Origin of the sequence: Arthrobacter sp. RT-1 (genome assembly GCF_003367205.1) — a bacterium.
Classification (GTDB): Bacteria; Actinomycetota; Actinomycetes; order Actinomycetales; family Micrococcaceae; genus Arthrobacter.
The window spans coordinates 221,645-278,089 of record NZ_QRGQ01000040.1 but is presented as its reverse complement, the minus strand read 5'-3'; the positions used below and the strand labels follow the sequence as shown (position 1 = coordinate 278,089).

Annotated in this window: 53 protein-coding genes, 1 tRNA gene, 1 other RNA gene, 1 pseudogene and 1 riboswitch; of the genes and pseudogenes, 27 read left to right on the top strand and 29 right to left on the bottom strand. The window is 66.3% G+C overall.

The annotated features are described in order from the left end of the window. The first annotated feature begins 75 nt into the window (after positions 1-75). From DXK94_RS19485 to DXK94_RS19475, 3 genes are read left to right on the top strand one after another with little or no spacing between them, the layout of a single operon-like run. Positions 76-744, top strand: a complete 669-nt coding sequence (locus DXK94_RS19485; protein WP_115526174.1) for a response regulator transcription factor — start codon at positions 76-78, stop codon at positions 742-744. Then, complete coding sequence (locus DXK94_RS19480; RefSeq protein ID WP_115526173.1) at positions 741-2,192, top strand: HAMP domain-containing sensor histidine kinase; 1,452 nt, start codon at positions 741-743, stop codon at positions 2,190-2,192. The genes DXK94_RS19485 and DXK94_RS19480 overlap by 4 nt, the downstream gene beginning before the upstream one ends. Next, complete coding sequence (locus tag DXK94_RS19475) at positions 2,185-3,186, top strand: TAXI family TRAP transporter solute-binding subunit (RefSeq protein WP_115526172.1); 1,002 nt, start codon at positions 2,185-2,187, stop codon at positions 3,184-3,186. The genes DXK94_RS19480 and DXK94_RS19475 overlap by 8 nt, the downstream gene beginning before the upstream one ends. Positions 3,187-3,316: 130 nt before the next feature. Here the strand turns inward: DXK94_RS19475 and DXK94_RS19470 are convergent, their stop codons facing one another. Continuing rightward, positions 3,317-4,831: an XRE family transcriptional regulator gene (locus DXK94_RS19470; RefSeq protein ID WP_115526171.1), complete on the bottom strand. Its 1,515-nt coding sequence runs from the start codon at positions 4,829-4,831 to the stop codon at positions 3,317-3,319. A gap of 148 nt (positions 4,832-4,979) precedes the next feature. On the opposite strand from DXK94_RS19470, the gene aceA reads away from it, so the two are divergent. Together aceA and aceB are read left to right on the top strand one after the other, a co-directional pair. Further along, a complete protein-coding gene (gene aceA / locus DXK94_RS19465) occupies positions 4,980-6,296 on the top strand; it encodes an isocitrate lyase (RefSeq protein ID WP_115526170.1) in 1,317 nt (438 codons plus the stop codon). A 244-nt stretch (positions 6,297-6,540) separates the two neighbouring features. Further along, positions 6,541-8,193: a malate synthase A gene (gene aceB / locus DXK94_RS19460; RefSeq protein WP_115526169.1), complete on the top strand. Its 1,653-nt coding sequence runs from the start codon at positions 6,541-6,543 to the stop codon at positions 8,191-8,193. 185 nt (positions 8,194-8,378) lie between these two features. Here the strand turns inward: aceB and DXK94_RS19455 are convergent, their stop codons facing one another. Beyond that, positions 8,379-9,572, bottom strand: coding sequence for a CynX/NimT family MFS transporter (locus DXK94_RS19455; RefSeq protein ID WP_115526168.1), 1,194 nt, complete (start codon positions 9,570-9,572; stop codon positions 8,379-8,381). Between the two features lie 138 nt (positions 9,573-9,710). On the opposite strand from DXK94_RS19455, the gene DXK94_RS19450 reads away from it, so the two are divergent. Beyond that, positions 9,711-10,670, top strand: coding sequence for a D-2-hydroxyacid dehydrogenase family protein (locus DXK94_RS19450; protein WP_115526226.1), 960 nt, complete (start codon positions 9,711-9,713; stop codon positions 10,668-10,670). A 13-nt stretch (positions 10,671-10,683) separates the two neighbouring features. Beyond that, the gene (locus tag DXK94_RS19445) at positions 10,684-11,217 is read left to right on the top strand and encodes a GNAT family N-acetyltransferase (protein WP_115526167.1); all 534 of its coding nucleotides are present in this window, start codon (positions 10,684-10,686) and stop codon (positions 11,215-11,217) included. 37 nt (positions 11,218-11,254) lie between these two features. Here DXK94_RS19445 and DXK94_RS19440 read toward each other — a convergent pair whose 3' ends face one another. Together DXK94_RS19440 and DXK94_RS19435 are read right to left on the bottom strand one after the other, a co-directional pair. Further along, entirely contained in the window at positions 11,255-13,417 is a 2,163-nt protein-coding gene (locus DXK94_RS19440) for a glycogen debranching N-terminal domain-containing protein (protein ID WP_115526166.1), read from the bottom strand. A gap of 60 nt (positions 13,418-13,477) precedes the next feature. Then, entirely contained in the window at positions 13,478-14,539 is a 1,062-nt protein-coding gene (locus tag DXK94_RS19435; protein ID WP_115526165.1) for a glycosyltransferase family 4 protein, read from the bottom strand. Positions 14,540-14,754: 215 nt separating this feature from the next. On the opposite strand from DXK94_RS19435, the gene DXK94_RS19430 reads away from it, so the two are divergent. Together DXK94_RS19430 and DXK94_RS19425 are read left to right on the top strand one after the other, a co-directional pair. Then, positions 14,755-15,453, top strand: a complete 699-nt coding sequence (locus DXK94_RS19430; protein WP_115526164.1) for a DsbA family oxidoreductase — start codon at positions 14,755-14,757, stop codon at positions 15,451-15,453. A 36-nt stretch (positions 15,454-15,489) separates the two neighbouring features. After that, positions 15,490-16,140 carry a TetR/AcrR family transcriptional regulator gene (locus DXK94_RS19425; RefSeq protein WP_079598135.1) on the top strand — a complete coding sequence of 217 codons (651 nt, stop codon included), beginning with the start codon at positions 15,490-15,492 and terminating at the stop codon, positions 16,138-16,140. Between the two features lie 6 nt (positions 16,141-16,146). Here DXK94_RS19425 and DXK94_RS19420 read toward each other — a convergent pair whose 3' ends face one another. Continuing rightward, the gene (locus DXK94_RS19420) at positions 16,147-16,824 is read right to left on the bottom strand and encodes a LytR C-terminal domain-containing protein (protein WP_115526163.1); all 678 of its coding nucleotides are present in this window, start codon (positions 16,822-16,824) and stop codon (positions 16,147-16,149) included. Beyond that, a complete protein-coding gene (locus DXK94_RS19415) occupies positions 16,817-17,116 on the bottom strand; it encodes a type II toxin-antitoxin system VapB family antitoxin (protein ID WP_009358464.1) in 300 nt (99 codons plus the stop codon). The genes DXK94_RS19420 and DXK94_RS19415 overlap by 8 nt, the downstream gene beginning before the upstream one ends. Before the next feature lie 148 nt (positions 17,117-17,264). On the opposite strand from DXK94_RS19415, the gene DXK94_RS19410 reads away from it, so the two are divergent. Next, positions 17,265-18,194, top strand: coding sequence for a hypothetical protein (locus DXK94_RS19410; protein WP_115526162.1), 930 nt, complete (start codon positions 17,265-17,267; stop codon positions 18,192-18,194). Between the two features lie 62 nt (positions 18,195-18,256). After that, positions 18,257-19,894, top strand: a complete 1,638-nt coding sequence (locus tag DXK94_RS19405; protein WP_079598139.1) for a stealth family protein — start codon at positions 18,257-18,259, stop codon at positions 19,892-19,894. A gap of 83 nt (positions 19,895-19,977) precedes the next feature. Here the strand turns inward: DXK94_RS19405 and DXK94_RS19400 are convergent, their stop codons facing one another. The 4 genes and pseudogenes from DXK94_RS19400 to DXK94_RS21750 form a co-directional block, all read right to left on the bottom strand. Further along, the gene (locus DXK94_RS19400) at positions 19,978-20,907 is read right to left on the bottom strand and encodes a phosphodiesterase (protein WP_115526161.1); all 930 of its coding nucleotides are present in this window, start codon (positions 20,905-20,907) and stop codon (positions 19,978-19,980) included. Between the two features lie 163 nt (positions 20,908-21,070). Further along, positions 21,071-21,556 carry a glutathione peroxidase gene (locus DXK94_RS19395; protein WP_104443525.1) on the bottom strand — a complete coding sequence of 162 codons (486 nt, stop codon included), beginning with the start codon at positions 21,554-21,556 and terminating at the stop codon, positions 21,071-21,073. Positions 21,557-22,080: 524 nt separating this feature from the next. Further along, on the bottom strand, positions 22,081-22,293 hold the full coding sequence (locus DXK94_RS21755) for a hypothetical protein (RefSeq protein WP_258868635.1): 213 nt from the start codon (positions 22,291-22,293) through the stop codon (positions 22,081-22,083). Between the two features lie 113 nt (positions 22,294-22,406). Continuing rightward, positions 22,407-22,760, bottom strand: a pseudogene (locus DXK94_RS21750) (M23 family metallopeptidase); the annotation flags it as partial. Between the two features lie 573 nt (positions 22,761-23,333). Here DXK94_RS21750 and DXK94_RS19385 point away from each other — a divergent pair. After that, positions 23,334-24,257: an oxygenase MpaB family protein gene (locus DXK94_RS19385; RefSeq protein WP_115526159.1), complete on the top strand. Its 924-nt coding sequence runs from the start codon at positions 23,334-23,336 to the stop codon at positions 24,255-24,257. A gap of 97 nt (positions 24,258-24,354) precedes the next feature. On the opposite strand, the gene DXK94_RS19380 is transcribed toward DXK94_RS19385, so the two are convergent. Next, a tRNA-Ser gene (locus tag DXK94_RS19380) sits at positions 24,355-24,439 on the bottom strand. Positions 24,440-24,763: 324 nt separating this feature from the next. Here DXK94_RS19380 and DXK94_RS19375 point away from each other — a divergent pair. From DXK94_RS19375 to recR, 4 genes are all read left to right on the top strand, one after another. Continuing rightward, positions 24,764-25,087 (top strand): hypothetical protein, encoded by a 324-nt coding sequence (locus DXK94_RS19375; protein WP_115526158.1) that lies wholly within the window; start codon positions 24,764-24,766, stop codon positions 25,085-25,087. A 45-nt stretch (positions 25,088-25,132) separates the two neighbouring features. After that, positions 25,133-25,229, top strand: an RNA gene (gene ffs, locus DXK94_RS19370) — signal recognition particle sRNA small type. Positions 25,230-25,250: 21 nt separating this feature from the next. Then, positions 25,251-28,769: a DNA polymerase III subunit gamma and tau gene (locus tag DXK94_RS19365; RefSeq protein ID WP_115526157.1), complete on the top strand. Its 3,519-nt coding sequence runs from the start codon at positions 25,251-25,253 to the stop codon at positions 28,767-28,769. 87 nt (positions 28,770-28,856) lie between these two features. After that, on the top strand, positions 28,857-29,456 hold the full coding sequence (recR, locus tag DXK94_RS19360) for a recombination mediator RecR (protein WP_079598146.1): 600 nt from the start codon (positions 28,857-28,859) through the stop codon (positions 29,454-29,456). A gap of 92 nt (positions 29,457-29,548) precedes the next feature. Here recR and DXK94_RS19355 read toward each other — a convergent pair whose 3' ends face one another. The 3 genes from DXK94_RS19355 to DXK94_RS19345 form a co-directional block, all read right to left on the bottom strand. Further along, positions 29,549-30,670, bottom strand: a complete 1,122-nt coding sequence (locus tag DXK94_RS19355) for a hypothetical protein (RefSeq protein WP_258868626.1) — start codon at positions 30,668-30,670, stop codon at positions 29,549-29,551. Between the two features lie 124 nt (positions 30,671-30,794). Then, the gene (locus DXK94_RS19350; protein WP_258868625.1) at positions 30,795-31,835 is read right to left on the bottom strand and encodes an ABC transporter permease; all 1,041 of its coding nucleotides are present in this window, start codon (positions 31,833-31,835) and stop codon (positions 30,795-30,797) included. 84 nt (positions 31,836-31,919) lie between these two features. Further along, positions 31,920-32,876 carry an ABC transporter ATP-binding protein gene (locus DXK94_RS19345; protein ID WP_115526224.1) on the bottom strand — a complete coding sequence of 319 codons (957 nt, stop codon included), beginning with the start codon at positions 32,874-32,876 and terminating at the stop codon, positions 31,920-31,922. 220 nt (positions 32,877-33,096) lie between these two features. Between DXK94_RS19345 and DXK94_RS19340 the strand changes: the two genes are divergently transcribed. Next, positions 33,097-34,455, top strand: coding sequence for an aspartate kinase (locus DXK94_RS19340; RefSeq protein ID WP_115526156.1), 1,359 nt, complete (start codon positions 33,097-33,099; stop codon positions 34,453-34,455). A 102-nt stretch (positions 34,456-34,557) separates the two neighbouring features. Here the strand turns inward: DXK94_RS19340 and DXK94_RS19335 are convergent, their stop codons facing one another. Together DXK94_RS19335 and DXK94_RS19330 are read right to left on the bottom strand one after the other, a co-directional pair. Then, a complete protein-coding gene (locus DXK94_RS19335; RefSeq protein WP_079598148.1) occupies positions 34,558-34,773 on the bottom strand; it encodes a hypothetical protein in 216 nt (71 codons plus the stop codon). A 134-nt stretch (positions 34,774-34,907) separates the two neighbouring features. Then, entirely contained in the window at positions 34,908-35,168 is a 261-nt protein-coding gene (locus DXK94_RS19330) for a hypothetical protein (protein WP_395930034.1), read from the bottom strand. A 55-nt stretch (positions 35,169-35,223) separates the two neighbouring features. Here DXK94_RS19330 and DXK94_RS19325 point away from each other — a divergent pair, with 55 nt between their 5' ends. The 4 genes from DXK94_RS19325 (at position 35,224) to DXK94_RS19310 (ending at position 37,578) form a co-directional block, all read left to right on the top strand. Next, the gene (locus DXK94_RS19325; RefSeq protein WP_115526155.1) at positions 35,224-35,691 is read left to right on the top strand and encodes a MarR family winged helix-turn-helix transcriptional regulator; all 468 of its coding nucleotides are present in this window, start codon (positions 35,224-35,226) and stop codon (positions 35,689-35,691) included. 78 nt (positions 35,692-35,769) lie between these two features. Then, positions 35,770-36,339 carry an SSI family serine proteinase inhibitor gene (locus tag DXK94_RS19320; protein ID WP_115526154.1) on the top strand — a complete coding sequence of 190 codons (570 nt, stop codon included), beginning with the start codon at positions 35,770-35,772 and terminating at the stop codon, positions 36,337-36,339. Further along, entirely contained in the window at positions 36,308-37,246 is a 939-nt protein-coding gene (locus DXK94_RS19315) for a 3-methyladenine DNA glycosylase (RefSeq protein WP_115526153.1), read from the top strand. The genes DXK94_RS19320 and DXK94_RS19315 overlap by 32 nt, the downstream gene beginning before the upstream one ends. Then, entirely contained in the window at positions 37,243-37,578 is a 336-nt protein-coding gene (locus tag DXK94_RS19310) for a serine protease inhibitor (RefSeq protein WP_115526152.1), read from the top strand. Before DXK94_RS19315 ends, DXK94_RS19310 begins: the two co-directional genes overlap by 4 nt. Positions 37,579-37,659: 81 nt before the next feature. On the opposite strand, the gene DXK94_RS19305 is transcribed toward DXK94_RS19310, so the two are convergent. Together DXK94_RS19305 and DXK94_RS19300 are read right to left on the bottom strand one after the other, a co-directional pair. Next, positions 37,660-40,698, bottom strand: a complete 3,039-nt coding sequence (locus tag DXK94_RS19305) for a S8 family serine peptidase (protein WP_395930081.1) — start codon at positions 40,696-40,698, stop codon at positions 37,660-37,662. 340 nt (positions 40,699-41,038) lie between these two features. Continuing rightward, positions 41,039-41,224, bottom strand: a complete 186-nt coding sequence (locus DXK94_RS19300) for a hypothetical protein (protein ID WP_079598154.1) — start codon at positions 41,222-41,224, stop codon at positions 41,039-41,041. 256 nt (positions 41,225-41,480) lie between these two features. Between DXK94_RS19300 and purS the strand changes: the two genes are divergently transcribed. Genes purS through purL form a run of 3 tightly spaced genes read left to right on the top strand, consistent with a single transcriptional unit; the run spans position 41,481 to position 44,813 of the window. After that, positions 41,481-41,732 carry a phosphoribosylformylglycinamidine synthase subunit PurS gene (purS, locus tag DXK94_RS19295; protein WP_003798434.1) on the top strand — a complete coding sequence of 84 codons (252 nt, stop codon included), beginning with the start codon at positions 41,481-41,483 and terminating at the stop codon, positions 41,730-41,732. Between the two features lies 1 nt (position 41,733). Further along, positions 41,734-42,507 carry a phosphoribosylformylglycinamidine synthase subunit PurQ gene (gene purQ / locus DXK94_RS19290; RefSeq protein WP_115526150.1) on the top strand — a complete coding sequence of 258 codons (774 nt, stop codon included), beginning with the start codon at positions 41,734-41,736 and terminating at the stop codon, positions 42,505-42,507. Next, positions 42,504-44,813 carry a phosphoribosylformylglycinamidine synthase subunit PurL gene (gene purL / locus DXK94_RS19285; protein WP_079598156.1) on the top strand — a complete coding sequence of 770 codons (2,310 nt, stop codon included), beginning with the start codon at positions 42,504-42,506 and terminating at the stop codon, positions 44,811-44,813. Before purQ ends, purL begins: the two co-directional genes overlap by 4 nt. Before the next feature lie 99 nt (positions 44,814-44,912). Here purL and DXK94_RS19280 read toward each other — a convergent pair whose 3' ends face one another. The 5 genes from DXK94_RS19280 to DXK94_RS19260 all read right to left on the bottom strand — a co-directional run bounded on the left by DXK94_RS19280 (position 44,913) and on the right by DXK94_RS19260 (position 47,508). Then, a complete protein-coding gene (locus DXK94_RS19280) occupies positions 44,913-45,554 on the bottom strand; it encodes a hypothetical protein (RefSeq protein ID WP_258868622.1) in 642 nt (213 codons plus the stop codon). A 389-nt stretch (positions 45,555-45,943) separates the two neighbouring features. After that, a complete protein-coding gene (locus DXK94_RS19275; RefSeq protein WP_115526149.1) occupies positions 45,944-46,237 on the bottom strand; it encodes a DUF503 domain-containing protein in 294 nt (97 codons plus the stop codon). Further along, positions 46,237-46,554, bottom strand: coding sequence for a putative quinol monooxygenase (locus DXK94_RS19270; RefSeq protein ID WP_115526148.1), 318 nt, complete (start codon positions 46,552-46,554; stop codon positions 46,237-46,239). Before DXK94_RS19270 ends, DXK94_RS19275 begins: the two co-directional genes overlap by 1 nt. Then, on the bottom strand, positions 46,551-47,108 hold the full coding sequence (locus DXK94_RS19265) for a DUF1990 family protein (protein WP_115526147.1): 558 nt from the start codon (positions 47,106-47,108) through the stop codon (positions 46,551-46,553). The genes DXK94_RS19270 and DXK94_RS19265 overlap by 4 nt, the downstream gene beginning before the upstream one ends. Further along, entirely contained in the window at positions 47,101-47,508 is a 408-nt protein-coding gene (locus tag DXK94_RS19260; RefSeq protein ID WP_115526146.1) for an MmcQ/YjbR family DNA-binding protein, read from the bottom strand. Before DXK94_RS19260 ends, DXK94_RS19265 begins: the two co-directional genes overlap by 8 nt. Positions 47,509-47,553: 45 nt before the next feature. Here DXK94_RS19260 and DXK94_RS19255 point away from each other — a divergent pair, with 45 nt between their 5' ends. Next, positions 47,554-48,582: an isopenicillin N synthase family oxygenase gene (locus tag DXK94_RS19255; protein WP_079598162.1), complete on the top strand. Its 1,029-nt coding sequence runs from the start codon at positions 47,554-47,556 to the stop codon at positions 48,580-48,582. Positions 48,583-48,609: 27 nt separating this feature from the next. On the opposite strand, the gene DXK94_RS19250 is transcribed toward DXK94_RS19255, so the two are convergent. The 6 genes from DXK94_RS19250 to DXK94_RS19225 all read right to left on the bottom strand — a co-directional run bounded on the left by DXK94_RS19250 (position 48,610) and on the right by DXK94_RS19225 (position 54,083). Further along, entirely contained in the window at positions 48,610-49,035 is a 426-nt protein-coding gene (locus DXK94_RS19250; protein ID WP_115526145.1) for a CoA-binding protein, read from the bottom strand. A gap of 58 nt (positions 49,036-49,093) precedes the next feature. Next, a complete protein-coding gene (locus DXK94_RS19245) occupies positions 49,094-49,981 on the bottom strand; it encodes a hypothetical protein (RefSeq protein WP_115526144.1) in 888 nt (295 codons plus the stop codon). Further along, positions 49,978-50,529 carry an RNA polymerase sigma factor gene (locus tag DXK94_RS19240; protein ID WP_115526143.1) on the bottom strand — a complete coding sequence of 184 codons (552 nt, stop codon included), beginning with the start codon at positions 50,527-50,529 and terminating at the stop codon, positions 49,978-49,980. The genes DXK94_RS19245 and DXK94_RS19240 overlap by 4 nt, the downstream gene beginning before the upstream one ends. 295 nt (positions 50,530-50,824) lie before the next feature. Next, positions 50,825-51,175 carry a YegP family protein gene (locus DXK94_RS19235; protein ID WP_079598166.1) on the bottom strand — a complete coding sequence of 117 codons (351 nt, stop codon included), beginning with the start codon at positions 51,173-51,175 and terminating at the stop codon, positions 50,825-50,827. A 309-nt stretch (positions 51,176-51,484) separates the two neighbouring features. Beyond that, complete coding sequence (locus DXK94_RS19230) at positions 51,485-52,774, bottom strand: adenylosuccinate synthase (RefSeq protein ID WP_079598167.1); 1,290 nt, start codon at positions 52,772-52,774, stop codon at positions 51,485-51,487. Between the two features lie 259 nt (positions 52,775-53,033). Continuing rightward, positions 53,034-54,083: a M14 family zinc carboxypeptidase gene (locus DXK94_RS19225; RefSeq protein WP_258868620.1), complete on the bottom strand. Its 1,050-nt coding sequence runs from the start codon at positions 54,081-54,083 to the stop codon at positions 53,034-53,036. 225 nt (positions 54,084-54,308) lie between these two features. Next, a riboswitch (SAM riboswitch) is annotated at positions 54,309-54,415 on the top strand. A 12-nt stretch (positions 54,416-54,427) separates the two neighbouring features. Here DXK94_RS19225 and DXK94_RS19220 point away from each other — a divergent pair. Beyond that, positions 54,428-55,633, top strand: a complete 1,206-nt coding sequence (locus DXK94_RS19220) for a cobalamin-independent methionine synthase II family protein (RefSeq protein WP_115526141.1) — start codon at positions 54,428-54,430, stop codon at positions 55,631-55,633. 217 nt (positions 55,634-55,850) lie between these two features. After that, on the top strand, positions 55,851-56,445 hold a 595-nt coding region (locus DXK94_RS21565), incomplete at its 3' end, for a uracil-DNA glycosylase (RefSeq protein WP_220272991.1).

The window sequence follows — 56,445 nt, the reverse complement described above, 5'->3', positions numbered from 1 at the left end:
AAAAACGTCCGCCAGGCGGTAGTCTCCACAAACGGGGGATGGCGCAGCCCCGCAGCGAAGGACAGGAACATGGCAATGGAAGTGCTCATCGTCGAGGACGACGACGCCATGGCCGGTGCCCTCGCGGCCGGTGTTGGGACGGCGGGACTGAAGGCAACCAGGGTTTCCCGTGGCGCCGATGCCCTGCTGGCGCACCGCCGTTTCCAGGTGATCCTCCTTGACCTGGGGCTTCCGGACATGGACGGGCTGGAGGTACTGCGGAAACTCCGCCAGGTTACAGATTGCCCCATCCTCATCCTTACCGCGCGCGACGACGAACGCAGCGTGGTGCTTGGCCTCCGTTCCGGAGCGGATGACTACCTGGTCAAACCGGTCAAGCTGGTGGAACTGCTGGCCCGGATCGAAGCGGTCACCAGGCGGGTGGGGCGCGGCAGCGCGGCGACGCCGGGCACCATTGTCCTGGACGACCTCGAGATCGACCTGGACCGGCGCACAGCGGCAAAGGGCGCCGAAGTGCTTCCGCTGACGGCCACCGAATTCGAGCTGCTGGCCCTGCTCGCCCGGAACGCCGGCTCCGTGGTGACGCGGGAGCAGATCCTTGACGCCCTGTGGGGTGACGCCTTCCTCGCCTTATCCCGTTCGCTGGACGTCCATCTCACCGGGCTCCGGGCCAAGCTGCAGAAGCCCGGGTTCATCATCAACGTCCGCGGCGTGGGCTACCGGGTGGAAGCGGATACCGCGTGAGGCTGCGCGTCCTCGGGGTCCTCAGTGTGCTCTGCCTGCTGGTGGTCTTCCTGGTCTCCGGCACCATCCTGGGCTCTGCCGCCCGCGAACTGACACAGGAAGTCCAGATCAACCGGGCAGCGTCCCTGAACCGGCTGGCCCAGGTAGCCTTCGACGCTGCGAACGACGGTGACACCGTGCGGCTGCAGCGGGAAATGGACACCTATTCCAGCCTCTACGGCGAAGGCATTGTGGTGCGGCTGCAGCAGGGCATCCTGCGCTCCGGGGGCCTGAGTGAGGAGCGGACCGACGTGCAGGAGGCCCTGTCCCTCGCCGGGCTCAACGTCAGTGACACGGACCTGGCCCCGTTGGAGCCTTTCGGGTCCGGCTCGGAACTCATCTTCCGTTCCTTTGGCAGCGCCAGCCAGGTTTTGGGCGGCGTCGTCCTGGATGTGGACCTCGACACTGCCCGCAGCAAGCTCCGCGGGCGTTGGCTCGGGGTGGCGGTTGCCGCCGTCGCCCTTGCCGCGGTACTCCTGCTGGCCGCGGCCCGGGTGACCGGGTGGGTGCTCCGTCCTGTCCTTCGCCTGAATTCGGCGGTCACCGAGCTGGCGAAGACGGGACGGGCGGGGCGCCTGCCGGAGGACGGGCCGCCGGAGCTCCGCGAGTTGAGCCGGTCCTTCTCCGCGATGGCCCGCACCGTGAGCGCCAGCATCGAGTCGCAACGCCAGCTGATTGCGGACACCTCGCACCAGCTGCGGAACCCCATCGGTGCCCTCAGGCTGCGGCTGGACGTACTCCAGCTTGAGCTGCAAAATGCCCGGGAGCACGACGCCGCCGCCAGCGCGGTGGCGGAGCTGGAGCGGGTGGAGGAGATCCTGGACGGCGTCCTGAAACTTGCCGCTGCCGAGCACCGGGCGTCCGAGGACTCCGCCCGTTCGTTCAGCAGTCCGGGCGCCCGGCCGCCCGCCGAACCGGTGGATCCGTATCCCGTCCTGCAGGGCGAGGTTGAGCGGGCAGCTCCGGCGGCGGCGCGTGCAGGATGCCGCCTTGTCCTCCTGCCGCCTCCCTCCCCGCCGGCACTGCTTGCCTGCCATCCGGCGGAACTTGCCCAGATGGCCGGCGAGCTCCTCTCCAACGCGGTCAAGTACGCCCCCGGTGCCACGGTGACAGCTGCGGTGCGGGTTCGGGCGGGCACGGCAACAGTGGAAATATCCGACGACGGCCCCGGGCTTTCCGAGCAGGAGCGCGCCGACGCAGCCACACGGTTTTGGCGCTCGCCCCGGCATTCCTCGGTCCGCGGGACCGGGCTGGGCATCACCATTGTCGGCGAGTTGGCGGCGGCGAACGGCGGCCGGCTGGTGCTTGCTCCGGCAACACCGCAGGGCCTGTCTGCCAGGCTGGAATTCCCTGCTCCTTCTGCTGACCGCCCGGCTTCCGGCTCGGAAGGAGGGCTGGCCGATGGATGACAGCTTTCCCGCGCTGGCTCCTACCCGGCGGGCGCTTTTCAAGACCGTCCTGACAGCAGCGGCGGCCGCCGGACTGCCGGCAGCCCTGACCGGCTGCACCGGACGTCCCGGGCTGCTGACCGTGGCCGGCGGCGAACCTGGCGGTTTTTACCTGGAGTTCTCCACGCTGCTTGCCGCGGCGCTGGAGCGGCATGGCGTGGCAGAAAGGGCTGAGGCAGTCTCCACGGGCGGCAGCCTCGACAATTTGGCCGAACTCCGTGGCGGCAGGGCCACGTTCGCGGTCGCCCTGGCCGACGCGGCAGCCGCGGCCCCGGAACCCGGCACGGAGGCGGTGACGTTGGCGGCCCTGGGGAAGGTCTACGAGAACTACGTCCACTGTTTGGTGCGCAGGGACAGCGGAATCGTGGATCTGTCCCAGCTGGCCGGCCGGATCGTGGCGGTCGGCCAGCCTGGATCCGGCACGTCCCTCACCACACCGCGGATCCTTGCGGCAGCAGGCCTGGATACCCGGACGGTCGGTGGCACCGATGCGGACGGGACGGTCGCCGTCGTAAGCCTTGGACTGAACGACGGCCTGGCCGCCCTGAAGGCGGGCACGGTGGATGCCCTGTTCTGGTCCGGCGGCGTGCCCACAGCCGCGGTTGCCGCCGCGCAGCAGGAGGTTCCGCTGGCACTGCTGGACCTTTCGGCGCTGCTGCCTGAGCTGCGCAAGCGGCATGGGGCGCAATACGACCGCGTGCTCATTCCAGAGGGCAGTTATCCCGGTGTGCCGGCAGTCTGGACGGTGGGCGCCGCGAACCTGCTGCTGTGCCGGACGGACCTGGATGCCGCCACCGTGGAGCGGACCGTCCAGCTGCTGGTGCATCACGCCGGCGAGCTGATCCCGCAATCGAGCCTTGGCGTGCAATTCCTCAGCCCGGAAACCCTGATCAACACAGCCGGTGTCCCGCTGCATCCGGCGGCCGCGAACGCATACCGGGCACTGCACGGCTGACCCGGCACGCTCTCTCACATCCTGCAGAGATATCGGGAACCCTCTCACCTGTCGCGGGATGAGCCGAAACCCTCCTTCACAGACTGAGAGAGCGTTGCGGGAAAAGCCGCAAAACGTGAGAGAGCGTCCCTCAGTTTCCGGAGTGGGCCTGCAGGAAGCTGTACACCTCTGTCTCGTCCACACCCGGAAAGGCGCCCGGCGGCATGGCGGCCAGGAGGTGCGAGTGCGCACGCGCCGAGGGCCAGGCGTTCCCGGCCCATTCGGAGGTGAGCGCTTCCGGCGGACGCTTGCAGCAGGTGGGATCCGGGCAGTTGGAGGTGGCACGGGCTGTCGTCTCCCGCCCGCGGAACCACTTCACGTGCTGGTACGGCACGCCGATGCTCAGCGAAAACTCCCCGGTGGCGGAGCGTTCCGTGCGGGCGGTGCACCAGTAGGTGCCGGACGGCGTATCGGTGTACTGGCTGTATGCGCTGAACTTGTCCGGCACGTCGAACACGGCTCGGGATGTCCAGGCCTTGCACGACGGCTGGCCCTCGATGGCTCCGGTGTGGTCCTGCGGAAAGTTCACGCCGTCGTTCTCGTAGGCCTTGTAGATGATGCCGCTCTGGTGCGTCTTCTGGAAATGCGTCGTGATACCCAGGTGCTTGGTGGCCAGGTTCGTGAAGCGGTGGGCGGCTGTCTCGTAGGAGACGGCGAACGCGTCGCGGATGTCCTCCACGGCGATTTCCTTCGCTGCCTTGGCTTTTTGCAGAAATTCCACGGTGGCCTGCTCCGGCAGGAGAAGTGCTGCGGCGAAATAGTTCGTGGCAACTCGTTGGGCCAGGAAATCGCCGTAGTTGCGGGGTGTTTCATGGCCCAGCACGTAGTGGCCCAGGGCCTGCAGGAGCACAGACCGGGGGTCGTGGTCCTGCCGCTGGCTCTGCGTCAGGTAAATTCTGCGGTTCTTCAAATCCGTCACGGAACGGGTGGAATGCGGCAGGTCGCCCACATGGTGCAGGGTGAAGCCGAGGTGCGCGGCGATGTCAGCGATGACGTGCTGGCTCAGCGGCCCGGTGGTGTAGCCCACCTCCTTGAGGACCTTCTGCGCCTCGGATTCGTACTCCGGAAAATAGTTCCCCCGCTCCCGCATCATGGCGCGCAGTTCGCCGTTCGCGCGGCGGGCTTCCTCCGGAGTTGCCACCTGCTCGTTCATCTTGCGTTCGAGCTCATGGAGGAGCCCCACCTGGGCCTCCAGGACATCCAGCGGAAGCCGCGAACTGATGCGGATCTTGGGCAGGTCCAAGGACTCGTACAGCGGTCCGCGCTGGTAGCGCTCAAGCTCGATTTCCAGGGCGGCGCGGCGGCTTGGCGGTTCGGCTCCCAGCAACTGGTCGATGCTGACATTCAAGGCCCCGGCCAGGTGCTGGAGGAGGGTGAGTTTGGGTTCCCGCTTGCCGTTTTCGATCAGGCTCAGCTGGCTGGGCGCAGTCCCGACGGCGGCGCTCAGGTCATCGAGGGTAAGCCCGGCCTGCTTGCGAAGATGGCGCACGCGGCGGCCCAGCGAGATGACGTCCAGTTCCGCGGCGGAGCCGGACGACGGCGGCGGCGAAACTTCCCTGTTCCAGCTTGAAGGCGACATTTCTGAAGAATACGCGAAGAAGTGCATTTCTTTCCAGCATCTTTATCTAGAAAGGGTGTTGAAAGTGCTGAAAAGTAGTGACTACGGAAAGAAACACCGCACCGGAAAGCCGGTGGGAACCTCAACGACGCGGTTCCCACCTACTCCATCCGGAGCTCAATCAAGGAGATCAACGATGACTGCAGCATTTGAGCCCACCCAGCAGACGCCCGAACAGCAGGCCGCCGCCCTGGAGCTCGAGTGGGCCGCCAACCCCCGCTGGGAAGGTGTGACCCGGGACTACTCAGCCTCCGACGTCGTCCGCCTCCGCGGCCGCGTCTCCGAAGAACACACCCTGGCCCGCCGCGGTTCGGAGAAGCTGTGGAAGCAGCTCACCGAAGAGCACAAGGAAGGCAAGTACACCAACGCCCTGGGCGCGCTGACCGGCAACCAGGCCGTGCAGCAGGTCAAGGCCGGCCTGCGGGCCATCTACCTTTCCGGCTGGCAGGTCGCCGCGGACGCGAACAACTCGGGCCACACCTACCCGGACCAGTCCCTCTACCCGGCCAACTCGGTTCCCACGGTTGTCCGCCGCATCAACAACGCCCTGCTCCGCGCTGACCAGATCGAATTCTCCGAGGGTGTCCAGACCGTCGAGGACTGGCTGGTCCCGATCGTCGCTGACGCCGAGGCCGGCTTCGGCGGCCCGCTGAACGCCTACGAACTCATGAAATCCATGATCCAGGCCGGCGCCTCCGGTGTTCACTGGGAGGACCAGCTCGCCTCTGAAAAGAAGTGCGGCCACCTCGGCGGCAAGGTCCTGATCCCCACCCAGCAGCACGTCCGCACCCTGAACGCCGCCCGTCTCGCAGCCGACGTCGCCGGCACCCCCACCGTCGTTATCGCACGCACCGACGCCGAAGCAGCCACCCTGATCACCTCGGACGTGGACGAACGCGACCAGGAATTCATCACCGGCGAGCGCACCGCCGAGGGCTTCTACAAGGTCCGCAACGGCATCGAACCCTGCATCGCCCGCGCCAAGGCCTACGCCCCCTACTCGGACCTGATCTGGATGGAAACCGGCACCCCGGACCTGGAGCTGGCCCGCAAGTTCGCCGAAGCCGTCAAGGCCGAGTTCCCGGACCAGATGCTCTCCTACAACTGCTCCCCGTCGTTCAACTGGCGCAAGCACCTGGACGATGCCACCATCGCCAAGTTCCAGCGCGAACTTGGCGCCATGGGCTTCACGTTCCAGTTCATCACCCTGGCCGGATTCCACGCCCTGAACTACTCGATGTTCGACCTCGCCCACGGCTACGCCCGTGAAGGCATGAGCGCCTACGTCGAGCTCCAGGAAAAGGAATTCGCCTCCGAATCCCGCGGCTACACCGCCACCAAGCACCAGCGCGAAGTCGGCACCGGCTACTTCGACACCATCTCCACCGCGCTCAACCCGAACGCATCCACCCTCGCCCTGGTCGGATCGACCGAAGAGGGCCAGTTCCACTAAAACTCCCGACGGCGGCGGTGGTTGAGCTTGTCGAAACCCGTCCGGCCTTCGGACCGGCATCGCTCTGTCTGCTATTCCCCATGCCCGCCCCATGACCTCGTAGAACTCGGTCGGGGCGGGCACAGGGCCCCTTTTACGCAGGCTGCCGCGACACCGGCTCCTTCGGCTTTGCGCGTTCCCCGCCTCTTTAGGTACGTCACCAGCCGCCGTCGAACTTTCCCTTTTCGTCTTTAAGGAGACTGAGATGAACAGCTTCACCGATAGCTTCACGATTAATGGCATCACCTTGACCGCTCAACCCGTGTGCCGGCAGAACGAGGTTCTCACTCCGGATGCCCTGGAGTTCGTTGCGAAACTGCACCGGGCTACTGCTGAGCGGCGGCAGGAACTGCTGCAGGCCCGCCGGACCCGGCGTGCTGACATTGCCGCCGGCGCCGACCCCCGCTTCCTGCGGGAGACCGAACACATCCGCAACGACCCGTCCTGGCGGGTCGCTCCCCCGGCCCCCGGCCTGGAGGACCGCCGCGTGGAAATCACCGGCCCGGTGGACAAGAAGATGACCATCAACGCCCTGAACTCCGGCGCCAAGGTGTGGCTTGCCGACATGGAGGACTCCTCAACCCCCACCTGGCGCAACGTGGTCAAGGGCCAGCTGAACCTCACCGACGCCCTGGAACGCCGGATCGACTTCACCACCGAAGAAGGCAAGGAATACAAGCTCCGCCCCGCCGGTGAACTGCCCACCATCGTGGTCCGCCCCCGCGGCTGGCACCTGCCCGAAAAGCACATGCTCATCGACGGCCAGCCCATCGCCGGCGGCATCGTGGACTTCGGCCTGTTCTTCTTCCACAACGCCCGCCGCCTCCTCGCCCAGGGCAAGGGCCCGTACTTCTACCTGCCCAAGATCGAAAACCACCTCGAAGCCCGGCTCTGGAACGACATCTTCATCCTGGCCCAGGACCTGCTCGGCATCCCGCAGGGCACCATCCGCGCCACCGTGCTGATCGAAACCATCACCGCAGCCTTCGAAATGGAGGAAATCCTCTACGAACTGCGCGACCACGCCGCCGGACTGAACGCCGGCCGCTGGGACTACATCTTCTCCCTCATCAAGAACTTCCGCACCCGCGGCCCCCGCTTCGTCCTCCCGGACCGCGGCCAGGTCACCATGACCCAGCCCTTCATGCGCGCCTACACCGAGCAGCTCGTCCGGGCCTGCCACAAGCGCGGCGCCATTGCCATCGGCGGCATGGCAGCAGCAGTCCCCAACCGCAAGGACCCCGAAGCGAACACCAACGCCTTCGAAAAGGTCCGCGCCGACAAGACCCGTGAGGCCAACGACGGCTTCGACGGCTCCTGGGTGGCCCACCCGGACCTGGTGCCGGTCTGCCGCGAGGTGTTTGACTCCATCCTGGGCGAGAAGCCCAACCAGCTGGACCGCACCCGCGAGGACGTCACCCCGGACGACCGCGCCCTGATCAACGTCGCCGCCACCACCGGAACCATCACCGAACAAGGCATCCGCAACAACATCGAAGTCGGCATCCGCTACATCGAATCCTGGCTCCGCGGCAACGGCGCCGTCGCCATCCACAACCTCATGGAAGACGCCGCCACCGCCGAAATCTCCCGCTCCCAGCTCTGGCAGTGGATCTACGCCCGGGCCATCACGGACCACGGCGAAATCATCACCCACGAATGGATCGAAGAACTCCTGGACCAGGAATTCGCACGGCTGGAACGATTCGACGGCGACCGCTTCGAAGACGCCCGTGACATCTTCGAAGAAGTCACCCTCGCCCGCGACTTCCCGTCCTTCCTCACCCTCCCCGCCTACGCCCGCTACCTCACCGAAGCCCGCGAAAAGGCAACCGTGGAGGAACTCGCCGCGGCCTAACCAGCTTCCGTCCGCCGGGCCGGCACGCCCTCCGCAACAGGCACCTCCGAAATCCGGAGGGCCGGCCCGGCGACGGAACAACCTCCCCGCGAGATGGCAGTTAACGGCAGTGTTGTGGGTAAACATCACCGTTAATTGCCATCTCGCGGGTGGGGGTCAAGGGAAGTACGACGGCGATACGAGGCTTAGCGGCCCTTCGGCACCCGCCGCACGGCGAGGGTGGTGCTAACGAAGAAGGTCAGCACGGACACCAGGACGAGCAGCAGCGCCGGCGTCCAGGATCCGGATGCGTCATGCACTAAGCCCATCAGGGGCGGTGCCACGGCGGCAAAGCAGTAGCCCAGGCCCTGCACGGTGGCAGACATCCGGCCCGCCGAGGCCTGGTCGCGGGCCAAGCGGATGATCGCGATGAAGATGACCGTGATGCCGCCGCCCTGGGCGATGCCGCCACAGATCGACCACAGCCACCAGAGCTGCGGCGCCAGCAGCAGCCCGGCCGGCACGGCCGTCCACAACGCTCCCACGGTGACCGCCACCGCCGTCGTACTCATGAATTTGGCGGCAAAGGGCACCCCCAGTCCGCCCACGATGGCCAGGATCTGGAAGATCGAGGAAGCGGCACCGGCCTCTGTGACGGACATGCCCAGTTCGTCGTGCAGGTAACTGGGCAGCCACGCCGTCACCCCGTAGTAGGAGAAGGCCTGCCCGGCGAAGCCCGCCGTCAGGCCCGCCGTGGTCCAGCCCGTACCGGTCACCGGCGGCAGCTTCGTGTCCCCGCCGTCCTCCGCGGAAGCCAGGAATGCGCTCCGCGGACCAACGGCCAGGGTCCAGACAACGATGGCCGCAACGGCCAGGACAGCCACCGAGCCCAGCGCAAACCTCCACCCCGCCAAGTCGGCCAGCGGTGCGGTCACCACGGACGTCAGGAATGACCCGATGTTCAGCGCGGCGGTGTAGATTCCCATCGCGGTCCCCTGCCGGCGGGGGGCAAAGTCACGGCGGATGATGAGCGGCGCGGCGATATTGCCCACCGTGATGGCCAGGCCAATCAGCACAGTTCCGGCAACCACCAGGACCGGCCCGCCCGCCGAACGGACCAACACGCCCGCCAACACGCCGAGGATGGTCAGCGTCACCGCGAACTCGGCACCGAACTTCCGGGCCGCCAGAGAAGCCAGCGGCGCGGCCAGGGAGAAGCAGAGGACAGGGATGCTGGTCAGCAGGCCAAGCATGACCGGCGAAAAGGCCAGCTCCGCCTGCATCGGGCCAACCACTGGGGCGACCGCCACAAAGGGCCCCCGCAAGTTAAGCGCGAGCAGGCCGATGCAGGCAAGCAGGATCCAGCTCTTGGGTATCCGGGCAGAAATCCGGCCGCTCATGCGGCGGCGGAGGGAGTAAGCAGTTTCATCACTCCCATTGCTATCACGCGCCGGGACGGACGGTTGTTGGGGCGCCCGGATGGCACCCTGGCTTACGATGAACTTCACGCCAGGAACTCCGGGACGAAGGACACCGCCATGCAGCACCGCCTCGCCATCCTCGACGATTACCAGGACGTAGCCCACGGCTTTGCGGACTGGGCGGCGCTGGAAGCGGAGGGCGTCACCGTCACCACGTTCCGGGAGCCCTTCGCGTCCCAGGACGCCTTGGTCTCGGCGCTTGCCGGCGTCGGTATTGTCATTGCCATGCGGGAGCGCACCGCGTTTCCCCGGGAAGTATTCGAAAAACTTCCCGGCCTCCAGCTGCTGGTGACCACGGGGATGGCCAACGCCTCCATTGACGTGGCCGCTGCGGCGGAGCACGGCGTGACGGTCTGCGGAACTCCCGGTTCCCCTGCCGCCGCCCCGGAGCTGACCTGGGCCCTGCTGCTGGCAGCCGCCCGGCACCTGCCGGCCGAGGAGAACTCCCTGCGGGCCGGAACCTGGCAGTCCACGGTGGGATTCGAGCTGGCAGGCAAGACACTGGGCATCGTGGGACTGGGCAAAATCGGCCGCCGGATCGCCGGCTACGGGCAGGCGTTCGGCATGGACGTGGTGGCCTGGAGCCAGAACCTGACGGCCGAAGCCGCCGCCGACGCCGGGGCGCGGCTGGTGTCGAAGAAGGAACTGTTCCGGGTATCGGACGTCGCCACGCTCCATCTTCGGCTTTCTGAACGCTCCGAGAACACCGTGGGCGAGGAGGAGCTGCGGCTGCTGGGCCCCGAGGGCATCCTGGTGAACACCGCCAGGGGTCCTTTGGTTAACCAGGACGCACTGATCCGGGCACTCACCCAGGGCTGGATCCGCGGTGCAGCCCTGGACGTCTTCGACCAGGAGCCCCTGCCTGCCTCGCATCCCCTGCTGGCCGCCCCCAACACCGTGCTCTCACCGCACCTTGGATACGTCACCCAGGAGAGCTACCGGCAGTTCTACGGCGGCGCATTCGAGGACGTGACAGCCTGGCTCGCCGGCTCACCCATCCGCACCATCACCGCCTGACACCGGGAAATACGTGAACCACACCATCCGCACAGCAACAGCGGACGACGCCGGGGCGCTGGCCGCGCTGGCGGCCGTCACCTTCCCGCTGGCCTGCCCGCCGTCGTCGTCACCTGAGGACATTGCGGCGCACCTGGCCAGCACGCTCAGTGAACAGCACTTCGAGCGCTACCTCGCGGACCCGGACATCACCATCCTGGTCCTCGACTCCGGCAAACGGCTCAACGGGTACAGCCTGCTGGTCAACCGGCCGGCTGCGGACCCTGACGTTGCGGCTGCCCTCACGATTGTTCCGTCCGTGGAACTCAGCAAATGCTACGTCCACCCCGAACACCACGGCCTCGGCGCCGCCGCCGAGCTGATGCACGCCAGCCTGCAGGCCGCGGCGGCAGCCGGCGGGGCCGCAGCGTGGCTGGGCGTCAACAGCCAGAACGCCCGGGCCATCCGCTTCTACGAAAAGTCCGGATTCCGCAAGGTGGGCACCAAGTCCTTCACCCTGGGCAGCACCGTGGAGCACGACTTCGTCCTGGAGCGCGCCGTACCCTGACCACCTGCCTGCGCCGGCGCCTGAGCGACGCCCCGGCTCACCTTCCGGCCACTCCCCCTGCCACGACGCCTTCCGGCGGGTAGGCCAACGGCGGGCGTGGTTCGGCCACCAGCTTGAGGCCCGGCGGAAGCCCTTCGATGCTGCCTTCGGTTCCGGAGGCGTTGATAGTCACCCTGGCCGAATCCAGGAGGACGTTTTCCGCCCTGAACGTGCCGACGGCCTCCGGCAGGATGGGTGCAAGATGGACCACCCCGCGGGTGAAGACGGGATCGAACCGAAGCAGGATCCGCGCCAGCTGCACCGGGGCCGCCGCCGCCCACGCCTGCGGGGAGCAGGCCGTGGGATACGGCACAGGGCCGGGGAACTCGCCGCGGTCAAAGCCGCAGAAGAGCTCGGGCAGCCGGTTGTCGAAATGCTCGGCCGCGTCGAAGATCCCCAGGGCCACGCGCCTGGCCTCGTCCACGAATCCGTAGCGCATCAGGCCTGTGGCCACGAGCGCCGTGTCATGGGGCCAGACCGAACCGTTGTGGTAGCTCACGGGGTTGTACGCGCCCATGTCGGACGCGAGCGTGCGGATCCCCCAGCCGGTGAACATCTGCGGCGACATGAGGTGCTCCACCACTGACGGCGCCTTGTCCTCGTCCACGATGCCCGTCCACAGGCAATGGCCGATGTTGGACGTCAGGGCGTCCACGGGACGCTTGTCCTTGTCCAGGGCGACGGCAAAATATCCTTTGTCCGGCAGCCAGAACTTCTCGTTGAATGCGGTCTTCAGTTCTGCGGCACGATCAGCCCAGTGCTGCTCCAGGGGCGCGTCACCGCTCCACCGTGCCAGCAAGGACCTGCCGATGTACGCAGCGTACACATAGCCCTGCACCTCGCACAGCGCAATCGGTGCCTCGGCCATGGTCCCGTCCGCAAAGTTGATGCCGTCCCAGGAGTCCTTCCAGCCCTGGTTCACCAGGCCGTGGTCGTTGGGGCGAAGGTATTCCACGAAGCCGTCGCCGTCACGGTCGCCGTACTTCTGGATCCATTCCAAGGCCCGGTCGGCATGCGCTATCAGCGGCTGAACCACATCCCGGGACAGGCCCCAGCGGCTGAGCTCACCCAGGAGGGCCACAAAAAGCGGCGTGGCGTCGGCGGTGCCGTAATAGGCCGTGCCGCCCAGCGAAAGCCCGGCGGTGACACCGAGCCGTACCTCGTGGGGGATGCGCCCCGGCTCTTCCTCCGAGTCCGGATCCACTTTCTTCCCCTGGAGCCCCGCCAGCGTCTGCAGCGTGCCGGCCGCGAGGTTCGGGTCCACCATCAGGCTCATATAGGACGCCAGGAGGGAATCCCGGCCGAACAACGCCATAAACCAGGGCGCCCCGGCGGCCACGGCAGCACGTTCGGGGTGGTGGGCGTCGAAAATCCGGAGCGAGCCCAGGTCGATCTGGCTCCGGTTCAGCAGGTCCTGCAGCCCGGTGTCCGCCACATTGATCCGGGGAACGCCTTCTTCCCAGTCCAGGTGGCGGCGGACGCCTTCGCGGTGGTGCGGAAGGCGTCCTTCAGTGAAGGGGTCCGCCGGCGCCTTACCGTTCACCAGCGGAACCACGATGACGCTGGTGGTCCACTTGCCGCGGGCCGGGATGGTGACGTGGAAGCGCAGGCCGTCCAGGCTGGCCACCCCTTCGCGTGCGCCGACGGCGGTGCCGCGCTGCTGCCCGTGCCGGACGGCCTGGATGACCAGCCGGCCGTCAACCACTTCACGGGTGGTATCGGCCGGGCCGGTGGTGCGGCCGCCCTTGACGTCGAAGAGGTCCGCCTGGTCCGCGTCCACCAGCAGTTCGATGTCACACTCCACCGGCTCCGCTGCATAATTTTCCAGGGTGATGTCATCCTGGAGCCCCGGACCGATGTGCCGTGTCTGGCGGACCACCAGCGGGCTGTCGAAGCGCCCGTCCGGCCACTTGGCCCGCCCGACGAACGTGGCCGCGAAGGGCCGCGACCGCTGGGCCGCCAACGGCTCACGCAGGGAGCCGTTGATCCGAAGGACCCAGTGGGAAATGATGCGGGTGTCCTGGAAAAAGGCCCCGTTCGTGCCGCCTTCGGAACTGATGTCCCCGTTCCCGGCCGAGATGCAGAACGAGGATCCTTCCACCACTGTCACGGACCCTGACTCGGATGCGCCAGCCTCGGTATTGGCATTCCATGCGGTCACGGAAGGGCTCCCTTCTCAAACGACGGGATGCTGCCGGCCATCCGGCAACATGTGCGGCCCTTAAAGATTCTGGTGCACGCGCGCCGCATCCGGAACCCCCGTGGGCATACTCCCTTCAATAAGTTCCGTGAAGAGCTGCAGGTGGTCGGACACCATGCGCCCCGCGCTGAACCGCTCCTCCACCGCTCCCCTGCACGCCGCCCGGTCCAGGGCCTCCGCGGCCTGGACGAAGTCCGCCAGATCCCCGACATCGCCCAGGTAGCCGGTGCGGCCATGCTCCACGATTTCAGGCGCGGAACCGATCAGTGTGCCCACCACGGGAGTTCCCGTGGCCAGCGCCTCGATCATGACGAGCCCGAACGGCTCGGACCACTGGATGGGGTTCAGGAAGGCCAGCGCTTCACCCATCAGCCGGTACTTCGCAGCATTGTCCACTTCCCCCACGAAGTCCTCGTTTGGCCCCAACAGGGGCTCAATGACGTCATGGAAATACCGAATCTCCTCCGGCTCCCGCATCTTCACCGCGATGCGCAGCGGCATGCCTGCCTGGCGGGCAATCATGATGGCCTCAAGCAATCCCTTGTCCGGGCAGGCCCGGCCCACAAAGCACAGATAGCCGCCCCGGCCGGTCCCCACGGGCACTGACTTCAGGTCCATGCCGTGATGGATGACCCTGGTAACAGGCACCCCCGGAGCGTGCGACGCCTGGTCACGGGAAATGGCGATGATGGCGGACCGCCGCGCGATGGCCCGGTAAATGTCCACCGCATTCGAATTCAGTGGACCGTGGATGGTGGTCACCAAAGGAGTTTCCTCCGGCCGGTGCAGGTACAGCGGTCCGGCAAGCGTGTGGTCGTGGATGATGTCAACGTCCTGCAGCGCCTCGTGCGCCCGGATCACATGGCTGAACTCCGAAATGGTAAGCCCCATCTCTTCCCCGGCCGAGGGCTGCATGCCGGGCACCAGGGGCACAGGGCAGCTGCTGTCCGAGGGCGCTGCCAGTAAAACCTCATGCCCCGCGGCGGCGAAGCCCCTGGCCAGGGTGTCCACCACCCTTTCAGTTCCGCCGTACGTTGACGGGGGCACAGGTATCCATGGTCCTGCAACCAGTCCTATCCGCATTCCTGGCCTCCAGGTGGTGACAGGCCGGGCTCCCCAGCTGGCCGGGCATATTTAATCGCGGACCTGTTCCGGCCCGCGGTATATCCGCTTCGTATGTCGTCTGCTTAACCTAACTCTGACTATTGCCCACGAACCACCGCGCCACAAGCCCTACTGTGGGGTATCTAACATGTGGTGGCCGGAATGGCTGCCGGGCTTGCGAGGTTGTTCCCAGCATGAAGATTGAGATCTGGTCAGACGTCGCGTGCCCGTGGTGCTACATCGGCAAACGCCGCTTTGAGGCCGCCCTGTCCGCCTTCCCGCACAAGGATGCGGTAGAGGTGGTGTGGCGCAGCTACCAGCTGGACCCAACCCTTCCCGAGCACTACGACGGCACCGAACTGGAGTACCTGAGCACCCGCAAGGGCATGGCTCCGCAGCAGGTTTCGCAGATGTTCGACCATGTTGCACAGCAGGCCAGGGGCGAGGGCCTGAACTACCGATTCGATTCGGTGGTGGTGGCCAACAGCTTCACCGCACACCGCCTGATCCACCTTGCGGCCGCACACGGCAAGCAGGATGCTGCCAAGGAGCGCCTGCTCAGCGACCACTTCGAGCACGGCAAGGACATCGGCAGCCGGGAGTACCTGGCGTCGCTTGGCCGCGGCCTCGGCATCGATGCCGAGGAGGTGGACCAGTTGTTCACTACGGACAAGTACGCCGACGACGTCCGCTTCGATTTCGAGGAGGGCCGGTCCCTGGGTATCAGCGGCGTCCCGTTCTTTGTCATCGACCGGAAGTTCGGCCTGTCCGGCGCCCAGCCAACGGAGACGTTCACTGCGGCACTGAACCAGGCCTGGCAGGACGCCAACCCCCTGGTGCTGGTCAACTCCGGCGAGGGTGACGCCTGCGGCCCGGACGGCTGCTCCGTCTAGCAGCCGTTTACTGACACATCGCGGTAAAGTGTCTGTATGCCCCGGATCTCAGCGGCCAGCAATGCCGAGCAGCGCGCGGACACCCAGCGCCGCATCCTGACGGCCTTCGGCGAACTCCTTTTCTCCCACGGCCTGCCCGGCCTGACCATGACGGACGTGGCGCGGCACGCCGGAGTGGGCCGTACCGCGGTGTACAACTACTACGCGGACATCGAAGAGCTGCTGATCGCGTATGCCCTGGAGGAGACTGAGAAGTTCCTGACGGAACTGCGCGACTCCCTCAACCGCCTGGACAACCCGGTGGAACAGCTGGCCCTGTACGTGCGGGCCCAGGTGGTGGACCTCAGCCGCCGCCACCTGCCGCCGGGCCCTGCCATGGGGGCCGTGCTGTCGCCGTCGTCCTTTGCCAAACTCGCGGACCACGTGGGCGAGCTGAGCGTGCTGCTGCAGGGCATCCTGCGCGCCGGCATGGAGCAGGGCTACCTGCCGGCAGCGGACATCGGCCAGCAGGCGCAGCTGATCCTTGGGACGCTGTCCTCCAGCGCGGCCAGGGGCAGCGATGAGCCGGAGGAGCTGGAGGCGCGCGTCGCCAGGACGGTGCGGTTCATCCAGCTGGGTGCCGGAGCCAGGTTCGACGACGCCGGCCGCCCCGTCCGCCTCGCCCCGCTTCCCGCCGTGGCCGGCTAGCGATTTCTAGCGGGTGGGCGCGGGGGACGGGTTGACAGGACGCTTGTCGTCGTCGGCAACGCGGCGGCTTTCCCGGGGGCAGCTGAGCTGGCCAGGGGTCTGGTCCACCAGGTCCGGCGGGGCGAGGGCGGCATAGTCCTGGGAGAGGATCACGTCCACGCTGCCGTCCGTCCTGCCGTCCTGGAAGTAGTCGGAACCGGGCAGGTTCCGCTGGACGCTGAAGGCCGCAGACTGTCCCGCAGCCCCGGAGATCACCGCCGCCACACCCCGGTAGCCGGCCTCTGTATTGGACACGGCGCCCACCACGAATTTCCGGGCCAGAAACTCGTCCGCCACCGAGCGGGCCAGCCCGGGCCGGCTGGTGGAGTTGTACACATTGAGGTTGATCTGTTCAGGCGGGGTGTAGTCGAACGTTCCCGCAGGGCAGGTGGACACCGTTTCCTGGGCAGATTCGGCGGTGGGGATGGCCAGTTTCCCGTTGATGATGGCCAGGGCGGCGATGATGCCCGCGGCGATCAGGCCGATGAGGAGCACCAGGACCACGCCGTGCAGGACCCGGCGGCGCACCCGGGCGGCATCGTCCGCGTCCTGGGCGGCCTCTTGAAAAGTGGCGCGCAGCTCGGGGCCGCTTACAACGTGGTGGCCGTGCAGGACGCTCGGGTCCTTCGGCCGTTTCCTAGCCATCGAGCACCAGGACCCGGGCGTGGATCGCGGTGCGCTGGTGCAGGGCGGTCCGGACTGCGCGGTGCAGGCCGTCCTCCAGGTAAAGGGTTCCCTGGTACTGCACCACGTGCGGGAAAAGGTCGCCGAAAAAGGTGGAGTCCTCGGCCAGCAGCGCTTCCAGGTCCAGGGTGCGTTTGGTGGTCACCAGTTCGTCCAGCCGGACCGGCCGCGGCGGCAGCGAAGCCCACTCCTTGGGCGTGCTGTAACCATGGTCGGGGTAAGGGCGGCCCTCGCCCACAGCTTTGAATATCACCATGCCACCCTAGGCATCCCGCCGGCCCAGCGAAAGTGCCCAGCCCTGCCGGCGGCAGGTTGTAGCCAAACGGTGACCATCCGCCACACGGGGGCGGCTTTCGGCTGTCCGCTCCGGGAGTTTCCGGCCCTGCTGACAGAATGGAGGCATGACAGCATCCGAGTCCCCCGCCATTTCCCTGCCCGGCGTCCGCCTGCCGTCCTGCCCGCCGCTGGCGCTCCTGCTCGACGTTGACGGGCCGGTGGCGAGCCCGCTGACCCGGGACGTCAAACCGGAAATCATCGCGGACCTGGTAGCCCTGGCGGCAGCAGGAATTCCGGTGATCTTCAATACCGGCCGCTCCGATGCTTTCATCCGGGAACAGGTCATGGAGCCCATGATCGAAGCCGGCATCCCCACCGGCACCATCATCCACGCGGTCTGTGAAAAGGGTGCCGTGTGGTTCAGCTACACCTCGGCCGGGCCGGGGCCCATCCATGTGGACCGGGACCTGGCCGTGCCAGCAGCGTACGGGGACGACATCCGCCGCCTGGTGGCCGAGGACTACTCCTCACACATGTTCTTTGACGAAACCAAACGGGCCATGGTGTCGGTGGAGCAGCACATCGATGTGCCGAGTTCTGATTACCTGGCCGAACAAAAACTCTTCGACGCCGATGCCATGGAGCTGATGGGCCGCCACGGGCTGGGGGTGGTCCGGCTGGACCACCATGCCCCGGACTCCGACGACGAGGTGGACTACCGCGTGGACCCCACCATCATCTCCACCGACATTGAATCGGTGCGGCTTGGCAAGGACCTTGGAGCCAGCCGGGCGGTGGAGCTCCTCGCGGCGCAGGGCATTACGCCGGAGGCCTGGCGGACGGTGGGCGACTCCCGCACGGACTACGCCATGGCAGACTGGCTGCACCACAACGACCATGCCGTGAAGCATGTGGATGTCCGCCCTGCGGACGGCGTCCCGGACAAGCCGTATGATGTCCTCACTGCAGCGGATCTGGGACTCGAGGCAACGATCATCCACGACGACGCCGGCGGCGCCTTCCTGCGCAGCTGGCGGGAGGCGCTGGGCGCCTAAGCCCTGCCGGCACCGGGCCGGATGCACCGGCCGAAACATGCCGTTTCCCACGCGCGGCTATCATGCAGGTAGGAAGGCTTACTTTGACCAGCACGGAGACAACCATTACAGAAGCACCGGTTCAGGACGAGGTTTACTACGGCGGCCAGGCGTCCGTAGAAGAACAATTTCATTCAGAGGTGACGTCAGCAGCTGCTGTACAGCGCTTCAGGCTCCGCCCGGACGTCATCCGGCACAAGGGCCGCTATGCCGTCATCAATGACAACAGGACCCCCTACCAGGCCATGGTGGAGGACCTGCTGTTCCTGCGCAACGTGCTGGCGAATGCGGGCCTGGCCTACCTCCTGGTCCGGGGCAACAATGACCGCCCTGTGATCGCCCTGGACTGGAAGAACCGCAAGAAGCTCCGGGCGGCCCTGGTGGAGGCGTGCCGGGACGAGCCCTTCTACTCCATGACCGTGGACGCGAAGAAAAAAACCTCGGTACTCGTCGCGGACGGCGAACTCTCGTCCAACCGGCAGGCGCGGATCTTCCGCCTGTACCGGCCGCGGGTGGAGCCCGTGGGCGGCTTCGAATTCGGCGCCTCAGCCGGTGTGCAGATCGAACTGTGGTCCTTCGAAGGGGAGGAACTGATCCTTCCCATCGAGAACTCCCTGACCCGCAGGACCCTGCTGCGGCAGGACGCCGTCCGCGGCACGGTGGAACGCTACGGCCACACCTGGCCCACCATCGAGAACATGTTCGCCGACCATGCAAGCGATATCAGCTTCGACATCGACCTGGTCTTCTCCTGGGTGGACGGAAGCTCCCCCGAGTACATCGCCGCCCGCCGCGCCCAGCAGAAGGACGTGGTGCTGGGTGAGGGCGACGACCACGAAGCCCGCTTCCGGCAGATCAACGAACTGAAGTACGCGCTGCGGTCCGTCTACATGTTCGCGCCGTGGATCCGCCGCATCTTCATCGCCACGGACTCCCCCGCCCCCGCCTGGCTGGCAGACCATCCTTCGGTGACCATCGTGCGCAGCGAGGAGTTCTTTGCCGATCCCTCGGTGCTGCCCACCCACAACTCGCAGGCGGTGGAGTGCCAGCTGCACCACATCGAAGGCCTCTCGGAGCACTTCCTGTACTCCAACGACGACATGTTCTTCGGCCGCCCGGTCAGCCCGGACCTGTTCTTCACGCCGGGCGGGATCACGAAATTCATTGAGGCGGAGACCAGGATCGGCCTTGGGGAGAACGCGGCCGAGCGCAGCGGGTTCGAGAACGCCGCCCGGGTGAACCGCAAGCTGCTGTGGAACCGGTTCGGCCGGATCACCACACGCCACCTGGAGCACTGCGCTGCACCGCTGCGCCGGAGCCTGGTGCGCAAAATGGAGCAGGAGTTCCCGGAGGAATTCCGCAAAACGGCTGCCAGCCGGTTCCGTGCCGCGGACAACATCTCGGTCACCAACTCGTTCTACCACTACTACGCGCTGCTGACCGGACGCGCGGTCACGCAGACCGCCGCGAAAGTACGTTACGTGGACACCACCATGCGGACCGGGCTCAACTATCTTCCGAAGCTCCTGTCCAAGCGGAACGTGGACTTCTTCTGCCTCAACGACGGCAGTTTTCCTGAAGTGAGCGCGGACGAGCGGGCGGCGCTGGTCACCGACTTCCTGGAAAAGTACTTCCCCATCAAGGCTCCCTGGGAAAAGTAGAGCGGCGTAAGGCAGAGCCTTACACAGTGCGCCAACGCTGAAGGCCTGTCCCCGCGGGGACAGGCCTTCAGCGTTAGGCGTTCCTAGCGGCCGGAGGACACACCCACCCGGGCGCTGCTTGGCTGCTTGGCGGTCTCGGGGATCCGGATCCCGGCGGCGGCCAGGCGCCGCTCTGTCTCCTCCGGGGCCACGTACTCGCCCACCGTCGTCGAACTGCCCAGCGGGACCACCGAGTGGACGATCGTGTGCTCGTAGACGTGCACCAGGTTGAAGGCCTGTCCGCTGTCCTGCCCGCGGGTTCCGCCCACCGGCACGTTCAGGTCCTGCGTGTAGCAGGTAGCCGAGGCCACCGAGACGGGAATCCCGGCAAACGTTGCCGTGCTGGAGTAGTGCAGGTGGCCTGCCAGGATGGTGCGGACGTCGGAATTCCGGACCACTGCCGCAAGGGACGACTGATCCCGCAGTTCGACCAGCACCGAGAGGTCCAGGACGGACGGGACGGGTGGATGGTGAAGGGCCAGGATGGTTCCGTCCGGCGCAGGTGTGTCCAGCTCCCGGCCCAGCCACTCCAGCTGCGCGTCGCTGAGCTCGCCGTGGTGGTAGCCGGGCACGGAGGTGTCCAGGGTGATAACCCGGAGCCCGTTGATGAAGTAGCTGTTGTCCACCGGGGCATCATTGCCGGGCTGGTCCAGCAAACCGGCGCGGAAGTTGGCCCGGTTGTCGTGGTTGCCCATGGCCCAGATGACTTCCGCCCCCAGGTCCTCACAGGCGGGTTCCACGATGGCGCGGAGCTTTACATAGGCCTCGGGATGGCCCTTGTCCGCGAGATCGCCGGTGAAGATCACGGCCTCCGGCTTCGCCCCGGACGCTTTGACTTCTTCGAAGAGCTGGGTGAGGCGCGCTTCGCTGTCAACGACGCCGTACAGGGGGTCCGGACCTCCCAACAGGTGGGGATCGCTCAGGTGGAGTAGGAAGTGGCGTGGCCGGGGATGCTCGGCCTCGATGTGCTCCATTGCTACCTCTGTGGTCGGTGGGAAACGGCGCTTCCCTGGTACCCTTCAGTAATATTTATCCAATCAGACATTTGGCAAACTTTGGGCAAATCGCCGTAGCCGATGTGGAAAAAAATGAAAGAACTGCGCTTTTGCAGACGGGATTCGGGAAAGCGCCGGTTTTTCAGCCGAGAGCCCTTTCGATGGCGTCGATGACCTCAGCCGAGTCCGGCTCCACAGTGGGCGCGAACCGGTCCACCACCTGCCCGTCGCGGCTGACCAGGAACTTTTCGAAGTTCCATTTCACCAACCCCGGCAGCAGCCCGCTCTTGAACTTGGTGAGCTCGGCGTAGAGCGGATGCTGGCCCTTGCCCCGCACATCCGACTTCACCGTCAGCGGGAAGCTGACGCCGAAGTTGCGCTGGCAGAACTCAGCGATCTCGCTGTCGCTTCCGGGCTCCTGCCCCGCGAACTGGTTGCAGGGCACACCCAGGATCTCGAAGCCGCGGTCGCGGAATTTTCCGTAGAGCGTCTCCAAGCCGGTGTACTGCGGTGTGAAGCCGCAGTTGGAGGCCACGTTGACCACCATCACCACTTTGCCCCTGAATCTGCCGAAGTCGGTTTCGGTTCCGTCATTGAGGGTCAGCGGGACCCGGTACAGCTGTGCCAATGGTTGCGTCCTCAGGTAGTTGTCCACACGGATAATTCGTTGCCAACCACTCAAGGTACTGTTCCGGACTGAGAGTTTCCTGGGCAATTCTTCTGGCTTCGGCGTCCGGCACCGGGGCTTGGCCCCCCGTCGTCCCGGCATCGGCTACTGTCCCGGCCGCCGGGCAGGTTTCCGGCACCGCCGGTTCCCCTGGTGCAGCGGGCGTGGCCGATGGCTGTGTGGCCGTAGGTTCCGGCGAGGGCGACGGCGTCGGCTGGGTCGTCGAAGGTGTCGGCGTCGGCTCAGTCGGCGTAGGAGTAGGCGTCGATTGAGTCGGGGTAGGTGTTGGCGACTGCTCTGTCGGCGTAGGCGTAGGCGTCGGCTCAGTCGGCGTAGGTGACGGCCCGGTCGGTGACGGGGACGGCTCAGTCGGGGTCGGTGACGGCCCAGTCGGCGTAGGTGACGGCCCAGTCGGCGTAGGTGACGGCCCGGTCGGAGACGGCTCAGTCGGGGTCGGCGACGGTGACGGCCCGGTCGGAGACGGCTCAGTCGGGGTCGGCGACGGTGACGGCCCGGTCGGAGTAGGTGACGGCCCGGTGGGCGAAGGTGACGGCGAAGGCGCCGGTGCCGGTGCGGCAATCGAGGGAGGCGGTGCTGGCGGTGCCGTCGGCGACGACGCGGGAGCCGTCGTCGTCGGCGTCTTTGCCCCGACACCTCGCAGCAGCGGCACAACGCCGTGCTTGTCCGGGATGGTCCAACTGGTTGGGGTGTCAGACGGCGAGCCTGCACCTGGCGCGTACGACGTTTGCCCAGGTCCGGATCCCACGAGGGCACGGAGCGGAATCAGGCCCCAGTTGAGGGGGCTGGTGTGCGTGCCGTCCAGGATGGTCTCAAAGTGCAGATGGCACCCGGTAGACCAGCCGGTGCTGCCCACGCGGGCGATGACCTGTCCCACGTGCACCCTGTCCCCACTGCGGACCGCGACGGACTCGAGGTGGTTGTACGTGGTGATCAGGCCGTTGCCATGGTCAATCTCCACGCGGTTGCCGCCGCCCCAGGGATGCCACCCGGCGGCACGGACCACGCCGGAGTCAGCAGCGTAGACCCGCGTTCCGCAGGGAGCGGCATAGTCCTGGCCCAGGTGGAATTCTCCCGGTTCACCCGTAAGCGGGCTCACACGGAAACCGTAGGGCGAGCTGGCGTTCAGCAGCTCCAGGGGTGCCATCAGGTAACCCGCCGGCGGCCTGCCAATTCCGTTGAGCCCAACTGACGCTGTAAGTGCCCATTCCGGACGGGAACTGCTGACGAGCGTCCGAGGGAAGGACACAGCAATGTGGGAGTCCGTGAGTACGGCGGGAGCCAGGGCCCCGGGCTTCGGGTTGAACGACGATGAAAGCCCGACATCATAGGAGGGCCACTGTGGTCCGGTGCCGGAGGCCACCGCGCTGCCCGAGACACCGCCGGCCTGGGTGCTGGACGCCTCGAGCACCTGGGATTCCTGGGGACCGCCGGACACATTCAGTGCGCCGATGGATACCGCCAGCGCGCCGGTAACTGCCAACGCCCGCGCCGCGGCAACACCGCGACGCCTGGCGCGCCTGTTCTTGGCCATTCCTGAATGCTTGCCCAATTTAACCCCAAAAATTTGGCCACCCGCACTCTGTCTTGACGGGTAAGTTCTATCTGAACATATGGGCGTAACCATGGGAAAACCCTTGGGCCAAAGTTTGTGGATATTTGGGGGACGCAGCTGCCTGCGCACCGGCCCATGGGACAGGGGCATGGGCGACAATGGGCTATGCGCAGTTTCCTCCGGAAATGGCAGGACGAACTCAAGAAGACCTTTACGGGCAAGGCCGATGCGCCACCGGACTGGGCGTTGCGGCTGGAAGAAGGGGATGACCCTGGCTACCACCTGCCCGGTTCTGCGGTCTGGGCCGTGCACGGTTCAATGTCCCCCATCGTGGCAGGAATCCGGACGCTGCTGATGCAGTCACTCCATCCAGGCGCCCTGGCCGGAGTCCATGAACACTCGAATTTCCGCGAAGACCCGTTGGGCCGGCTGGCCAACACCATCCGCTGGATCTTCACGGTCACGTACGGCTCGAAAGGGGCGGCTGAGGAGGCCTCACGCATGGTCCGCCGGCTGCACGAGCCGGTCCAAGGAAATTACAGCGACAATCAGGGAGCGGTGCGCAGTTACAGCGCCAATGACCCCGAACTTGCCAGCTGGATCCACATTGCCTTTACGGACGCTTTTCTCACGGCCCACAAAATTTGGGGCGGCGCCATTCCGGGCGGACCGGACGCTTACGTCAGGGAGTGGGCGCAGGCGGGCAGGCTGATGGGCGTGCCCCAACCGCCGCTCACCGAGACGGAGATGCGCCGCCAGCTGGACCGCTGGTATGAAAACGGCGACTTGCGCGTCGACGGGCGGGTGGCGGAAACCGTGGAGTTCATCCGCAACGCGCCACTGCATCCCTTGCTGCGGCCCGGCTACCGGATCCTGTTCGCGGGAGCCGTGTACAGCCTTGAGCCAAGGTACCGGCAGATGCTCGGACTGGATGTTCCACGGCTGGGCCCGTTCCCGCTGCCGGTGAAGTTGGCCACAAAAGCCGTTCTCGGCGTCGTCCGCCTTGCCCTCGGCCCACGGGGACCCAGCGAACTGGCCGCCCGGACCCGGCTGCGGCGCCTCGGCGTTCCAGTGGCAGACGAGGGATAACCCTTGCCCCAGGAACGGTGTGGACATAGCCAGGATCCGGCAGCGGCTGCAAATGCAAGAACCCGGCCCCACTATGTGGGACCGGGTTCTTAACCGGCGGAGAATGGGGGATTTGAACCCCCGAGGGCGTTAACCCAACACGCGTTCCAGGCGTGCGCCATAGGCCGCTAGGCGAATTCTCCAGCTGCTTCTGAATCAAAAGCAGATACTAGAGTACCTGATGTTTCGCGCATCGCCCAATCGGCCGTTTACGCGCCGTTTTCGAATCCGCGGCGCCCGGTTTCAGCCGGACCTTCCTGCGGCTTAACGCCGAAATGGACGCCCCCAACGCGCCCATTCCATTGGTACCCCGTTGAGCTGCCGGGTCCGGCCCCGTTCAGCCAGGCCACACAGCTCACAATCTGGAGATTGCCCCAATCGGTGTACATACCCATGATCGTGGGTGGCGAAGGGATTGGCAATGGAAATCAGGGGAATCCACTAAAGCTTCGGGCACGATAGAAAGCATGACGGAGCTGCACGCCCTGGTGGCCTACACGCCTGCTACCCACACGGACCTGGTCCTGAAGGCCATCGGTGACGCAGGGGCAGGCAGGATTGGCAACTACTCCCACTGTTCCTTCGTCTCACCCGGCACCGGCTCCTTCACTCCGCGGGATGGCGCCGAGCCGTTCGTTGGGCAGGTGGGCAGGAGCGAAAAGGTGGCGGAGGACCGGATTGAGTGCGTGGTCGAGGAGCCCCTTCTGGCCGCCGTCGTTGCCGCCTTGCGCGCCGCCCATCCTTATGAAGAGCCGGCTTTTATGAGCTGGCAGGTGCAGGGCTGGCGCTGACGGACAGCCGATTCGAGTCGGACCGGATGTTCGGGTAAAGTATCTGACGGCCCCTCATGTGGCGTCATCCTGTTGAACTCCCCCAGGACCGGAAGGTAGCAAGGGTAGGCGGGCTCTGGCGGGTGCATGGGGGGTCTTTACTATTCCCCCACAGGGCGGCAGGATGTCAGCCCGGATTGGTAGGGTTTTCTCTGTGACAGTTACTACCGCCCTCTACCGCAGATACCGTCCCGACTCGTTCGCAGACGTCATCGGGCAGGAGCACGTCACCGGGCCGCTGATGACGGCTTTGCGGAAAAACCGCGTCAACCACGCCTACCTCTTTTCCGGTCCCAGGGGCTGCGGTAAAACCACGTCGGCCCGCATCCTGGCACGCTGCCTGAACTGCGCCGAAGGCCCTACCGACACCCCTTGCGGCACGTGCCCAAGCTGCGTCGAACTTGCCCGTTGCGGGTCAGGATCGCTGGACGTCATCGAGATCGATGCCGCCAGCCACGGTGGCGTGGACGATGCCCGTGATCTCCGTGAACGGGCCACGTACGCCCCCGTCCGGGACCGCTACAAGATCTTCATCATCGATGAAGCCCACATGGTGACGTCCGCCGGGTTCAATGCCCTGCTGAAGATCGTTGAAGAACCCCCGGAACACATCAAGTTCATCTTCGCCACCACCGAGCCGGACAAGGTCATCGGGACCATCCGCTCCCGCACCCACCATTACCCCTTCCGCCTGGTGCCGCCCGAGCCCCTGATGGCCTACCTGGAACTGCTCTGCAACCAGGAAAACGTCCCGGTGGCTCCCGGCGTGCTGTCGCTGGTCATCCGCGCCGGCGGAGGGTCCGTCCGCGACTCGCTCTCCGTGCTGGACCAGCTCATGGCCGGCGCCGGTCCCAACGGCCTGGACTACGAGCTCGCCGTCGCACTGCTCGGCTACACCCACGCTTCGCTCCTCGATGACGTCGTTGAGGCGGTGGCTGCTTCTGATGCCGCCACCGTTTTCCGGGCGGTGGACCGGGTCATTCAAACCGGCCATGACCCCCGCCGCTTTGTCGAGGACCTGCTGGAGCGCTTCCGCGACCTGATCATTGTCCAGGCGATGCCGGAGAGCGCCCAGACCATCCTTCGGGGAATGCCCGCGGACCAGATCGCCAGGCTTCAGAACCAGGCCCATAACCTGGGCGCCGCCGAGTTGTCGCGGGCGGCTGACGTCACCAACACGGCGCTGACCGAGATGACCGGTGCCACATCCCCGCGGCTGCACCTCGAGCTGCTGTGCGCCCGCATCCTGCTGCCCAGCTCCGAGCAGAACGAGCGCGGCATGGCCGCAAGGATTGACCGGGTGGAACGGCGCCTCAACTACGCCGGGAACGACGTCGGTGCTCCCGCCGGCATGGGTGCGGCCGGCGCCGGAGCTGCCGCTCCAGCTGCCGCTGCCCCCGCTCCCAAGGCGGCACGCGGAACTGCAGCCTCCCCCGCAGCCGCTCCGCACGTCGCGGCACCCGATGGTCAGGCTGCTCAGGCCGAGCCCGCTTCTCCTGCCGGAGTGCGCCCGGTTCATCCGGAACCCGCAGGGGTGCCTGCGGCCCCGCCACGGGAGGAATCGCGCCAACCTGTGACGCCGGAGCCAGCAGCCGCTGAAGCCGGCCGGGGCGTTCCCGCCCCTGGCGGCAGTGCATCGTCGGATGCCGCCGCCCGGACACCCCTGACGGCTCCCCGCGTGAGCACCAATGACTGGCCCGTGGACGAAACCTCGGCTGTCCGCCGGTCACCTGATGGCCCGCCACCTGCACGCCCGGCCCCCGAACGTTCCGTTCCTGCGCCGGTCGCTCCCCCGGTACCTGCCGCCGGAGTGGAACGTGCCGCCAACGGTCCCGCCGGCGCCCGCCCGGCCGCGGCTGCCGTCGCCGGCGGCCCAGCCAACGGCCCCGGCAATGCCCCTGCCGCCAGCCTCGCCCCGGCGGCTGCCCCCGCAGCAATGGGCGACGTCGAAGTCCTGCGCCGCGCCTGGCCGGATGTCCTGCAGACCCTGTCCAAGATCAAGCGCAGCACGTGGGCCCTTGTGGAACCCAACGCGCAGGTGAGCGCCTTCGACGGAGCGGTTCTCACCCTTTCGTTCACGACGTCCGGACTGGCCGGCGCCTTCGGCCGTGCCGACCATTCGGACAACCTGCGCCAGGCGATCCACAAAACGGTGGGCATCGACTGCCAGATCAACGCGGTGGCCGGCGGCGGCGGCGTGCAAGCGAGCTCTGAGCCAAACCCAAAAGCGCCAGTCAGCCATACAACCCCGGCCACGTCAGCTGACGTCGCCTGGGGGCTGGTGCCCGCGCCAGCCACATCCGTGCCGGTGCCGAGATCTTCCAGTTCCCCCGCAGGCGCGGCCACACCGGCGCCAACACCTTCCGGGTCCGGGCACACTCCCAACGTCGAAAGGCGCAGCGAAGGGCCCGGCCCTGACGGCATCCGCCAAGGTAGTGCATCCGGCAGCAGTGCGGTGCCAGGCATTGGAGCGGCAGCACCAGCCACCGGCCCCGCGCCTGCCCACCCCGAGGACGCGAACCCTGCCCGCCCGTCCCGGGAAGCAAGTGGGCGTCCGGCCGCAGGTGTGCCCTCCCAGCCCCAGGCTCTCGCCCCCGCATCAGCCGGAACCAATTCTTACCCCCCACTGGCGGGGGACTACTCGTACTCGGACGACGACTGGGGAGCGCCCCGCGACGAAGACGCTCCACCGCTGGATGAGGAACCCCCTTTGGATTGGGAGCCGTCTTCCAACCGAGGGGTAAGCCGCCCCGCTCCAGCTGCACCGGCACCGGCTCCCCGCAGCTCCGGAAGCCAGGACAAGCAGGACCAAACCGCCGCGCCCGGAGCTGCGGCGGCGCACCGTCCCGCCGCTGCCGATGTTGCCCACGATCCTTGGGCCCGTGCCGTCGAACAGGCGCCCGGGGTGTGGGTTGTCGGGAACGAGAGCAACGTGGGCAGGACGCCTTCCCCCGCCACTTCCGGCACGGGGGCCGGGCCGGAAGCAGCGCCCCGCTACGAACCCGCCACAGCCCAGGTGCCGCCGTCCATCCCCGTCACCACTTCCGGGCTGCCCGCGGAACCGGACTGGGGTCTTGCCTCAGCCCCTGCCTCTTCCCTTGAGGACCGGGCACAGCCGGTGGCACCCGGACAATCTTTCCCGGGGGAGGCAACCCCAGTACAGGCGTCCCTTGGTTCTGCATCACCAGGCTCGGCCTCCCCAGCGCCGTCTTTCCCGGTCCCGGCAGCGCCCGAACCTGAGCGCGTTCGGGCCCCGGAGTACGCCATGGCGTCGGCTGCGCCCGCTGCCGCTCCCGTCACGGCCGCTCCGCCCCGGCCAACCCCTGCCGGTTCGCCTGTCCCCGCGGCCTCCAGGGCAAGCGCGCCTTCTCCGGTCGCAACGCCCGGGGCCGGCAGCGGAGAAACCCGGCAAAGCCTTTACCAGCGGCTGTCCAACAGTCCTGAAGCCGAGGCTGGCCGCGCCAAGGCACCTGCCCGGGCGGTTGCGGCTGCCGCCAGCTATGTCCAGGACATCCCCAGCGCTGACGATGAGACCATCGAGGAGTCCGGTGTGTTCGGGCGCGCGGCGGTGGAGCGTATTCTGGGCGGAAAGCTGATTGAGGAGCGCTCCGCCGACGGAAGCCCCCTCCCGCCCCGATACTGACGGTTAAAGGCCGGCCATTGAACCGGCCGGCGGTGCTCCGGATGCCTTTGCTTTACCCGCTGTCCACACCAAGATAAAGAGGAAATCGTGTACGAAGGTGCTGTCCAGGAGCTGATAGACGAGCTCGGACGCCTTCCGGGCGTGGGACCCAAATCCGCACAGCGGCTGGCGTTCCACATCCTTGAAGCAGACCCGCAGGATATGAAACGGCTGGTGGACGCAATCACCACGGTCAAGGACCGGGTCAAATTCTGCACGGTCTGCGGCAACGTTACCGAGCAGGAGCTCTGCAACATCTGCCGTGACCCCCGCCGCGACCCAGCGGTCATCTGCGTGGTGGAGGAATCCAAGGATGTCCTGGCCGTAGAGCGCACGCGCTCGTTCCGCGGCCGGTACCACGTTTTGGGTGGAGCCATCAATCCGATCGCCGGCATTGGCCCCGAGCAGCTGCGGATCCGGGAATTGCTGACACGGCTCAATGACGGTGCCATCCAGGAAGTCATCATCGCCACCGATCCCAACTTGGAGGGCGAGGCGACGGCAACGTACCTGGCACGCATGCTCAAGACCATTGGCATCGCAGTCACCCGGCTTGCGTCAGGCCTCCCCGTAGGCGGAGACCTGGAGTACGCGGACGAAGTCACCCTGGGACGCGCCTTCGAAGGCCGGCGGAACGCACTGACCTGACCGCCCCGCCCCTGCGGGCACCGGCAGGGAACCCGGCTGCGCGAAGGGGCGTACTTGCCGCGGAGTTCTGCCAGCCGCGCAGCATGCGCCCGCTAGGCGGACCGGCGACGGCGGTCCGCTGCCGCGTGTGCACCTAACAGCAGCGCACCTGCCACCGCTGCCTGCAGGAGAAGCCCTACCGCGGCCATCGGCATGCGCTGTGCATCCCTGCTCCGCGGTTCACCATTGACGCACAGCACCTGGGTTCCGTCTGCCGCTTCCTGGAATGCCGCTGACAGGGACCTGATGAGTCCGGCGCCGGTGCCGGCGTCTCCGGCCAACATCACAAACAGAACGCTGGGACTGGCAGCGGGGAGCCACATAACCCGCTCCGTCCGGTACACCTCCGCTACCCCCACCGAAACGGCTGAGCACTCGTAGGCGACGGTGGATCCATCCGGCGCCCGCTCGATGTTCAGGGCAACTGTGACCGGTTCCTCTGTCCGGACGGCGGGCACCAGGAAAGCAGCAGCTGCAACACTTCCTGCCACCAGGAACAATGCCAGAGCCCAGCCGGCAACACGCGTCCGGCCAGCACGCCACCCCAGCGCGGCAACAGCCACCCCCATGCCTCCGAAGAGCGCGCCTTCAACCACTGCGACGCCGGCCGAAATGGCCGCCGCAGTCCCGGGTTCACCGGCGGCCGCCGCTTGCAGCAGCAGGGTGGTGAGGATGAGCACCGCGAAGACCAGGCCACGCAACGCTGCAGCGAGCACGGCAGCAAAGATCCTGCGCTCCGGATCCCCGCCGGCGGCCGCCGGCGCCCAGTACCGCATACCCCAGTGCATTGCCACCAAGGCGGCCGTAGCCGGCAACAGCGAAGAAGCCATCACGTACGCAACGACCGGGGTGGGCACCCATTCCGTGGAATCTCCGGCCGTTCCCGGCAGGAGCACCAGGGCGGCAACAACGGCCCATGTGGCGCAGAGGCCAGCCACGGCAACTGCCCAGAACCGAAGTGTCCGGACGGTTCCCAGCACGTCGGCCACGGCCGCCCGCCCGGCCGCCACAAAGCCAGCCGCCACAAAACGCCGGGCATCGCGGCCCGGCCGCCCGTCGTCGCCGTCGTTGTCGATGTCTTTGTCGTTCGGCAGCGGCGGAAAAGCGCCTGGCCCGATCGGCTCGAAATAGGGATCGGCCATCGAATCAACAGATGTCTGCGGGTCGTCGGCCACGGGGGACCCACCTTTCCCTGGTCAGGCCCCAGCCCCGGCTGAAACCGGCAGGCACGCCGGCCGCACGAACTCCATCACGTCCCATCGTGGTCCCACGCCGCGGGCCTGTCCAGAGCTTGCATGCTCAGGCGATGCGGGTACCCCGGGCAAGGCGGCGGGCAGGCGTCCGGAGGGCACGCCAGCCCAGCCACATCAAAAGCCCTGCCAGCACCAGCTGAAGGCCAAGGCCGAGGGGCCACAGCGGTGTCTTTTGCCCCAGGTAGGCCGGCTGCACAATCCCGTTCGCACACGGCACGGTACCCTCCGGCCCTGCCATTGCCTGACGCGCTGCCTGGCTGATGCCTTCAATCGCCCCCACGGACGGGAAACCCTGCTGGTTGGTGCGGTCCCGGTACGGAATCGCGTCCGCCACCACCACGAAGGGATTCATTCCCAGCGTCCACGCCACGCGCTCGGTGTGGAGTGCCGGCTGCTCGCGGAGCGGGCCGGAACAGGTGTACGTCGGTTCAAAAGGGCCGGACTGCAGCGGCGCATATTCCCGGTACTGGGCGTTGTTGGCCATTACCGTTCCCTGTGTCAGCCCCGTGCCGAGGCCGAAGGAAATCAGTGTTCCGAAAACCAGGCCGGCCACCACAAGGTAGGTCACCACGATCGAAAACAGCGGCCGGCCGGTGAGCGCCGAGATGCCGACGCCCAGGGCGCACACGACGCCCACTTCCACCGCAAGCATCAGCAGTGACACCAGCACGTGGCCCGGGGTCAGCCCGCCGAGCGCCACGCCGATGACCAGGAACGGCGTACTGGCAACGAGGAAGCCCAACGCCGCGAGCCAGGCGGCAAAGAACTTTCCCCACAGGATCTGGCCGGGTTCCAGCAGGGTTACCTGAAGGATGGCAAGTGTTCCGCCGGCCCGGTCGCCGTTCACCGCATTGGCTGACAAGGCAGGCGCCACCAGCAGGGCGAACAACAGGACGAACGCCAGGACCACCTCGAAAATCATGGAGCCCGGGCCGCTGGACTCCGGGGGCATGCCGAAGGCCCGCTGGGCGGCCTGCGAGGCATTCCAGCTTGCCCACGTCAGCCACGTGACCAGCCCCGTCAGCAGGAACCAGATGGCCAGCATGATGTACCAGCCGCGCGACCGCAGCCGCTGTTTCAGTTCCAACGGCCACCACATGGCCGATGCCGGCCAGGTAGGCCGCTGCCACGCCTGAGCGGGAGGTGTCCTCCCGGTTGCCTGTCAGCTGGCTCATTGCCGCTCCCCCTCGAGGTTCATGTACGTCTCTTCCAGGGCTCCGGCCGCTGGAGCGAAGGAAGTGATGCCGACGCCGGCGAGCACCAGATCGCGCAGGAGCCTCTCCGCGTCCCCTTCGCTGGGAAGGGTGAGGCTCACGCCCGGGCGGCGCCCGTCCTCAGCGCGGAACACCAGGCCAAGCTCCGTGAGTGTGGCGGCAAGCGCGGAGGTGTCCGATGCCGTAATGGCGTACCGCCGGCCACCGGCGGCGGCCTCCTCGGTGGTCTGCTGCCGGACGGTACGCCCCTTGTTCACAAACACGGCGCCGTCAGCGATTTCATCAAGTTCGCTCAGGACGTGGGAGGACACCACCACTGCTTTGCCCTCAGCCGCAAGCTGCCGCAGCATGATCCGAAGCTCCACCCGCGAGCCCGGGTCCAGCCCCGATGCCGGCTCGTCAAGGAGCAGGACGGAGGGATCATGGATCAATGCACGTGCCAGGCTGAGCCGTTGCTGCTGTCCCCGGGAGAGGACGCGGGCGGGCTGGTCGGCGAGGTCGGCCAGCCGGACGCGTTGCAGCATCTCAGCAACCCTTTGCCCTATGCCGGCCGCGGGAAGCCGGTAGAAGCGGGCCATCTGGGTGAGGATCTCGCGCGCGGTCAGTGACTCCCAGACGCCCAGGGTGTCAGGCATCCAGCCGAGCCTGCTGCGGACCTCGGCCCGGTTCCGGCTGGGGTCAAGCCCGCCGACGCTGATGCTTCCCTCATCCGGTGCCAGCAGCGATGCCAGCATCAGCAGGAGTGTTGTCTTGCCTGCGCCGTTCGGCCCTATCAGGGCCGTGACTTTGCCGGCCGGGGCATGGAAGTCCATATGCTCGACGGCGTGCACCGCGCCGAAGCTGCGGCTGACCGCCCTGGCCGTAATACCGCCGTCGGGCGCCGGCCCGTCCGGTCCTTCCGATGTTTCCGACATCATTGCCATGTTCCACGCACCTGTCCCCCACAGTTTTATGCATCCGATCACTTGAGCGTACGCCCGCCGTCCTTCCCCGGCCCTCCTCCTGCGGGCGGAGATTCGGTCACAATTCAACGCCGCGTTGCGGGCGGCGATAAACTGTCGGAGGAAGTCGCGCCGTCCTGGCGTCAGGCTGCCTGACCTCCAGAACTCCAATTGATCCAGTGAAGGTACGCGCATGAGTACGCCCACTACCGAAGTGCACAACACAACGCAGCCCCAGGTGCTGCCCACCGGCCGTGCGGTGACGAAACAGCTCATCGTGCAGAAGTTCGGCGGATCCTCCGTGGCGGACGCCGACGGCATTAAACGCGTCGCCAAGCGCGTGGTGGACGCCCAGGAAGCCGGCAACGAGGTAGTGGTTGTGGTGTCCGCCATGGGTGACACCACGGACGAACTCCTGGACCTCGCCGCGCAGGTGACCGATTCCGCCCCCGCCCGTGAAATGGACATGCTGCTGTCCGCCGGCGAGCGCATCTCCATGGCGCTGCTGGCCATGGCCATCAACAAGCTCGGCGCCTCCGCCCAGTCCTTCACCGGTTCCCAGGCCGGCATGATCACTGACGGCATCCACGGGAAGGCCCGCATTATCGACGTCGATCCGCACCGGATCCGCACAGCCCTCGACAAGGGGAACATCGCCATCGTTGCCGGGTTCCAGGGCATGAGCCGGGCCACCAACGAAATCACCACCCTGGGGCGCGGCGGTTCAGATACCACCGCCGTGGCGCTTGCCGCCGCACTGGAAGCCGACGTCTGCGAGATCTACACCGACGTGGACGGCATCTACACGGCCGACCCCCGCGTTGTCCCCTCGGCACAGAAGATCGACACCATCTCCAGCGAGGAAATGCTCGAACTCGCAGCCTCCGGCGCCAAGATCCTGCACCTCCGGTGCGTCGAGTATGCCCGCAGGTTCGGCGTGCCGCTGCACGTCCGTTCATCATTCAGCCAGCATGAAGGCACCTGGGTCATTCCCAGCGCCGAAGACAAGATCACCACTCAAGAGGGAGTTGCCTTGGAGCAGCCAATCATCTCCGGCGTTGCATACGACCGTTCCGAAGCCAAGGTCACAGTTGTGGGCGTTCCGGACATCCCCGGCAAGGCAGCCGCAATCTTCCAGGTCATCGCCGACGCCCACTCCAACATCGACATGATCGTGCAGAACGTATCCACGCACGGCACCGGACGGACGGACATTTCGTTCACGCTGCCCATCGTCGAGGGCGCCGACGCCCTCACCGCCCTGCACGCAGCACAGGACCAGATCGGTTTCGAGAGCATCGAATACAACGAGCAGATCGGCAAGCTTTCCCTGATCGGCGCCGGCATGCGCTCCCACCCCGGCGTTTCGGCGACATTCTTCAAGGCCCTGTCCGGCGCCGGCATCAACATCAACATGATCTCCACCTCCGAGATCCGCATCTCCGTTGTCACCCATGCTGACCTCCTCGACGAGGCAGTCCGCGTGATCCACAAGGCGTTTGAGCTGGACAGCGACAACGAAGCAACCGTTTACGGCGGCACGGGCCGCTAAGCGGCAACCAACCGTTTGCCCACGCAAAAGCCGGGCCGCCTTCCAAACTTTCGGAAGGCGGCCCGGCTTTTGCGTGGGCTGGTGGATCCTGCAACGGGCGGCTCAGGCCTCCCGGTCCAGGTCTTCGCGGCGTACGGCGTAGTGGTGTCCGGTCGAGTCGGTTTCCACCACGAAGTGCGAGAGATCCTCCTCCGAGGCCTGCTCGAATTCGTCATGCTTGTGCACTACGGGCGTATCGGTGTCCAGCCGGGTGGCAGGCCCAAAGAAGAAGCGGAGCCTGTCTGTCGCGCTCATGAACCCGCTGAGTACATGTGGCATTGTTTTCCACCCCCTTCCCGGTATGCCGGGGCAAAGAGTTTTCTGGCATTTTCGGGTGCCAGTGCCCTTATTTTACGCCGCAGCCCGGGAAAAGGCTCCGCCGGGCGGGGTGCAGCCAGGGCAACGCCACGCGGTCAACGCAGGGACTTGTCGTCGGGGTTCCTGGGAACAACGTAGGTGCTGCCGTCCGGCCGCGTGATGGTCTCCCACTGCTGGCTTTCGGCTTCCCGCAGTGCGAGCAGCCGCCGGTTCTCCTCGGTCATGTCGTGAACCAGGGAGGATCGGTTGGCTGGACCGAAGATGGCCCGCAGCTTGCCGGTGGCCCGCATGAACCGCTGCGAGGCGTTGCCTTGATACTCCGAGTTGCCCTTGCCCATGTCCGGCCCCTTTCCCATATTTCCTACCAACAGTGTACGCTAATAATTAGTGCACTAACAATTGGAGGACGCCTTGAAGACCGCGGCAACGGCAGACGCCGGACAGGACGACGACCTGCTCCTGGAGCATCAACTGTGCTTCGCCCTCACGGTCGCGGCACGGAGCGTGGTGGGGGCCTACAAGCCCGTGCTGGAGAAACTCAACCTGACGCACCCGCAGTACCTCGTGATGCTGTCCCTTTGGGAAACCAGCCCCCGGACCGTGCGGAACATCAGCGAAGCGCTGGCGCAGGAACCGGCCACCATTTCACCGCTGCTCCGCCGGCTCGAGGCGGCCGGCCTCATCACGCGCGGCCGGGCAGACGGGAACGAGCGGGCGCTCGCCGTCGAACTGACCCCACAAGGAGCAGCCCTGCGGCAGCAGGCACTGCAGGTTCCCGGGACCATGATGGAACGGCTCGGGCTCACGCGGGAGCAGGTCGCCGAATTGCATGCGTCCATGATGGGCCTCATCGCCGCCACGGCCGAAGGCCGTCCCTAGGGGCGCGGGGGCTCCGGCGCGGCCCGGAACAGGCCCAGCACAGCAGCTAGAATCGAAGGATGAAAGAGGCATCGGGCCATGCATAAAATGCGGTTGCGCCTGGCAGCCCTGGCAATTGCCGCGCTTCTGATGCCGGCTTGCACCCCTACCCCGGACGGCGGATCACCGTCGCCCTCGGCGACGCCTTCCTCCCCATCGGCAACGGCCTCCGGGACTTCCGCACCTTTACCCTCACCGGACGCTGAAACCTCGGTTCCGGCGCCGGCTCCGGCCCCTTCGCTGCCGCCCGCTGCGGGCCCGGGCCAGGGCAATGCCGAACTGGCCATCACGGTCATCCCTGCCGAAGGCGAGCCCGAGGTAAGCCATACGCTGGTGTGCGAGGCGGGTGTCCCTTCCGCCGAAAGCAGCCACCCTGACGCCGCGGCGGCCTGCGCAGCCCTAAAGGAAAATGCCGCCCTGTTGAACCCGGCAACTCCCGGCACCGCCCAGGCCTGCACGGAACAGTACGGCGGGCCGCAAAAAGCGACGGTCACCGGAGTGGTGGACGGGGTGTCCGTGGACACGGAGTTCGCCCGGACCAACGGCTGCGAAATCAGCGCCTGGGATGGCGCAAAGGATGTTCTTGGTGCCGCCGGTGGAGCAGCTTAGCCTCCTGGCGGCGGACGAGTGGAGGGCGCGGGAAGAAGCCCACCAGCAGCGCGTCGGCCGTTACGCTGATCCCTACCTGGCGCGCAGGTCCGCCGGGCAGAAACATCCGGTCGAGGACTTCCTCTTCACCTATTACACGCAAAAACCCGGCCAGTTGCGCCGCTGGCACCCCGGGGCAGGGGCTGTCCTTCCGGGTGAGGAAGCGGCCGTCCGCAGCGGCTGGAAACACTACCGGATGCTCGACGACGGCGAGCTTGCCTCCCTGGGGCTGCCGGCGGGAAGCACCGCGGTCACCGTTGACCGGAGCGCCTTCCTTGCCGACCGAAGGGACGCGGTGGCTTTTGCCGGCATCATCCTGCGGGGCACAGCGGCACGGCCGGCACAGTTCGGCTGCTTCGGCCTGCACGAATGGGCCATGGTCTACCACCAGGACAGGTTCGACCTGCGGCACGAGTACCTCCAGTTGCGTCTCGGACCGGCGGGCACGGACAAGGTGGTGGAGGACAACCGGATCCGCTGCACGCACTTTGACGCGTTCCGCTTCTATACCCCTGATGCCACTCCCCTGAACGAGTTTGCACCCACCCGCGAAACCCAGCGGCAACTGGAGCAGCCGGGCTGCCTGCACGCCAACATGGACCTGTACAAGTGGGCGTACAAGCTGCTGCCCGTGCTTCCCAGCGAACTGGTGATGGACTGTTTCGAGTTGTCCTGGCGGATCCGCGCCATGGACATGCAGGCCTCCCCCTATGACCTGGCCGAATGGGGATACCCCGCGATCCCGATCGAGACGCCGCAGGGCAAGGCCGCCTACGTTGAGTACCAGCGGTCCTTTGCAGCGGAGGCGGCAGTACTGCGGGAGCGGCTTGCCCTGGCGCTGGCGGCCGTATCGGCGGGCGTTCAATGATCGATCTCATCATCAGGCTGCGGGAGGACCCCGCCGCCGTCGAATACGAATTCCGGCTGAAAGCCACTGACGGCACGCCGTCTGCGGACTCAACGGTGCCGGACCCGGCCGCTGCCCTCGCTGTGGTGGAGAGGTTCGGCGAACGGATCTTCTTTCCCACGCCGGCACCGCCGAGGCTCTGCACCCAGCAGTATGGCGGGCCGCAGGTGGCCGTGGTGAGCGGAACTTTCCACGGGCGCCGTGTCGAAGCCGTATTCAGCCGGACAGACGGCTGCGAGATTTCGCGCTGGAACGCCATGGCACCCCTTTTGGGCGGCGGCACCGCCACCTAAGCGTGCGGACCGGCAGCGGAAAGGACAAGGGTCCCGGACGGTTTTGCCGTCCGGGACCCTAGGCCTGGTGCACTGTGATTATCAGGTTGACGGCAGCGCCTGGGTGAGGGCCAGGGGCGGAGCCCCGGCCGGGGCGGCGGAGGCCGCTGGACCCACCTGGACGTTCACCCAGGTCCGGATGCCGTTCCCGCCCAGGCTCAGCCGCGAGAGGTAGGACCCTTCGGACAGGCCAGACCAGGACACCGTGGCCGAGGTGGCCGTGCCGTTCGGAGCGACAATGGGGTTCGGCTCCACCGTGAGGTTGCCGGCATCACCGGCAAACGTCACTGCCTGGACCGCCGCGCTGGCCGCCCCGTTGTCCGGGGTGGAGTACAGATTGGCCACGATGTAGTACGTGCCCGCCCGCGGCGCCTCAAGTTCCAGGAACTCGCTGGCAGAGGCGGTGGCCACCTGGGTTGCCGTCAGTCCACCCGAGGCGTTCGGCGCGTATACCACCATGTCCCAGTCGACGTCGTCGGATTGGGCCTGGACGCCCAGGCGGGCAAAGGACGATCCCGCCGGGACATTCACCTGCATCAGGGCATTGTGCGCATCGTTGGTGGGCGCATACGCCCCGGGGGTCTTGGTGATGGCGGTCTGGCTCAGTGGGGCAAGCCCCTCAACGCCGACTGCTATCGGGGCGTCCGAGCCGGACACGAGCTCCATGGTGCCGCTGCCGCTGCCGGTGGCGGAGCTGAAGGAGAAGGAGGGAGCGATCTGTGCATCAACAGGCCGGATGGCGATAGGCGAGGTCACCGTGCGGGGACCCTTCCAGGCCAGGGTTCCGGTGCTGAACGTGCCGACGGCGGCACTGACGTTGCGGATGGTCAGTGTTACTTCGCGGCTCTGGCCTGCTTTGGAGAAGTTCAGTGACTGGGGTTCCACCTGGACGCTGAAGCCCGGCATGGTGACTTCCGCGCGGTACATGCCCGGGACCAGCGCCGTCAGCTGCCGCTTGACCTGGACTTCCCCCACAAGGCTGCCCAGCGCGATGGACGGCAGGTTGAGGTCGCGGGCGGCGATGGTGCCTGCCTGTGGTACCCCGGTGTCCACTCCTTGCCCGTTCAGGAAGCCCAGCCAGTCCTTGATGCCCGAGTTGTAGACCAGCCCGGGGTCAAGGACCCGGGTGGAATCGATGTGGCCGGCACCGCCCTGGAAGGGATCGGTGTTGGCGGAGCCGTCCGCGTTGACCAGCGGGTAGGCCGTGGTCATCATCGCGGACTTCACCATGGCGGGGCTCCACGCAGGCTGCCTGCTGAGGACCAGGGCACCAAAACCTGCGATGTGGGGTGCGGCCATGGACGTGCCGGACATGAACCCGAACTGTTCCCCGTCGTTTCCGATGGTGGAGACGCCGGCCAAAACGTTGACTCCGGGTGCTGCGATGTCGGGCTTGAGCAGGTCACCGCCGGATGCCAGGGAGGGGCCTCGGGAGGAGAATCCGGCGATCTGCGGGACGGCGGCCGGCGGTTCACCGGTCAGGTCGCCCTTGACCAGGCTGACCGTCAGGGCGGGGTTAGCCTCCAGCTTGGACTTCAGTTCCAGGCTCTTCGGGGCGTTGACGTGCACGGTGGGGAGGACATGGTTGTCCGCGTCCTCGGAGCTGCTGGTGAGGTTCACCAGGATCATGCCCACGCCGCCCTTGGCCTGGACTTCCTGGCTCTTGGCCGTCCGGTCCACCACCCCGCGGTCGCACACCACCACTTTGCCGGCTACCTTGGCCGGGTCGAGGCTGCCGGGGCCGCAGAGGTTGGGGTTCGCAGCTCCCGCCGCGGCTGCCGCCGCAGCGACCACCACCTGTTTGTCCGCAACTTCCGTTTTCATGATGGACGCACCGCGGTACAGCGAGCCGTCGGAGACCTTCACGGTACCGAGCAGCTCGCGCGGGAAAGTGGACGCGGCAACGGTGGTCAGCCAGGGCGAGGCGTGGTTGACCGTGGAGGCGGCGGGACCGGAGTTGCCGGCGGAGGCGGAGACAAACACACCGGCCGCGGCAGCGTTCAGGAAGGCCAGTGCCACGGGATCGGTGGTGCTGTTGTTATTGCCCGATATTGAGTAGTTCAGGACATCCACGCCGTCCTTGATGGCGGCTTCCACTGCCTCTATGGAAGCGGAGGAGTAGCAGCCACCGGTGTCCGGGCTGGTGTCTTCCCAGCACACCTTGTAGACCGACACCTTTGCGGCGGGAGCAACGCCCGAGCTCCTGCCGAAGCCGGCACCGTCGATCACCTGATCGACCTTCGCGTTTCCGGCGGCCGTCGTGGCGGTGTGGGTTCCGTGGCTTCCGACGTCGACGGGTGAAATGAGTTCCTGCGGTGCGCGGTTTCCAGGGGCCACGTACTGCAGGAAGGAGTCCGCGAAGTAGCGCGCACCGATGACTTTCGAGTTGCACAGTGAACCGTCGAAGGCCGCGCCGCTCCCTTCGCCCTTCTGGCATTCCCCGGTAAACGTGGTGCCGTCGGCCTTGAGCATGGCAATCTTGCCGTCAGCCGTGCGGTAGGGAACGCCCACCTGCGCTTGCCCCTGAAGCGGCTGCACCGGTTCACCCTGGAGGAAGGGGTTGTCCGGTGCGTAGCCGGAGTCGATGACGCCCACCACCACGCCTTTACCCGCGTTTGCTTCCCCGCCGAACTGCTTTGCCCAGACACCGTCGGGGCCGGTGAGCTTGAGGAAGTCCGTGGTGGTGTAGTCGGGGGCGTTTTCCACATCCGGCGCCACCGCCAGGACGCGGTTGTCCTTTGACAGGGCGGAGGCCTGGGCCGCGGTCAGCTCGGCGCTGAAACCGTTGAGGGCCGCCGTGTACTGCCTGGCTGGCGTGACGCCCTGGGCTGCCGCTACGTCCCGCTGCTGCTTGCGGAGGTGCGCGTCGTACGCGTTGTAGTTCGGGCTGCCGGCGTCAAGCTTCCTGCCCTTCTGGGGTTTGGTTGCGCCCAGTCCGGGCGTTTCCCCTTCGTATGCTGCTGCCGCCGCCCCGGCCAGCACCACGATGTAGCGGCCGTCGTTGAACTGCGGTGCCCCGGACTGTGTTGCTGTTTGCCGGTCCTGGCTGGCCGGCACCGCGGTGGCGGGAGTTATGGCCATCGACGTCAGGAGAAGCGGCAGGCCGACGGCGAGCGACGCCGCCTTCCGGAATCCCCCGCCCCTGACGGGGCTCTTTCCAGTTGATCTCACGTGCAACCCTTTCACGATGTACCGGCCCGGCTATGGTTGCGGGCCCGAAACGACAGGCCTGGCATATTGGTTTACAGGTCTTGTAATCAATGAGACCAGCCAGTTCAAACAGTACAGAGTGATAGCCGAATATGACATAGGACACAGGCTGCAAAATTGCCTTCCCCCCGAGTGCCCGCAGCATGATCCGGGCACGAAAAAAGGGCACCCCGAAGGGCGCCCTGATGGCGGCGCGGAGGAGCTGGCCGGGCTACTGCCGCGGCGTGCGGACCACGTCGCTGATCCACTGCCGGGTCTTCTCATCGACCGGACCGGCCACGCGGTTTTCCCGCGCTAAGCGGTCAGCCTTGACTTTCTGCAGCACCATCCTGCCGAGTCCGGCGAATACCGCCGCAGCAACCATCGGCAACAGGACGGACTTCGATTTCTCTGCCATCCCGCAATCCTAGTGAAGCCGGTTCGGCAACTCCAGAACCTGGACAGACAAGGTCAGGAGGACCCGCCGAACACCGTGCCCGCAGGCCTGGACTGGCCGAATACAAGCAGGGGCGCTGAGGCCGGTAGAATGGGATGGCAAGCTCGCGGAGCGCCCGTCCTCACTGTCAACCACAACAGTTTCCCCAACCCGGTACGGCGTGAGACGGCACCACTCCGCTGCGCCCTTACCCAAGCTCACGCACAGGAGTTACCGGATGCCCCGGATCGTTGTTGACGTCATGCCCAAACCCGAGATTCTGGACCCGCAGGGGAAGGCGATCGTCGGCGCTCTCCCCCGGCTGGGCTTCACCAGCTTCAGCTCTGTCCGCCAGGGCAAGCGTTTTGAACTGACGGTCGACGGCGAGGTGACCGAGGACATCCTGGCCCAGGCCCGCGACGCCGCAGAGACCCTCCTCTCCAACCCCGTGATCGAGGACGTCGTCAACGTCGAGGTCGTCGAGGCCTGAAATGACTGAACTTCCCCTGATCGGCGAAGCCGTTGCAGTCGCGGCCGAGACGCGCCTTGCCGGCGCCCGCATCGGCGTCGTCACCTTCCCCGGAACCCTCGACGACCGCGACGCCGCCCGCGCGGTCCGCCTCGCCGGCGGCACCGCCGTCGAACTTTGGCACGGCGACACCGAGCTCGGCGACGTGGACGCCGTCGTCATCCCCGGCGGGTTCTCCTACGGCGACTACCTGCGGGCCGGCGCCATCGCGCGTTTCGCTCCGCTGATGTCGAAGATCATCGACGCCGCCAACAGCGACGCAAGGCTTCCTGTCCTGGGTATCTGCAATGGCTTCCAGATCCTCACGGAATCGCACCTGCTGCCCGGTTCCATGATCAAGAACGACCACCTGAAGTTCCTGTGCCGCGACCAGGTGCTGCGCGTCGAAAACAGCAACACCGCGTGGACCCTGGATTACCAGGCGGGCCAGGAGATCACCATCCCGCTGAAGAACCAGGACGGCCAGTACATCGCCGACGAGAAGACCCTGGACGCCCTTGAGGCCGAGGGACGCGTGGTGTTCCGCTACGTGGGCTTCAACCCGAACGGCTCCCGCCGCGACATCGCCGGCATCTCCAACGCCGCCGGCAACGTGGTGGGCCTCATGCCGCACCCGGAGCACGCCACGGAACCGGGCTTCGGCCCCGAGTCGCTGGACGGCATCGGCGGCTCCGACACCGACGGGCTGGGCTTCTTCACCTCCGTTTTGACCAAGATTGTGGGAGGCGACAAGTGAGCATCGACACCACCAAGAAGTTCAATATCGACACCGTCGAGAACGCCGCGAAGACTCCGGACACGGAACTGCCCTGGGCCGAACTGGGCCTGAAGCAGAACGAGTTCGACGAGATCGTCAAGGTCCTGGGCCGCCGCCCCACCGGCGCCGAGCTGGCCATGTACTCCGTCATGTGGAGCGAGCACTGCTCCTACAAGTCCTCCAAGAACCACCTGCGCCAGTTCGGCGACAAGGTGACCCCGGAGATGAAGAAGGACATGCTGGTGGGCATCGGCGAAAACGCCGGCGTGACCAACCTGGGGGACGGCTGGGCCGTGACCTTCAAGATCGAATCGCACAACTCGCCGTCGTTCGTTGAGCCCTACCAGGGCGCAGCCACCGGAATCGGCGGCATTGTCCGCGACATCATCTCCATGGGTGCCCGCCCCGTAGCGGTCATGGACCCGCTGCGGTTCGGCGCCATCGACCACCCGGACACTGCACGTGTCATGCACGGTGCCGTTGCCGGCATCGGCGGCTACGGCAACTCCCTGGGCCTGCCCAACATCGGCGGCGAGATGGTCTTCGACTCCGTTTACCAGGGCAACCCGCTGGTGAACGCGCTGGCCGTGGGCGTGATGCGCCATGAGGACATCCGCCTGGCCAACGCCTCGGGCAAGGGCAACAAGGTTGTCCTGTTCGGTGCGCGTACCGGCGGCGACGGCATCGGCGGCGCCTCGGTGCTGGCGTCCGAGTCCTTCGACGACACCAAGCCCTCCAAGCGCCCCGCGGTCCAGGTGGGCGACCCCTTCGCCGAGAAGGTCCTGATCGAGTGCTGCCTGGAACTGTTCAAGGGCTCGCTGGTTGAGGGCATCCAGGACCTGGGCGCCGCGGGCATCTCCTGCGCCACGTCGGAGCTCGCCTCCAACGGCGACGGCGGCATGGCCGTCGAGCTGACCTCGGTGCTGCTGCGCGACCCAACGCTGACCCCGGGCGAAATCCTGATGTCCGAGTCGCAGGAACGCATGATGGCTGTGGTCACGCCGGAGAACGTGGAAGCGTTTGAGGCTGTCATGGACAAGTGGGCTGTGGAATACGCCTGGCTGGGCGAGGTGACCGACAGCGGCCGCCTCATCATCACCTGGGAAGGCGAGGTAATCGTCGACGTCGATCCCCGCACCGTCGCGCACGACGGCCCGGTCTACGACCGCCCGTTTGCCCGTCCCTCATGGCAGGACGACGTCCAGGCGGACGCCTTCACCGGTTCCGTGCAGGACGCCGGCCGCCCCTCCGCTCCGGCTGAGCTGGCCAAGGCCGTCACCGAGCTGGTGGCATCGCCGAACATGTGCTCCAAGTCCTGGATCACGGACCAGTACGACCGGTACGTGGGCGGCAACACCTCCATGGCGTTCCCGGATGACGCGGGCGTGGTGCGCGTGGACGAGGAAACCGGGCTGGGCGTGGCCCTGGCCACCGACGCCAACGGCCGCTACACCTACCTGGACCCCTACCACGGCGCGCAGCTGGCGCTGGCCGAGGCCTACCGGAACGTCGCCACCTCCGGCGCCGTTCCCATGGCCGTCAGCGACTGCCTGAACTTCGGCTCCCCCGAGGACCCGGATGTTATGTGGCAGCTGGCCGAGGCCATCCGCGGCCTGTCCGACGCCTGCATGGTGCTGGGCATCCCGGTCACGGGCGGCAACGTGTCCCTGTACAACCAGACGGGCACCACCCCCATCCACCCCTCCCCCGTGGTGGCGGTCCTGGGCAAGCTCGACGACGTCGCCCGCCGCACGCCGTCGGGCTGGCGTGAGGATGGCCAGGCCATCTACCTGCTGGGCACCACGGCCGCCGAGCTGGACGGTTCCGAATGGGCCAACATGCGCGGCCACCTGGGCGGCCTGCCGCCGAAGGTAGACCTCGACGCCGAACGCGCGCTGGGTGAGATCCTGATCAACGCGTCGCGTGACGGCATGATCGACTCGGCCCACGACCTGTCCGAGGGCGGCCTCGCCGCTGCCCTGGTGGAGTCCTCGCTGCGCTACGGCGTCGGCGCCAGGATTGCGCTGCAGGACGTCCTGGACCGGGACGGCGTGGACCTGTTCACGGCGCTGTTCTCCGAGTCCCAGGGCCGCGCTGTTGTGGGCGTGCCCCGCTCGGAGGAAGTCCGCTTCACCGACATGTGCACCGCCCGCGGTTTCGCCCACACCCGTATCGGTGTCGTGGACGCAGCCAGCGGCACACTGGACATCAACGGCGTGGAGAGCCTGTCCCTGGATGCCCTCCGCGAAGCCCACGAGGGGACGCTGCCGAAGTACTTCGGCTAATAGTCTCCATCGATTGCTCCGTACTTGTCGTTTTGACCTCTCAGAACGACAAGTGCGGAGCAATCGATTCTTAATCACTCCCCCGCCAGCCTGCTTGAATCAGCGCGCCGTGCGGATCTTGGCCACCGCGGGTTTCGCGTCGTTGGGCATGTGGCGCTTCGAGATCCGAACTTCGGTCCACCCCAGGGCAGAGTATCGTTCTGACCGACTGATGTCCCGGACCACCTGGAGTTCCTCCCCGTGGTGCTCACCTTCATATTCGATACCGATGCGGTACTTCCGGTAGGAGAGATCCGGTTCGTGGTGCCGTGTCCCGTCCTCCGCAATGATGGGAACGTTCAGTTCGGGTTCGGGCAGTCCGGCCCGCACCACAGCCAGCCGAAGCAGTGTTTCCTGGGGTGAGTCGGAGCCAACGCGGACCATCTTGATGGCCTCTTTGGCTTTGCGCAGCCCACGCTTTCCCTTGTGCCTGTCGATCATCCGTTGAAGATCGGCAATGGTGCACAGCGGCATGTCCCGGCCATCGAACTCCGGACGGGGCACACGCACACAGCTGTCCCCAGCCGCTACAAGTTCATCCACGGTCAGCAATTCAGCGAGATCCAGCCACGTACGTTCCGGCGTGGTGACAGGGATACCCTGATGGACCGTGGCTTCGTCGTCGTAGAGCTTCATTCGGTGCACGATTACGTGCGGCCGGTTGAGGTGTGCCGCACCTTCGGGACGGATGATGTGAAACATATCGTTTGGCTCCTTTCGCTGTCGACGCGGCAGCGAAAGGAGCTCCGCCGCCGTCAGGTGGGAGGCGGCGCACCGCTCATTCACTTCAATGAAAGGCCTCACCCTGGCATTCAAGGGGAGTTCCGCCGTCGTGCGTTCCATTCGGATACCCCTGCCATGGCGCTCCAACGAGCGGTGCCGCCAGCGCCGCGGAGACACTCCAGTGAACGACGCGTCAGCAATGGTGAAGGGGCGCCCCCGGAGCTCCTCCGGCAGCGGACGTGGGGTCTTCATCGGTCCATGACACCAGAATCAGCGAAAGACCGCGGAAGTTATCCACACCTCTTATCGAAAGCTCCGTACATGTCGTTTTCCCGGATCAGAACGGCAGCTACGGAGCAATCGATGGGTCAGTCCTCGCTGTGGATCTCCCGCTGCCGGGCGCTGAGCAGCTCGATCTCGGGCCTGCCCGCAACGAGACGTTCGACGGCGGCCAGCACCTCCACGAGGTGGGCGCGGTCTGCTGCCACCAGGCCGGCCCCCACCTGGGAGCGCCGGTACTGGTCGTGGTCCCCCACCTCGGCCACGGAGACATCAAAGCGGCGCTTGAGCTCGGCCAGCAGGGGCCTGATGACGGAGCGCTTCTCCTTCAGGCTCTGGACGTCGCCCAGGAGGATGTCGAATTCAATCCAGCCGATCCACATCAGATGGTCAGCTCCCCCATCCTGTCCCAGCCGTCGCCGTCGAGCTGGCGGCTGATGATCCGGGGTGTTTCGGCCAAGGCCTGGGGCATGTCCGCCATGGCCTGCTTGAAGTGGGCGCTGTTGACATGGTCGCCTGCGGCGTCGTCCTTGAAGGCCTCCACCAGGACGAACTCGTTTGGGTCTTCCACGCTGCGGGACCAGTCGAACCACAGGTTGCCGGGCTCCTCCCTGGTGGCCCGGGTGAAGTCAGCCACCAGGTCCATCCAGCGCTCCGACCACTCCGGCTTGACCTTGAATTTGACGACGATAAAAATCACGGGGATGTCCCTTCCGCGGCGAGGATGCGTGCCCCTTTAATGTACCGGGAGGTGACGTAGCGCTGGGCGGCCCGGGTTACCGGTCCGCCTGCAGAGTAGAACCAGTTGGCGGGCCGGCTGAAAGCCCGGATCCGAAGGAACACGTCCCCATTGCTGTCGATCTCCACTTCGAAGGATTCCTCGCCACGGGCCGGGTGCCCCGGCAGCGTCCCGTATCCGAACCCTGCCGATTGCGGCAAGCCGTCCGGGGAGGGCTGCCGCACCCAGACCACTTCACACGGCGCGTTGAGCCTGAAAGGCCCGACGCCGAACCCGCTCACCACCCGCGCTCCCGTGACCGCCTCAGGCGAATCGGCACGGACACGCAGCCCGGCCCGCCGCTGCAGTTCCCAGCCCAGGATGCCGCGGGCCACACGCCCGTAGACCGCAAGCCCATTGCCCAGGTGGACCTCCTTCAGCACCCGGGAGTAGTCCGCGGGTGCGTTGCCCTGTTCGGTACTTCCTATTCCGGGGTAGTCGAGGACCCCTTTCACGTGCCGCTTCCCGTCACGCATCCGGCGCTCCCAGTCGGGCCCATCCCAGCTGCGCCTGCTGCTTCCGGCTGAGGCCCGCCACCACCAGGTCGTAGGAGTCCTCCACCATGTCCCTGACCATGCTGTCCGGCAGCGCGCCGTCCAGCCGGACACCGTTCCAGTGCGTTTTGTTCATATGCCAGGCACCCGTGATTTCGGGGTTGGCCGCACGGAGCTGCACCGCAAGGGACGGTTCACACTTGAGGTTGACGTAGAAGTCCTGAGGGTCCATCGAGGACAGGGCAAAGAGCTTGGCCTCCTGCCGGGCACCGGCGGCGGTGTGGGCCCGGACCTTGAACACCGCCGTCTCCGGGCCGAAAGGATAATCCTCATAGCTGCCGGGGAATGACAGGCAGATTTTCCTCAATGCTTCGGGGTCCATCACGCCAGCCTATAAAGCGGGCCACTGCGGTGCTAGTCTGCGAGGATGTCACACGATCAGGGCACCATTCCTGTTCTGGACCTGAGCACCGCACGGCAGCCCTACGGGTCTTTCAGTCCGGAATTCATCGAGCAACTGCGCTATGCCACCCATAACGTCGGCTTCTTCCAGATCACGGGTTACGGGGCCTCCCCCGGCCAGGCTGAACACCTCCTGGATGTCATCAGGCGCTTCTTCGACCTCCCCCTCGAGGAACGGATGAAGCTGGACAACCGGCTCTCACCCCATTTCCGGGGATACACCCGGATGGGCACCGAGGTGACGCAGGGCAGGGCAGACGCGCGTGAGCAGATCGATTACTCGCCGGAACGGGAGCCCGTCAGCAGCTATTCGGCGGACGAGCCCTACTGGTTGCTTCAGGGGCCGAACCTCTGGCCGGACGAGTCCTTCCCCGAGCTCAAGCCGGCGGCGATGGCGTGGGCCGATTTGATGTCCGCGGTGGGAATGGAGCTCCTGCGGGCCATTGCGGTGTCCCTCCAACTGCCCGAGGACTACTTCGACGAACCGTTCCGCGACTCTCCTGCCTGGATGGGCAAGCTGGTGCACTACGTTGGCGGCGTGGTGGAGGCAGCCGGAGACCAGGGCGTGGGCTCGCACGCGGACTACGGGTTCGTGACGCTCCTTCTGCAGGACGGCGTGGGCGGTCTGGAGGTGCAGCCCCCGGGGGCCACCGGCTGGCTGCCCGTGGAGCCGATCCCGGGCGCCCTGGTGGTGAACCTGGGCGAGATGCTGGAAGTGGCAACCGAGGGATACCTCGCCGCCACCATCCACCGCGTGCAGGCACCGCCGCCGGGCGTGGACCGGTACTCCGTCCCGTTCTTTTGGTCCCCCCGGCTGGACGCCGTGATCAAGCCGGTACCCCTGCCGCCCGAACTGAAGGCAGCGGCGAGGGGCATCACGGATGACCCCGCGAACCCGCTGCTGGCCTCGTTCGGGCTCAACATGCTGAAGGGCCGGATGCGCGCCCACCCCGATGTCACCGAACGGCACTATCCCCACCTGATGACACGCTGAGGAGCCCGGCCGGGGCGGACGGCAGGATCAGTTGTTGAATATCCAGGCCTGCTGGGCGGGACAGGCATCCATCACCACGTCCAGGCCGGCAGCCTTCGCCCGCGCCGCCGCATCCTCGTCGATCACTCCCAGCTGGAGCCAGACCGCCTTGGCGCCCACGGCAATGGCCTCATCCACCACCGCTCCCACCCTGTGGGAGTTTACGAAGCAGTCCACGACGTCGATGGGGTGCTTTTCACGCGGGATGTCACCCAGGGTGCGGTACCCCTGTTGGCCGTGCACCGGATCACCGGGCAGGTTGACGGGGATGATCTCCATGCCCAGCCGGTCCCTGATGAACAGCGACGTGTCATAGGCGGCGCGCCATTCGTTGGTGGTGAGGCCCACGATGGCCCACCGGCCTTTGGTGCGCATAAGGCGTTCAATGACAGCAGGATCGTTGGTATGGCCCATGCGCTTAGCCTACCGGGCGGACTTTGCGTCCCGGCCATGCCCCGGCGCCCAGTCTGGGCTACCGGCTGAACTTCCGCAGCCACCTGTTCCCCGGCAAAGGCTCAGCCACTGCCCCGATGGCATCTTCAGCCTGCAGGACAACGTCCTCCAGCGGCTCCACAACAATGCTCACGGGCGGCAGGACGGCCTCATCAGCAGGTTCTTTCTCCAGGCCGGATGCAGGGCCGCCGCCGCCCGGCTGCCGCTGCCCGCCTTCTCCTGGGGTGGCAGTCCCGGCGGCAGGGTTGCGCCGTCCGGGTTCCTGCCCGCCGGCAAGGGCACGTGGAGCTTTTCCTGCCTCACCGGAGGCCACGGCCGACGGGCGGGGTTCCGCTGCCTGCTGCGGCCCGGGTGCGGGGTCCTGCTGCAGATGATGGCTGTCAGCAGGACCGGGTCCTGCTGACACCGGTTCCGCGGCAGGCTGCCCTGCGCCGGGACCGTCCACGCCATCCGGGTCATCCGGCTGCACCAGTCCGGCGGCGGCCTGTCCTTGGATGGTCCAGGACGGTGACCAGTTTTCCAGCAGCTGCTGAACAGAGTGGCTGCCTCCGTCGGGAGCGGGTGAACTGGCAGCGACTCCTCCTATCCCGGTGCCCATGCCGGCAAGCAGGGCAAGGCCCAGGACAGTTGGCCGGTGCCGGCGCAACCGCCGCCGCAGCGCCAGCTCATCGCCGGCAGCATCCTGGACATCCTTCAGCACGTTTAAGCCCGCTGCCGCAGGTTCCACGGCTTCCGTCGCGGAACCCGCCATCAACCGGGCAAGCGGGCCGGAGGGAGCGGGCACGGGAAGGGACGCCAAAGATCCGAGTGAAAGGAGGATGCTACGGAGATCGGAATCGCCGGCCTGGCCAGCGTCACTGAGCATGTCATCCACCAGGTGGTGCAGGCTGTCCGGGGAGCGCGTCATGGTGTGAGGTACTCCTTCACGCCGGACAGCTCCCGCAGCTTGAGGAGCGCGCGCCGCTGAAGCTGCTTCACGGCCCCCGCCGTTTTGCCCATGGCCTCGGCCGCCTGCTCAACGGTGAGCCCGGCCACCAGGCGAAGCGACAGCACTTCCCGCTGGTCACCGGGAAGTCCGTCCAGCAGCCGGAGGACCTCCTGCGGGGAGATGCGCTCCAGCGCCACGTCTTCGGCCGATGAGTCTTCCCGCCGGTCCAGTTCGGGCTCGAACGGCAGTTTTGCGGGGGTGCGGTTCTGCCGGCGGTGGTCATCGACCATGCGGGCGTGGGCTACAGAGAAAATAAATGTGCGAAGTCCTGCGGCACCACCGTGCATAGTGGCAAGCCGGGGCAGGACGGAGAGGAACACCTCCTGCATTGCCGCCTCCGGATCCTCGACTCCCCGGGCTGTGAGATAGCCCAGAACCTGTGATGCATACGTCCGGTAGACGAGGCTGAACACGTCAGCCTGGCGGGATTCATCCCGCAAAGCCTCGTCGGTCAGTGCATCGGTCACGGACGTAGTGCTTCCAGTCAAAGAGGGGTTTGTTTGCCCGGGAAGGCCTTCCACAGGGGTGGAACGGCTTTTCCCCGCATTACTTTACCCCTCGGTAACCACTGCGCCGGGACCGCCACGGGCGTCACCGGTTCCGGCATGAGGCAGCTGCCCCTGCCACCGGATCAATGAAAGAGCCGGTCTGGAACGTGATGGGGGACAAGTTCCAGACCGGCGCTACATAGGGGTAATCGCTGACGACGGCGAAAGGGTTACGCGTTCCTGAAAAAACTTTCCAAAACTTTTTGGAGGAGGTTCAGCGGGCCGCGGCCGGGATCCAGCGCGGTGCACTCCCCTGCCGGCGCGGTTCCTTGGCGATCGTAAAAGCGTGCACCCTGGCGGGGACGCGCTGGTCATCGCAGTCAGCCTGGGGCCTCATTGGAGCAACAGCGGGAGCCGCGGCGGAGCTCCTGGTTACTGCCCCGGCAGGGCAGAGATCGGTGACCAGACCGGTACCTGCGCATTCACGGACGGCGGCGATCCCGGCGGCGAGTGCGGACTTGTCCTCAAAAGGCCCGGACACCGCCATCACCGTGCCATCGGGGGCCAGAAGCCGGAACCTGAAAAACGAATCTGAGTCGACAAAAGCTTCGAACTTTCCGGCCATAAGAAATCCTTCCGGTCTGCGGGATCCTGCCCGGCGACATCCTTGTCGCCAGCTGGTCTGTGCGCGGTGCTGCGCATGTTCCCGCGGGTTTGGTCGAACGAATTGGTGATTGCATCACGTGGTGTTGATAAGTCTGTCGTCCAATGACGCAGCCTCACAAGACCAGCCGGGTTAACCCTATGTAAATTGCCATACTTTTGGGAAGACAAACGGCGGGCCACCCACTCGGGTGACCCGCCGTCGTCGTCCCCACCCACTCCCTAGCCTCGCAAGCTCGGCCAGGGAACCCTGCGGGCGTGGGCCCACACGTCAGTCGTTGATAAGGTCGTTCACCACGATGGTCTGGTCACGGTCCGGGCCCACGCCGATGGCGGAGAACCGCGTGCCGGACAGCTTTTCCAGGGCCAGCACGTAGTTGCGGGCGTTCTCGGGCAGGTCAGCAAGGGTGCGGGCACCCGTGATGTCCTCGGTCCAGCCTTCGAAGTATTCGAAGATGGGCTTGGCGTGGTGGAACTCGGTCTGCGTCATGGGCATCTCGTCATGGCGCACGCCGTCCACGTCGTAGGCCACGCACACGGGGATCTGCTCGATGCCGGTGAGGACGTCCAGCTTGGTGACGAAGTAGTCCGTGAAGCCGTTGACCCTGGATGCATGGCGGGCCAGGACGGCGTCGTACCAGCCGCAGCGGCGCGGGCGCCCGGTGTTGACGCCGAATTCCCCGCCGGTCTTCTGCAGGTACATGCCCATCTCGTCGAAAAGCTCGGTGGGGAACGGACCGGCGCCCACGCGTGTGGTGTACGCCTTGATGATGCCGATGGAGCGGGAAATGCGGGTTGGGCCGATGCCGGAACCCACCGAGGCGCCGCCGGCAGTGGGGTTGGAGGAGGTGACGAACGGGTAGGTTCCGTGGTCCACGTCCAGGAATGTTGCCTGGCCGCCTTCCATCAGGACCACCTTGCCCTCATCGAGCGCCGTGTTCAGGACCAGGGTGCTGTCGATGACCAGCGGACGGAGCCGCTCGGCGAAGGAGAGGAAGTACTCCACGATTTCCTCCACCAGGACGCTGCGGCGGTTGTAGACCTTCACCAGCAGTTCGTTCTTCTGGCGCAGGGAGCCCTCCACCTTCTGCCGGAGGATGGACTCGTCAAAGACGTCCTGCACGCGGATGCCCAGCCGGGCCACTTTATCCATGTAGGCCGGGCCGATGCCGCGTCCGGTGGTTCCGATGGCGCGGCTTCCCAGGAACCGCTCGGTCACCTTGTCCAGGACCTGGTGGTACGGGGCCACGAGGTGGGCGTTGGCGGAAACCCGGAGCTTGGAGGTGTCTGCGCCGCGAGCCTGCAGCCCTTCGATTTCCTGGAAGAGTGCTTCGAGGTTCACCACGCAGCCGTTGCCGATAATGGGAACCGCGTTGGGGCTGAGAATGCCTGCCGGCAGCAGCTTGAGTTCGTACTTTTCACCGCCTACGACGACGGTGTGCCCGGCGTTGTTGCCGCCGTTGGGCTTGACGACGTAGTCCACGCGGCCGCCCAGAAGGTCAGTGGCCTTGCCTTTTCCTTCGTCGCCCCACTGGGCTCCTACGATCACAATTGCTGGCATGGGATCCTCCCCCATTCGTTCGGGCTGCCCGGGTCCGGCCATGGAGGTGGCTTGCCCGGTGCGGCGCCGTTCATGAGAATGCCCCGAATGGACCGGCCGTCGCTGGTCCGCGGGACGGGGCAGCGATGCAAGAGTTCCGGGGCTCTTACCACCCAAGTTTAGCCGATGAGCGACTTTGTCCACTCGTTGGGCCGCCGCGGTCCTTCTTGCAGGGTAAAGGACTCCTGCAGGCAAGGACCGCGGCGGGTGGGCGTTATGGCTACTCGCCGTCGGCTTCCTCGCCCGGCCGGGACGTCTGGGTGGCAAGGCTGTCCCAGAAGGAGGTGTCGGCGTCGGCGATGGAGCCGTCCGCAATTGCTGCCGCGGTTGCAGTCAGCGTGGTCACGGTCTGCTGGATCAGGTAACCGTTGCTGCGCAGGCCCAGGGCGACGCCGTCCGCGTAGTGGTCGGACATGCCACGCATTTCGAAGAGCAAGGTTGCGATGCCGTACTCAACGGCAATCCCATTGCGGCTGATGGTTTCGGCGCTGCCGCCCACATACTTGCCCAGGTGGCCCCAGCCGGTGGAGTCGACGTTGTTGAACACCACGGCGCCCAGCTGCTTGGACTTTTCCACCACGGCAGGATCGGCGTTGGGTGTGGTTGGGTAAAGGATGGACCCCGAGACCAGCTTTCCGTCGCGTTCGCTGCGTGTGCCCTGGTGGTGCAGGTCGATCATGTAGTCGATCTTGTGCTGGCGCATCACATTGTTGTGCAGCGCCTGCGTTTCCGGCTGGATCTTGTCCACGTGGTCGCGGTTGAGGTCCACTTCCTCGGCGTTGTAGCGGGTCATGTTGCGGTCACCCTTGGCCAGGTAGTCATCCAGCGGGAAGTTCACGTCCCCCATGGCGCCGTCGGCGTTCAGCATGGGAACGATCAGGATGTTCACGCCGTCCAGGATGTCCTCCGACTTGCCCGTCCCGAGGTGCTTGACGAATTCCAGGGCGCCTTCGGTGGTGAGCTGCTCATTGCCGTGCTGCTGCGTGAGGTACAGGATGGTGGGTTTCGCCGGGTCCGAAATGTACTTGACCAGGTGGATGTCGCGTCCCTTGACGGTCTGCCCGATGACCTCAAGCTCCATGGCGGACTGGCGGGCATCCTGGTCCTTCAGGAAGGAAACCATCTGGTCATAGCTGGCCAGCTTCGAGGTGGTGATTTGGCCGTTACCGTCGTAGTTCGGACCTTCACCCACTGAATGGGCGAGCGGTGCCGGTCCTGCCACAACGGCAAGAGCAAGGGCTCCGGCGGCCAGGGTCCTGAAAGTTGCCACGGTTTTTCTCACGGTGCGTTACCTCTTTCGAGTGCATTAGGTGCGTCCAGCCCGCTATGTCCCCCATTGCCGGCTGTGACATCAGCCAACCAAGCTGGACAGAACCTGTCAATGGACATGACTGGTGTCCGCACCCAGTTATTACGAATCGAAAGCTGTTAACGCGGCGCGACATATGGCGAAGCGAATTTGCCCCCGCCCGCGATGGTGGATTTAAGTGACAGTGAACCATCCGGAGCGGCCAAGAGACCTGGCTCAATGACGCCGCAGCAACCCGTCAGGGCAGGACACGTCCTGCCTGCAGAAGGTGCTACTGCCAGGACCGATGGAAAGGAAAATCCAGCATGTCCCTGAACACCGACCACATCCGCGTTACCCACGCAGGTTCGTTGCCGCGCACGCCCGAGCTCATCGCCGCCAACGCGGCGCGCGAGGAAAACCCGGCCGACGTGGAGGGATACAACGAACTCCTCACCGCTTCCGTTGTGGACCTGGTCCAGCGTCAGCAAAGCCTGGGCATCGATATCCCGAACGACGGCGAGTACGGCCACGCGATGTCCGCCGCTGTGGACTACGGCGCATGGTGGTCCTACTCATTTGCCCGGATGGGCGGCCTGGAACTGGACAATGACGCCACATGGGCCGTTGAGCCGAAGGAATCCGCCCCCGGCAACGTCCAGCTGACGGGATTCATCCACCGCCGCGACCGCGTCCTTTTTGCCGAGGCCTACAACGATCCCACCAGCGGCATCTTCACTGGCGGCGCCAAGCCGTTCCCGAAGGTCACGGGACCGCTGGTGTACACGGGCCAGGACGCGGTGGCCTCGGACGCTGCCAACCTCAAGGCAGGCCTTGCCGCAACCGGATTAAAAGAAGGATTCGTGGCAGCGCTCTCCCCCGGCAGCGCATCACGGATCACCAACGAGTACTACGCCACGGAGGAGGAGTATATCTACGCCTGCGCGGACGTACTCCGCGAGGAGTACAAGGCCATCGTGGACGCCGGCCTCATTTTGCAGATCGATGATCCCTCCATTGCTGAGAACTGGGACCAGATCAGTCCGGAACCCACCGTTGAGGACTACCTCAAGTTCACGCAGATCCGGGTGGAAGCGCTGAACTACGCCCTCCGCGGCCTTCCCGAGGAGCAGGTGCGCTTCCACCTCTGCTGGGGCTCCTGGCACGGCCCCCACACCACCGACCTCCCGTTCGCGGACCTCGTGGACACAATGCTGCAGATCAACGCCGGCGGGTACTCCTTTGAGGCCGCCAACGTTCGCCACGAACACGAGTGGCGGGTGTGGGAGGACACCAAGCTCCCCGAGGGCAAGGTCATCATCCCCGGCATCGTCTCGCACGCCACCAACGTGGTGGAGCACCCGGACCTCGTGGCAGACCGCATTGTCCGTTTCGCCGAGGTAGTGGGCCGCCAGAACGTCATTGCCTCCACGGACTGCGGCCTGGGCGGGCGCGTCCACCCCCAGATCGCCGTCGCCAAGCTTGAAGCACTGGGAGAAGGCGCCCGCCGGGCAACCAAGCGGCTCTGGTAACAGCCGCCCCTTCTCCGCCAGCCAGGACCGCCGGTTCCCTGCTCCACAGTATTGGATGCAGGGGACCGGCGTTTCGTTTCTCCGGGCTTGCTAAACTGGAACAGGCCGACCCGGAATCGGTCCACCCCATCTCAACCGCCGCTCATATGTGGCGCCTTCGTGCGCCCATATCCGCCGGCGGCAGCACCGCCAATCCCCGCAGGAGATCCAGCACTACATGACAGCCCTGGCCCCCGAATCTTTCCATGAGCAGCTCCTGAGCCGCCGCTACGAACCCAATGTTGCCGCCGTCAATGAACTGTGCGATTCCCTGCAGGAGACCCGGCCCGGCACGGTAGTGCCCTACGTCGACCCCATGCATGACGTGGACGAATGCCGCATTATCAGCCTGTTCTCGAACATCGGCGCGGCCGACGAGTCCGGCTTCATCACCCCGGGAGACCAGGACGCCGCTACCCGCATGCTCGGCATCCAGTGGAAGCTGGGCCTTCGCCCCGAGTTCGTCATGCCCTGGAACGTGCACCCCTGGCACGTCCCGGGCGAGGTCAACGGGAAGTTCACCCCGGACCAGATCCAGGCCGGCCTGAAGCCGCTGCTGAAGTTCCTGGCACTGGTCCCGCGCGCCTCGGTGATCGTGGCCCACGGCACCGAAGCCAACCGCCTGGCCAACCTGCTGCTGAAGACCGAGGTGCCGCTGCTCTGGCGCCGCGGCCTGAAGACCTACAAGGTGCGGTCCCTGAGCGGACGCGCTTTCGCCGGTTCCCCCGCCCGCCAGGAGGAGTACCTCGAGGACATGCGCGTGGCCTACGCCG

Excerpts from the sequence above, each read along its gene's own strand:
- DXK94_RS19485 (WP_115526174.1), top strand. The coding sequence starts at position 76 with ATGGAAGTGCTCATCGTCGAGGACGACGACGCCATGGCCGGTGCCCTC.
- DXK94_RS19475 (WP_115526172.1), top strand. The coding sequence starts at position 2,185 with ATGGATGACAGCTTTCCCGCGCTGGCTCCTACCCGGCGGGCGCTTTTC.
- DXK94_RS19470 (WP_115526171.1), bottom strand. The coding sequence starts at position 4,831 with ATGCACTTCTTCGCGTATTCTTCAGAAATGTCGCCTTCAAGCTGGAAC.
- aceA (WP_115526170.1), top strand. The coding sequence starts at position 4,980 with ATGACTGCAGCATTTGAGCCCACCCAGCAGACGCCCGAACAGCAGGCC.
- aceB (WP_115526169.1), top strand. The coding sequence starts at position 6,541 with ATGAACAGCTTCACCGATAGCTTCACGATTAATGGCATCACCTTGACC.
- DXK94_RS19455 (WP_115526168.1), bottom strand. The coding sequence starts at position 9,572 with ATGAGCGGCCGGATTTCTGCCCGGATACCCAAGAGCTGGATCCTGCTT.
- DXK94_RS19450 (WP_115526226.1), top strand. The coding sequence starts at position 9,711 with ATGCAGCACCGCCTCGCCATCCTCGACGATTACCAGGACGTAGCCCAC.
- DXK94_RS19435 (WP_115526165.1), bottom strand. The coding sequence starts at position 14,539 with ATGCGGATAGGACTGGTTGCAGGACCATGGATACCTGTGCCCCCGTCA.
- DXK94_RS19430 (WP_115526164.1), top strand. The coding sequence starts at position 14,755 with ATGAAGATTGAGATCTGGTCAGACGTCGCGTGCCCGTGGTGCTACATC.
- DXK94_RS19425 (WP_079598135.1), top strand. The coding sequence starts at position 15,490 with ATGCCCCGGATCTCAGCGGCCAGCAATGCCGAGCAGCGCGCGGACACC.
- DXK94_RS19420 (WP_115526163.1), bottom strand. The coding sequence starts at position 16,824 with ATGGCTAGGAAACGGCCGAAGGACCCGAGCGTCCTGCACGGCCACCAC.
- DXK94_RS19410 (WP_115526162.1), top strand. The coding sequence starts at position 17,265 with ATGACAGCATCCGAGTCCCCCGCCATTTCCCTGCCCGGCGTCCGCCTG.
- DXK94_RS19405 (WP_079598139.1), top strand. The coding sequence starts at position 18,257 with ATGCAGGTAGGAAGGCTTACTTTGACCAGCACGGAGACAACCATTACA.
- DXK94_RS19400 (WP_115526161.1), bottom strand. The coding sequence starts at position 20,907 with ATGGAGCACATCGAGGCCGAGCATCCCCGGCCACGCCACTTCCTACTC.
- DXK94_RS19385 (WP_115526159.1), top strand. The coding sequence starts at position 23,334 with ATGCGCAGTTTCCTCCGGAAATGGCAGGACGAACTCAAGAAGACCTTT.
- DXK94_RS19375 (WP_115526158.1), top strand. The coding sequence starts at position 24,764 with ATGACGGAGCTGCACGCCCTGGTGGCCTACACGCCTGCTACCCACACG.
- DXK94_RS19365 (WP_115526157.1), top strand. The coding sequence starts at position 25,251 with ATGTCAGCCCGGATTGGTAGGGTTTTCTCTGTGACAGTTACTACCGCC.
- DXK94_RS19345 (WP_115526224.1), bottom strand. The coding sequence starts at position 32,876 with ATGTCGGAAACATCGGAAGGACCGGACGGGCCGGCGCCCGACGGCGGT.
- DXK94_RS19340 (WP_115526156.1), top strand. The coding sequence starts at position 33,097 with ATGAGTACGCCCACTACCGAAGTGCACAACACAACGCAGCCCCAGGTG.
- DXK94_RS19335 (WP_079598148.1), bottom strand. The coding sequence starts at position 34,773 with ATGCCACATGTACTCAGCGGGTTCATGAGCGCGACAGACAGGCTCCGC.
- DXK94_RS19330 (WP_395930034.1), bottom strand. The coding sequence starts at position 35,168 with ATGGGAAAGGGGCCGGACATGGGCAAGGGCAACTCGGAGTATCAAGGC.
- DXK94_RS19320 (WP_115526154.1), top strand. The coding sequence starts at position 35,770 with ATGCATAAAATGCGGTTGCGCCTGGCAGCCCTGGCAATTGCCGCGCTT.
- DXK94_RS19315 (WP_115526153.1), top strand. The coding sequence starts at position 36,308 with ATGTTCTTGGTGCCGCCGGTGGAGCAGCTTAGCCTCCTGGCGGCGGAC.
- DXK94_RS19310 (WP_115526152.1), top strand. The coding sequence starts at position 37,243 with ATGATCGATCTCATCATCAGGCTGCGGGAGGACCCCGCCGCCGTCGAA.
- DXK94_RS19305 (WP_395930081.1), bottom strand. The coding sequence starts at position 40,698 with ATGGCCATAACTCCCGCCACCGCGGTGCCGGCCAGCCAGGACCGGCAA.
- DXK94_RS19300 (WP_079598154.1), bottom strand. The coding sequence starts at position 41,224 with ATGGCAGAGAAATCGAAGTCCGTCCTGTTGCCGATGGTTGCTGCGGCG.
- purS (WP_003798434.1), top strand. The coding sequence starts at position 41,481 with ATGCCCCGGATCGTTGTTGACGTCATGCCCAAACCCGAGATTCTGGAC.
- purQ (WP_115526150.1), top strand. The coding sequence starts at position 41,734 with ATGACTGAACTTCCCCTGATCGGCGAAGCCGTTGCAGTCGCGGCCGAG.
- DXK94_RS19280 (WP_258868622.1), bottom strand. The coding sequence starts at position 45,554 with ATGTTTCACATCATCCGTCCCGAAGGTGCGGCACACCTCAACCGGCCG.
- DXK94_RS19275 (WP_115526149.1), bottom strand. The coding sequence starts at position 46,237 with ATGTGGATCGGCTGGATTGAATTCGACATCCTCCTGGGCGACGTCCAG.
- DXK94_RS19265 (WP_115526147.1), bottom strand. The coding sequence starts at position 47,108 with ATGCGTGACGGGAAGCGGCACGTGAAAGGGGTCCTCGACTACCCCGGA.
- DXK94_RS19260 (WP_115526146.1), bottom strand. The coding sequence starts at position 47,508 with ATGGACCCCGAAGCATTGAGGAAAATCTGCCTGTCATTCCCCGGCAGC.
- DXK94_RS19255 (WP_079598162.1), top strand. The coding sequence starts at position 47,554 with ATGTCACACGATCAGGGCACCATTCCTGTTCTGGACCTGAGCACCGCA.
- DXK94_RS19250 (WP_115526145.1), bottom strand. The coding sequence starts at position 49,035 with ATGGGCCATACCAACGATCCTGCTGTCATTGAACGCCTTATGCGCACC.
- DXK94_RS19245 (WP_115526144.1), bottom strand. The coding sequence starts at position 49,981 with ATGACGCGCTCCCCGGACAGCCTGCACCACCTGGTGGATGACATGCTC.
- DXK94_RS19235 (WP_079598166.1), bottom strand. The coding sequence starts at position 51,175 with ATGGCCGGAAAGTTCGAAGCTTTTGTCGACTCAGATTCGTTTTTCAGG.
- DXK94_RS19230 (WP_079598167.1), bottom strand. The coding sequence starts at position 52,774 with ATGCCAGCAATTGTGATCGTAGGAGCCCAGTGGGGCGACGAAGGAAAA.
- DXK94_RS19220 (WP_115526141.1), top strand. The coding sequence starts at position 54,428 with ATGTCCCTGAACACCGACCACATCCGCGTTACCCACGCAGGTTCGTTG.